This window comes from Cellvibrio sp. ARAG 10.3, from assembly GCF_051846955.1.
Lineage (GTDB): Bacteria > Pseudomonadota > Gammaproteobacteria > Pseudomonadales > Cellvibrionaceae > Cellvibrio.
Map to the genome: position 1 here is coordinate 57,672 of NZ_JBPYCU010000015.1, position 57,046 is coordinate 114,717.

Below are 57,046 nucleotides of genomic sequence, written 5' to 3' on the forward strand. Positions count from 1 at the left end.
GCGGCGGCGAATGGGCGTTACCAGGATCACGTCTGCGCCCTTGCTTCGCGCTTCCTCTATGTAAGCCAGCAGGTTGGCGCGATAGTCCGTCCAGGGTTCAGCGTAGCGCGCCGGGTCCTGGATCTTTTGGTCGTTATGACCAAAGCCGATGACCACCAGGTCGCCCTGCTGGAGTTGATCCACCACCATCTGCCAGCGACCCTCATCGCGAAAGCTCTTGGTACTGCGACCGTTCATGGCATGGTTTTGCACATGCAAACCCGGCGCAAGGAATTCGGGTAGCATTTGCCCCCAACCGTGTTCAGGGTATTTATGTTCGGGTTGATCGGCCATGGTGGAATCGCCGACGAGAAACAGGGTTGGCGCAGCAGGCACACCAGAGTGAGTAGCACAGGCGGCAAGACAGCAGGCCGCCAGGACAATCATCAACGCTTTCATGGTTTCACCCCTGACGGCTGGGCGCCCGCATCAAGCCAACCATTGTGGTGCAGCCAGCTCAATAAGGCGTCGGGCCAATCCGAGGCGGTGCCCTCCCCCTTGCGCATCCCGAACCCATGAACATTGGTCTGATAGATATGCAGTTCGGACTGCTTGTTATGTTTTTGTACTTCAGTAAAAAGTGCCAAGCTGTTGCCCACCGGCACCGCCTTGTCATTGGCACCGTGGATGATAAACATCGGCGGCACCTTGGCCTTGACCTGATAGTGCAAAGAGTTTTCGCGCACCAGTTCCGGGGCGGGATTATCACCCAACAGCGCCTGCCGCGAACCGGTGTGGGCGTCAGGTCCTTCCAATGTAATGACCGGATAACCCAGGATGGCGAAATCCGGGCGGGCGCTGACGTTTTGCCAAGGGTCATCGGTTAACTGTTCTGAACGAAAGTCATAACGGGTCGCTACACTCGTTGCCAGGTGACCGCCGGCCGAAAAACCCATCACCCCAATTCGGTTGGCGTCCAGTTTCCAGTTAGCCGCATGGGCTCGCACATAGCGCACCGCCCGCAGGCCATCGAGCAAGGGTGCCGGGAAACCATATTCCTGCATCCGGTACTTCACCACAAAGGCCGCTACACCCTGTTGATTAAACCAACGGGCAATGTCGTAACCTTCATGTTCTATTGCCAGCCGAACATAGCCACCACCGGGGAAGATCACCACAGCGGCACCGTTGGCCAGGTTCGGCTCTGGCCAAAATGGGGTAATGGAGGGGTTATCCACCCCATACACCCGTTCACTCTGGATCGCTTCACGATCCGGCGTTACCAGGGCCTTCTCTGACCAGAGATACAAGGGTTTGCGGGGTAATTCCGACACGTGGGCAGCTACTCCGGGGGACAATAAAAACAACAGCACCAGCAGGCGACCATAGCCCCTGCCGTTGAGGATTGGAAACATAACGGACATCTCTCACCGGAACCGCACCGGCAAAAGCCGGGGGGTTTTTATTGTATTTTAAGGTTGATGACCACCTGCCCCTGCGCGCCCTTTACATGCAAGAGAGGCGGGTGGCTGGAAGAGAATACCACCGGAAGGAAATTTAATGCAGGTCGAGGTCCTGGTCGTGCTGCCACCAACCGTGGCGATGCCAATCTGTGCGCGTCGGGTCGGCGGCCGATAGCAGGAGCTGCCCGGTGCTGATCTCCCACATCATCAACTCGTCTTTCAGATCATGCCAAAAGCCCTTGGCCTTTTCCGCATCATCAGACAGGTAAGCACCAAGCAGCGCGGCCTCATCTTCCGCCATACGCTCGGCGGTCAACTCAAGGGCCACCAGATCATCAAGCTCATGCTCCACGGCCTGCTGCAGGGTGACCATAATACCTGCTTCATTATCGGCCTGGGCAGCGTCAGAGTGGTAGGGATTGTGATATTGATTGGTCGATTTCATAGCGATTACCTCTGGCATGGTTAACTGAGGGAACTCGATATTCAGACAGCAAAAACAATAAAAAAGCGTAATTCGCGTGGGGTTATACCCAAAAACGCGGCTCAACCTCTATAATCACCGCCTTTCTTTACCTTCTTAAGTATAGGCCGTAAACCAGCATGCAAGAGCAATACAATCCCGCGCACGTAGAAGCCGAAGCCCAGCAATACTGGGAGGAGCACCAGAGTTTCAAGGCCGTGGAAGACCCCAGCAAGGAAAAATTCTACTGCCTGGCCATGTTCCCCTACCCCAGTGGCAAACTGCACATGGGCCATGTGCGCAACTACACCATCACCGACGTGATCGCGCGCTACCAACGCATGCAAGGTAAAAATGTACTGCACCCCATGGGCTGGGACGCCTTCGGCCTGCCGGCTGAAAATGCGGCCATCAAACACCATACCGCCCCTGCCAAGTGGACCTATTCCAATACGGATCACATGCGCGGCCAGCTCAAGCAGCTGGGCTTTGGCTTTGATTGGTCCCGCGAAGTCACCACCTGCAAGCCCGATTACTACAAGTGGGAGCAATGGTTCTTTACCCGCCTCTACGAAAAAGGCCTGGTCTATAAAAAGATGGCAACCGTGAACTGGGACCCGGTGGACCAGACTGTACTTGCTAACGAACAGGTAATCGACGGTCGGGGCTGGCGCTCCGGCGCATTGGTGGAACGCAAAGAGATTCCCCAGTGGTTTATCAAAATTACTGCCTATGCCGAGGAGTTGCTGGAAGACCTGGACAAGCTGCCCAACTGGCCAGAGCAGGTGAAAACCATGCAGCGCAACTGGATCGGCAGAAGCCGCGGCCTGGAGATGCGCTTTGACCTCGCCGAACCCGTCGGTGAGTTTGCCGGATTCGAGATCTACACCACCCGCCCCGACACCTTGATGGGCGTCACCTATGTGAGCCTGGCGGCGGAGCATCCTATCGCCAGATTGCTGGCAGAAAACAACCCGCAACTTGCACAGTTTATTGCCGACTGCAAAGTGCAATCTGTCGCCGAGGCCGATATGGCCACCATGGAAAAACGCGGCATGGATACTGGTATCAAAGCCCTGCACCCCATTACCGGCGAACCGGTTGCGGTGTGGGTCGCCAACTACGTATTGATGGATTACGGCTCAGGTGCGGTGATGGCCGTGCCAGCCCACGACCAGCGCGACTATGAATTTGCCCAAAAATACAACTTGCCAATCCAGCAGGTTATTGCGCCGCAGAACGGCGAAGAGATTGACCTGGGCAAAGCAGCTTTTGTAGAAAAAGGCTTATTGGTTAACTCGGGCGAATATGACGGCCTCGACTTCAACGCCGCCTTTGATGCGATTGCCAGCACCCTGGAAGCAGCCAAAAAAGGCCAGGTAAAGATCAATTACCGCTTGCGCGATTGGGGCGTGTCCCGCCAGCGTTATTGGGGCGCGCCGATCCCGATGTTCAATTTGCCCGAAGGTGGCGAAATCCCAGTTCCGGCCCACAAGCTGCCAGTCTTGTTGCCGGAAGATGTGGTTATGAACGGCGTGCAATCGCCGATCAAGGCCGACCCTGAGTGGCGCAAAGATGAGCTGGATGGCAAAGCCGTTGAGCGCGAGACAGATACCTTCGATACCTTTATGGAATCCAGCTGGTACTACGCGCGCTATACCTGCCCGAATTTCACTGACGGTATGATCGATAAAGCGGCGGCCGACTACTGGCTGCCGGTAGATCAATACGTCGGCGGCATCGAACATGCGATTCTGCATTTGCTCTACTCGCGTTTCTTCCACAAATTGATGCGCGATGAAGGCCTGGTCAGCTGTGACGAGCCTTTTGAGCGTTTGCTCTGCCAGGGTATGGTGTTGAAAGACGGCACCAAGATGAGCAAGTCCAAAGGCAACACGGTGGACCCGGAAGAATTAATCAACCAATACGGCGCGGACACAGTGCGCCTGTTTTCCATGTTTGCCGCGCCGCCGGAACAGAGCATGGAATGGAGCGATTCCGGCGTGGCCGGCGCCTATCGCTTCCTGCAACGCTTGTGGAAAGCGGTGGAAGGTCATATCAACGCCGGCACACCGGGTAAGCTCGATGCCGCCAACCTGCCGCAAGCGCAAAAAGATTTGCGCCGCAAAACCCACGAAACCATTGCCAAGGTCAGTGATGACTACGGCCGCCGCCAAACATTTAATACCGCCATCGCTGCCACCATGGAATTGCTTAATGAAGTGAGCAAGCTGGCCGACCGCGCCAACCCGCAGGGTCTGGCAGTCGAGCGCGAAGCGTTGGAGACGGCGATTCTGGTGCTCGCGCCTATCGTGCCGCATATCACCCAATCGCTTTGGCAAGCACTCGGCCACAAGGACATTCCATTGACCGCCAGCTGGCCGGTATTGGACGAATCTGCCTTGGTGCGCTCAAGCATTGAAGTTGTTGTGCAGGTAAACGGCAAGGTGCGCAGCAAACTGGACGCGCCTATCGACGCACCGCAAAAAACCCTGGAAGAGATGGCCTTGGCACAAGATAACGTGCAACGTTTTCTGGATGGCATCACTGTGCGCAAGGTGATCGTCGTGCCCAACAAGCTGGTTAATATCGTCGCCAATTAAATGTTTGACCGTAGGTCGGATTAGCCGCAGGCGTAATCCGACAATGCTCTACCGCAGCAGCGGTTTTTCGCCGATTTTTTCACCCACACCCGATCAGGATCGTTATGAATAAAATTATTGCCTGTTTACTGATAACCAGCCTGATCAGCGCCTGCGGTTGGCATTTACGCGGTTCCACCCATCTGCCGACGAATATCGACAGCATCTTTGTTACCGCTGAAGACGCACACGGCGCACTGATTACCGAAGTCAGACAATTACTCAAAGCCAATAACGTGACCGCGGCCACTGAAGCAAGTGCAGCGCCCTACTCGCTGGTGATTGTGGAGGAGCGGGATGACCGCCGCACCGCTGGCGTGGGTAGTGACGCACTGACCAGTGCCTATCAAATCATCCTGTCTGTGGATTACGAAATCCGCAACCGCGAGGGCGTGTTACTCGCCCCGATGACTACCGCCACCAACGCGCGTACTTACGATTACAGCGCGGGTAACGCCAGCAGCGCAGCGCAGGAAGAAGCCATGTTATTACGCGAAATGCGCCGCGATATCGCGCAACAAATGCTGCGCCGCTTGCAAGCGGTGAGCCTGAAAGCGCCCACCACCGCCAGCGAGACCACACATGGCCAAGCTGCGCCCTGAACAGCTGAGCCAGGCGCTCAGCAAACAACTGGCTCCGATTTACCTCGTCAGCGGCGATGAACCCTTATTAATCCAGGAAGCCTGCGATGCTATTCGCCAGGCGGCACGTAGCACTGGCTTCAGTGAACGCGAGCTGTACCATGCCGATAATAGTTTTGAGTGGGGCCAATTACTCGCGGCGGCCAACAGTTTGTCTTTGTTTGCCGAGAAAAAAATCATCGAACTGCGCATGCCCAACGGCAAACCCGGCGATAAAGGCGGCAAAGCGCTGATTGAATACGCACAGTCACCCGCCAGTGACAACCTGCTACTCGTGGTCACCGATAAACTCGATGGCGCTACGCAAAAAAGCAAATGGTTTAAAGCGCTCGACGAAGCCGGCATTCATGTTCAGGTCTGGCCCATTACGCCGGCACAGTTGCCGCGTTGGATTGGCACACGCTTGCAGCAAGCCGGGCTCCGTGCCGACAGCAGCGCCATTGATTTACTGGCGTCGCGCATTGAAGGCAATTTGCTCGCTGCCGCGCAGGAGGTCGAAAAATTAAAACTGCTCGCGCACGATAAAGTCGTCAGCTATGAATTGATGGCGTCCGTCGTAGCCGACAGCGCGCGTTACGATGTCTTTGGGCTTGCGGATAAAGCCCTGCACGGCGATGCGCGCGCTGCCGTAAAAACGCTCCACGGTTTAAAAACCGAGGGTACGGAACCCATCAATATTTTGTGGGCATTAACCCGCGATATTCGCAGCCTGGTGCAGATTTCGCTCGCGGTAAGCCAGGGAAAACATTTTGACTGGGCCGCGAAGCAGGCCGGCGTGTGGGATAAACGCCAACCGCTCGTTAAGGCGGCATTGCAACGTTTGAAGCCCGCCCAACTCCAACAACTGTTGCGCAAAGCCAACGGTATCGATAAAGCAGTTAAAGGCATGCGCAATGCAGAGCCCTGGGATGAACTGCTGGATTTAATTTTAAATCTGGCGGGCGTGCACAGTCTGCACCCGAATAATGATCGCCTCGCCCTAAAGATGTAAGGCGCACACAAAAAACTCACCAATAATAACCCCGCTAACAAAAGCCTGATGACTGGAGCTACCCGATGATAAACACACCCACATTATCTAACCGGTTACATCACCTCGTGCTGATGACATGTCTAGTGTTGTTTGCGGCAACGGGCTGCGCTGACGATAAACCCGCACCGAAATCTACGCTTCCCGTCCCGCGCACCGTTGAATATTCATGGATGTCTGTGGAGCAATGGCATCAGAAATTCGCCGAAGACGTGGAAGTTGCGCGCGCAGGCAATGTGGATTTGTTATTTGTCGGCGACTCCATCACCCAAGGCTGGACGCCCGCTCTCTGGCAAAAATATTTTGCGCCCTATAACGCGGCCAATTTCGGTGTCGGCGGGGACCAGACGGGCAATGTATTATGGCGCCTGCAAAACGGCGAGATTGACAAGTTGAATCCGAAGGTCGTGGTGCTGATGGTCGGCATCAATAATTTCGGATTAAACAATGAAGGGCCGGACGAGGTTTTCCAAGGGGTTAACGCCGTTGTTGACACACTGCGCGAAGCCTTTCCCAAGGCAAAAATTTTAGTGAATGGCATCTTTCCTTATCAGGAAACCGCACAAAGCCCGATGCGCGCACCGATCATCGAAGCCAACAAGCTGATCAAAACCCTCGACGATGGCAAGCAGGTTTTCTTCCGCGATTACGGTCACTTGATGCTGCAGGACGACGGCTCGATTTCACCCGATATCATGCCGGATTTTTTGCATCCCGCCGAACCGGGTTACCAAATCTGGGCAGAGGCGATGATGCCAACACTGCGCGAGTGGCTAGAAGAAGACCGCCCTCAATAACCTACCTATGAGCCCTTTTATGAAGATCAGCTGGTTAAAAAAATGGGGGTTGCAGGGCGTGATTCTGTTGTGCCTCGGCTGCGCCGCATCACCCCATAGCGTTGAGAAATTTATGAACGATACTGTTATCTCCCGCATTGCAATGACCGATGCCCGCATGCAAACCATGGGGCGAACCGAACCTCTCACCAATGGCGGCATCCGTTTTTCTTACCCTGGCGTGACGACACGCTTTCGAGCCGATGGCAAGATGCTTTGGTTGCAAGCTCACAGCACAAGTGAACAAAGTCATCTGGAGATTATCGTTGATGACAATGCACCCCGTGTTATCCGGCTGGCGCAGCGAAGCCAACGCATTCCACTTTTAATTGAAGCGCAATCAATCGCATCGCCGCATCGGGTAACAATCATTCACCGTGGAGAAACCTGGCATGGCACAGTCACCCTTGAACATATTGAGATTGCCGACGGAGATTTGCTCGATCCACCACCACTGCCCCACAAGCGGATGCTGATCCTGGGGGATTCCGTCACTTGCGGTGAAGCGATTGAGCGCACGGCAGATTGCAAGAAAGACACCCGCTGGTGGAACCCGCGCCTGTCCTACGGCATGCTCACCGCCGCCGCACTTGACGCCCAGGTCCATCTGGTCTGTTACGGCGGGCGCGGACTGGTGCGCAGTTGGAATGGCCGGACAGATGAGTTAAATCTGCCGGATTATGTTGAACTGACAATCGCCGATCAAACATCCCCCGTGATCTGGGATCATCGGCGTTACACGCCCGACCTTATCCTCAGTGCCATCGGCACCAACGATTTCAGTCAGGGCATTCCGGAGCGGGAGCCGTATGTCACGACCTATGTCAGACTCATCGAACGCTTGCTTGAACTGCACCCACAGGCGCAGGTCGTCTTGACGGAGGGCGCCATATTAAAGGACGAAAAGAAGGCCGCCTTGACTGAGTATCTGCTGGAAGTACAGCGGCGCATTACCAATCCACAGGTCCACCTGCTCTCATCCAATCATTATCCGGGCGATAGCTGCGATGCACACCCGACCAAAGAACAGCACGCGGCTATGGCAAAAGACCTGGCACCGCCATTAAAACAGCTCATGCAGTGGTAACCAAAAGCCAACCTCGGCTCCCGGAATACGCTCGCCCCACGGGCGTATTCACCTCATCCTCCCGCTTTTAATAATTCTTCTTCATTAAATTCGGCGCCATCCATACAGAACGCAGCAAAAAACGCCCGGCGCGAAAAATATCCTTTCACCTTATGGTCTTTGTGAATATCTGTGTGCTATGTTTGCTTGTACACATGTATTTCAGACTATTCAAATTGGAATGCATGTCCGCAGTACTCGATCTCAATATATGCGTTTATTTGTAAAAATAAATTTATTGATGATCGAGCCAGCACGAATGTTTATTCCAAGTTCGTGCAGAAAATATGTCGTAAAACGCAGTCAATCTTCCACCCGCGATTGAACTGAATAATAAAGACAACGCAATTGTTCGGGTAGTTGAAACACAGCAACAACGTTTTAATAAAAAAAGCGGTTTCAAAGATAAATATAAGAGGAACACCACATGATCAAGCAAATATCCCTTACCTTGTTAATCGCCGCCTTGCTGACCGGCTGCGGCGGAAGCGATAACGACAGCGATTCAAACAGCTCATCCAGCACACCTTCATCCAGCAGCGTTGCATCAAGTAGCGAAGCGCCCTCCAGCGCACCGGCATCCAGCGAGGCATCCTCCAGTGAAAGCTCCGCTGCATCATCAACCCCCTCCGCCGATTTGAGTTTTGGTTTTGAAGCGGGAATTGATGGCTGGTTTGTGAACGGTTCCGAAAACCTGATCGTGACCACCGAACTGGAGTTATCTCACGATCAAATTAATTCGGCACTCTCGATCAAGCCGTTGACGTGGGTGGGGGACGATTACCGGCGGCAGGCAAGAATAGCCCTACCGGGAAATCCAACGCTGGATAATGCAGATATAGAAGTCGTCATCAACATACCGGAAAGTTACATCACCGATAACACGCTGACGCTACAGATCATTGTCGATGGTCCGACAGCAGATTATGGTACTTACATAACGATGGCGGAGTTGGAAGCGGGTGATAATACCATTACGGTACAACGCACCGTAGCCGATGCAACGTTTCTCGGCATTCAACTTACAACACCTCCAACAACAGAAAGCATTCTTGATGCTGTGCTCGTAAAAAGTGTGCTGATAGATCTTCCTGAAGAAGGTTCAAGCTCAAGCAGCTCTTCCAGTACAGGCTCAGGGCTTCTGGTCGATTTTGAGGAAGACACAGCAGGCACAGTTTATAGCGGAACTGGTTGGGTTATTCCAGATGAGCTGGATGCATCAGTGGTAACTATCGCATCTATTACCGCAGGCGACGGGTTACCCGCTAATGGAGACTCTCTGAATGTATTGAGAGTTAAACCAAGCAATTACAATACAATTCCATTGGTTGAAGTGACAATTCCTGAAGGGAAAACGTTAGCGGATTACAGTGTAACGGTGGATGCTTATCTGCCTCATAGTTCTTTGGGCCTAACGGAAGATGGGGATAACTTTTACAAGGACTTCTTTTTGCTAGCAGGCACAAGCATTACCAGTGGCGCTAATGTGGAAAACGTTGCTTACCACTCCCACATTCCTACAGAAGGCAATGTAGACCAATGGGTTACGTTTACGTTAACTGTAGACCCCGTTAAGGGCGCCGCATTAACTGGCGCAATTGAGGTTGCGCTAGGTATATCTAGAAACGCTGATAATACCAATGATGATGCTTACTATCTCGACAACATTCAGTTAGTTGAACTTGAATAAGTTGGGGTAAACAACGTGCAAAATAAAAAGCCCGGCAATTTTCCGGGCTTTTTATTGGATCAACAATCAATCAAACATTAATAAGAAATCACAGCGCAATGATCCTCTATTCTGCCTTGGGTTGCTCCGCCCCCAACGGCTTCAACAACAAAATCAACTTCGGCAATAGTGTCAACGAACCCAGCACCGCCGCAAACATGGCAAACGCCGTCAACAGACCAAAATAAATCGACGGAATAAATTCTGACAATGCCAGAATCGAGAAGCCAACAATAATGGTCGCCGAGGTGTAATACATAGCGCGACCGATCGAGGCATGCGAATTGTGCATCGACTCTACATAACTACCCGTCTGCGCAAACTCCTGGCGGAACCGATAAAAATATTGGATCGCCTGATCCACCCCAACACCCACGGTGATGGCAGCAATCGTAATGGTCATCATGTCCAGCGGAATGCCGGCCAATCCCATCCCGCCCAACACCACACTCGCCGCCAACATATTCGGCAAGATCGCGATGAGGGCGATCTTGAATGAGCGGAACAGCACCAGAATCATCAACATGATCGACACAAACACCACGCCGATGGTAGCGATCTGGGATTGAAACAGGCTTTGCAACATGTTGTTGTAGAGCACCAGCATACCGGTGAAATTTACCTGCTCCGGCTTTAATCCGACCTCATCAATGGCATAGGTGCGAATTTTTTCTACCAGTTCAGCGCGACGCAAATCCGGTGTGGTTTCTTTGACACGCAGAGAGATGCGCGCTTGTTGATGCTCATCTGACAGATATGGCCTGATCAGAAAATCGGTGATGTCATCGGACAGCATCCGGCGCATCACATTTAACTCAAAATTATTCAGGCGGCCACCATTGATGTCCTGTGCAAGCTGATAGGTAATCGCCAGCGACTGAACCTTCCCAACCTCGGGCAAGGACTCAAGGTAGTTATGCAGCTTTCTGATTTCGTCCAGTCCATTCAGCGTGAACCAATAACTGTCCGGCGCTTTTTCAGCGGATTCATCGGCGAAAGGATCATCAGCAAACGGATCTTCTTCATCGGCAAAAGGGCCTTCTTCGGCCTCGGGATCGGCGAATGGATCATCTTCCAGCGGTTCTTCCGTGCTCGCCATCCACGCGGGATCAGCGTCGAGGATAATATCCAGGGTCACTGTACCGCCCAGCTCCTGGTCGATAACTTTCATGCCCTGATGAATTTCGCTGTCTTCGTGAAAGTAATCGATAAATCGATTTTCCACTTGCAGTTGTGTAATACCAAAAATACTGATCAGGCCAGCCAAGAGGGCAACCAGCAATACCTTGCCACCATGAAGCTCTGCAAAGCGGGAAAAGCGCATGGTCATCGCCGCTGACTGATCACCGCGATCTTTGGGTTCACCTTTAGGTAAAATCATCAGGCCAGCGGGCAACAAGACAAAAGATAAGAAGAAGGCGACGATCAAACCGATGGTCATCATCCAGCCGAAATCAATCACCGGGCGAATGCCGCTCATCAACAACGACATAAAAGCCACCATCGTGGTCAGCGCGGAATAGAAACAGGGTACAACCATCATGCGCGAGGTTTTCAATACCAGTTCGGCCTGCGTCCAGTCAGGGTATTGCGCATGGAGTTCGCGATAGCGCACCACGATATAAATGGTAAACGCCAGGGCTAGGATCAACAGCAAGGCCACGAAGTTGGAGGAGATGACTGTCAATCGCCAATCGATCCAGCTGATCCAGCCCAGCATCAATAGGACGGACATGATGCAGGTTGCCAATGGCAAAATAATGTAACGCAACTGGCGGAAAATAAAGGCAAGCATCACCACAATAAACAGCAGGATGGCAATACCAAAAACGACGAGATCATTTTTGATATAGGTGATCATGTCGGAGGTGATCATGCTCACGCCGCCGAGGAACAATTGCGCATCCCCGCGGTACTTGTCCATCACCTGGCGCACGGTCTCCACCCGTTGGTGATCTTTTACGGCCTGTGCCGTGCGGTAATCCAGAAATTCTTTACTGACTTTTTCAAGCTCTATTTTTTCTTCTTCACTCAAACCTTCGGTATCACGCTTCCAACGCAACGCATCGCGATGACGCACCATCTCGATGTACTTATTGTTGACCTCCAGATTGAGCAGTAACGCGGTGGTTTTGCCATCCGGGCTTAGCAACATATCGCGATAAATCGGGCTGGTCAGAAATTCCTGTTTGGCCTGTTCACGATCCACGCCTTCCGTCAACAATGTCCGGGTCGATTCCTGCTGTTCTGCCAGCGAGCGCATAGGGCTGTACAACAAAGGCACATCAATCATGGAATAAACACTTTCCACACCTTCGACCTGCGCAAATTCCGCGCTCAATTGTTGTAATAATTCAATGGATTTATCCGAAAAAAGATCTTCGTGGGGCGTAAAGGTCACCACCAGAAAATCGCCGCGCTGGTAGCGTTTACTGATTTCGCGCAGGTAATCAATGGACGTATCGTGTTCCAATGTCAGGGAATCGGCAGAGGCATCCAGTTTGAAGTTGGGTAATCCTGCCGCAGCCAGAAGCGCGACGAGGAACAGCACACTGAGGGTAATGAACGGACGTTTGACAACCAGAACCTGATACAGCGACGACAATCTTTGCAGCATGTGTTGGCCTTATTGAGTTGAGCACACAACCGGCATGACGCCCAATGGCTGTGCAATACATCGGCAGGACATGAATCCCGTATGAATAATCACAGATACGTTAATGAAAAGGGTTTGGTGCATGTCGCTTGATCATTGGCCATTAACCAATAAGGGAAACCGGCCGGCGGCTGGGGCAAGCGGAGCAAAAAACGCCGCTATTATGAAGCACAGGTGGTTCCTTGCAAACAAAACTCCGCGGTCAAGCGAAAAGGTGGTGTCATGGAGTGCGTTTGTGACCGTCGCTGTGGCCCAGCGGCTTATCCGGACATAATTGATCCCGAACGCGCTGCTTAAGTTCCTTCGCCTCGGGAAAACCGCCGTCCCGTTGGCGTTCCCAAATCAGGGTATCGCCAAGCCAGATCTCAAACACACCGCCGGTGCCGGGGTGCAAAGCGACCTCGTCCAGCTCACCGTCGAAGGTGCTCAATAGTTCCTGCGCAAGCCAGGCGGCGCGCAACATCCAGCGGCACAGGTTGCAATAATGGATCACTACTCTGTGCGAGGCATGGGGTGGGGCTGAAAGATTGTCCGACGTCATGATCTGGCTCCGAGTCTATTGCTTTAGTAAAAAGTATCGCTTATATAATGCCCCTACTTCCATCCCCTTCAGGACCAGTGCGCGGACTGCAAGATGCTGAAAATTCATTTCAAGGATAATCGTCACCCCCCCTTATGGGTGGTGGAGAAGCTCTATAGCATCGGCAGTGCGGCAGATAATAACCTGGTGCTGGGAGATGAAGGGATCGATCCATTGCATGCACGTCTGATCAGCAGCGAGAATAAAGTCTTCCTGAAAGACAATAACAGCCAGAGCGGCTGTTTTGTGAATGGCCAACGGGTGACCCATAAAGAGATCCTGCCCGGCGATGTTATCAAGCTGGGGGCTGTGGAGATCGAAGTGCTCGACCCGCACCGCGCCGGCACCCAGCCCTCGAGCCGCGACGAAACCCCGCCCTGGCGTCTGGTGTCCGACAGCAGTTGGCTGGCGGGCAAGAGCTTTGAAATTCCCCGCGACCAGTCAGTAATCATCGGGCGCGGCACCCAATGCGACATCGTCATCCCCGGAACCCATCTGTCCCGTCGCCACGCCGAACTCATGGTCCAGGGCACCAGCCTGCGCGTCAAAGATCTCAGCTCGGCCAACGGTACGTTTATCAATGAACGCCGCATTGAAGAATCCGTCGCCTACAGCGGTGATCGCTTGCGCATTGATGTGTACAGCTTTCGCCTGGTGGGACCGGAGAGTGTTGAGCACAAAACCCGTATCCGCCCTTCTATTGAGGCGCTGACCAAGCCGGTAGAAAAACGCCAGGCCAGCCACGAGCCAAAACGCTGGAAAACCCGCCCCACGTCACCCGGTAATCGCATTGAACCAACCTACACTGATCCGCGCAAAAGCGGGTTATGGTGGCTGGTATTGATCATCATTGTGGTTGCCCTGATTGCCGCCATCTACCTGATTTAACCCGCGCTATGCCTCCCCGGCACGTCGGCTGCCGCACATTGAGCACCCTTGGGATTGTGTTAGAATCGCGCCCCTGAAATTTCCACACTCAACCAGGTGAGCACACATATGAGCCTCGATCTAGTTCCCTCCGGTAAAAGCCTGCCCGATGACATTTACGTTGTTATCGAAATCCCGATGAACAGCGGAATCAAGTACGAGATTGACAAGGACAGCAATACCCTCTTTGTCGATCGCCTTGTCAGCACTGCCATGTATTACCCCTGCAACTATGGTTACATTCCTCATACCTTGTGCGATGACGGCGATGCGGCCGACGTGTTGGTATTGTTCCCACAGCCGGTCCAGGCGGGCTCAGTGATTCGCTGCCGTCCGATCGGTGTGTTGAAGATGACCGACGAAGCCGGTGGCGATGCCAAGATCCTGGCTGTGCCTCACGATAAGCTCACGACCTTGTATAGCAAGGTGCAATCTACTGATGACTTGCCGCCGGTTGTGTTGTCGCAAATCGAGCATTTCTTTGAGCATTACAAGGATCTGGAGAAAGGCAAGTGGGTGAAGGTGGAAGGCTGGGCCGGTGTTGATGCGGCACGCCAGGAAATTCTGGATGCGGCTGAGCGCTACAAAGCGGCGAAATAAAGTAATTTTTTGATTTGCTACTCCGTGCACTTCGTAATACGTTTGTCATTAGGGTTGTTGTTTCGAAAACGCATGCATACATCCTTGTAGCTCCCTCAAGTCGTCCCTGACTTGAGGGTTTCGAAACAACAACCCTAACGCCAAACTCGCATTGCGCGAGGTTCCTGGTTTCCACGCTCTACCATCAGACATTTCGTTCTTCGAGGGATATGACATGATCAAGCTGGGCTCTCTTCTAAGCGTATTGGCGGTGTTGATCGGTTGCAGTGAGAAGGCGCCGGTGGCCGAGCATGATGCCAATATTTATCAGACTGCTGTGTACTTTAATCCCCTGCGCCCTAAAGAAGACCGACGCGATGATGCTCAGCGTAAGCCGGCGGAGATTCTTGCGTTTGCCGGTGTTGAGCCGGGCATGAGGGTGATTGATTTGCTGGGCGGCGGCGGTTGGTATACGGAATTACTGGCGGCGGTTGTCGGCGATGAAGGCCAGGTTTATCTGGCGAATACCCCGTTATTCCTGCATTTCACCCAACCGCAAATGGAGGCCCGTCTGGCGAATAATCGCCTGAAGAATGTGACGCGGGTGGATGGAGAGTGGACGCAGATGAATTTGCCGGAGGATGTTGACCTGATCTGGCTATCCCTTGCTTACCATGACATCTATGTGAAGCGCCCCAATGACCCCAGTTTTGAGGCGGATCGCGATGCCTTTTTTGCGCAGATCAAACATGCCCTGAAACCCGGTGGGCTGGTGTTGGTCATTGACCATGCGGCTACTGTGGGCACAGGTAAGGAAGCGGCTCAAACCTTACACCGCATTGATGAAGAATTTGCCCGTGCAGATTTCGAGCGCGAAGGTTTTGAGTTCGTTAAGTCGCTGGATATTCTGCGCAACCCTGCCGACGATTACACCAAGGATATCTGGGCTAAAGGCATCATGAACAAGACGGATAAATTTATCTTTCTGTTTCAAAAACCGCTGCACTAACGCAGCACAATAACAGCGGTTTTAGAGTTTGTATTGTTCAATAAATAAGTCGATCAACTGACGGCGGCTGGCCAGCGAAGAAAAGGTGTGGTCGCCGTCTTTGATGATTGCAATATGCATCTGCCCCTTGGCCACCTGTTGCTTGACCGTGGCACCCGCCTGAGCCATCAACAAACGATAACCCGGCTCCGTTTCACCGATCAGCAAAGTCACTCGGGTGCCTCGTTGGTTAAGCGACAATAAATCTTTCTCCAGTGGCGAAAGCTGCACAAAACCCAACGCACCTGCCAGCTGTTTGCCCAAGCGGATTAATTTCTTCTGCACCAATCGCACGGCAAAAGCCAGGGCGTTGCGCAACTTTTTTGGACTGGTAAACAGCGATATCCATTTACCCAGGCTACGCACATTCCCGCTGTAATGAGCCGCATCCGCTTCGTGTTGGCTGTCTTCCGGCGCAAGCAGGGAATCGCCCTGCTTCCAATAAAATGCCAAGGGATTTATTAACATTATATGGCACACCTCGGGCAATGAATGTTGCACAACAGCCTGGAAACTGTTGTGCGCACCCGAGCACAAACCACTGAGCACAAAACGTTGGTAAGGCGTGTTCTCCCGCAAAAATGACACCGCCGCCGCAATATCCCCGGGCGCCGTCAGGGCATAAGGATTGTGGCTGGCGGGAGTAATATCCTGCGCACTGTCGCCCAGGTTACTCAGGTCCAGCCGCACAGAGCTGAAACCCATTTTTGCCAATCGCCGGCAGACATCCACGTAAAGACGATTCGGTCCGACATGGTGGCCGGAACCGCCATTAACAAATACCAGTAAAGGTTTCTGGTTGTCAGGTGTGGCCGGTTCGGTCATCACACTAAATAGCGGTCGCGCGGCCGGAATAGTTAACGCCTCTTCACGAAAGCCGTCACTGATCAAGTCGTTGTTATGCATTTGATCGAGCAGCGGATTATCCTGCTCAATAGCATAAGTGGTGTGCAGCCAATCGATAATCGCCGCGATATTGTCTTCCGGCACCTCGGTGATTTCCGCTTGTTTCATCATCCGTTCCAGGCCGGATAAATTCTGTTGCGTGACGACAACATCCTGCGCAGCAAGCGCTTGTTGTAATTTTTTTGTAGGCGGTTGCGCCGCGTTATTGATGATCAAAGCGTGCTGCAAATGTCCCGCTTGCAGCGTTAGCACATCGATCTGTTCTAACCAGGTTTGCGTCGCCGGGTATAACGGATATCCACCCGCTTCGATAAAGCCGCCCTCAGTGGACAGGTGCAACATGGAGTCAATAATTTGCAGGTCGCGCACAAAAGCCGAGCCTTTCAGGTAGGGATACCAGAAGACCGCCCCTTTCACCGGATGGGTGGCGATAAATGCACTGGCTACCAATGCACCGGAACGCAAACCGAGCAGCACGACATCGGTAACGTTCAAGGCATTCCGAAAAAAATCACTGGCCGCAGCCAGAGTAGCCAGCCAATCCCGGGCAACAGATTCATCGGCAAGCTCATGGGATGAATTACCCATTCCCAAAGGATCGTAACGCAAACACGCGAAGCCTTTAGCCGCCAGTTGATCGGCAAGATAACGCAGGGAGCGATGGCTGTGCATATATTCCGGCCCCACGGGCCCGACAATGATCACGCCCACGGCGTTTATTGTTGGACGCTTCGGTTGATGCAGCCAGGTAAAACTTTGTTCGCCGGTTGCGCTGCGCAACCAGAATGCATGACGTTGAACATCAAGAGGGTTTGTCATCATGATTATTCCTGTACCCTCAGCGTAAACCATGACATAACCGTCTGCTGCTGTTGCGCAAAATCCTGTCGTGCAATCCTGGCCGTACCGTCAATTAGAATAAATTGTTCTGCGATCAAAAAGTGTTCTACCGGTGTATTGCGCTCTGTCTTGAGATAACGCAGGGAGATATGCTCTTTCGTCAAAACCTGGCCTGCCAACCAACCTAAAAATGCCTGCTCTACCTTGCGCTGCATCACACGGCAGGACATGACCAGCGATACGATATGTTCGTCCCGATCCATCAGACAGGCAATAATTTCGCCGTGATCGCCGTGTTTATCTTTTAAACTGGCCGTCCATAAGCGACCGCCCTGCTGCAAAATATCGTTAACCTCTGCTTCTGTGTAACGCACACCATTCACATTAAATTGATTGGTTTTATTGATAAGCTGCACTGCGCGCTCCTGCTGCGCATGGGTTCGATCCGCGATATGCAACACCATCTCCAGTTCGCGCAAAAATGTGTCCAGATTTACTTCAGTGGATGCAACGGGCAACATGCCAGCAAGGCGAGTCCGATACAGGCGCGTGCGCTGTTTGTCTTCCTCGGTTAGCGTGGTAGTGGAAAACAATTGGTCCAATTGCGCAACCAACGCGGCAAATCCATCCACCTTGGCCGGAAAGGTCACACAGGTTACGGACGGAAGAGCCTGGGCAACAGCCGCAATCTCTACCGGATTGTCATCAACAAAAACACAAGCATCCAGCCCCAGGTTCAACTGCGCCATCAAGGCATTTATTTGCGCCGCTTTACCTTCATAACTCGCCAATACTGTAACAAAATCCTCTTCGCGCAATACAGCGTTCGCACGCTGAAACGGCGCGAGCGCCAGATCAGGATCATTCTTGCTTACCGCCGCCAACAGAACCCCCTGGTTCTTCAGTTTGCGCAGCAGGGTTTGATAAATAAAATGCGGGTAACCCTCCGCCTCAGGTCTGTCCTTGACCCCCGCTACACCCTCTTCACCGATCACACCATGCCACATGACGTTATCCAGATCTGTCACCAGCACCTTCCTGGGTTGACTCACCGGCGTCAGCACAGTCTGGATAATTATGTCCGCCAGTTCACCACTTTGGTTGCTCGCAACTGGCACGCCAAAATTCAAATAACTGGTGAGCGAAAAAAAATCAGCCGACAACACCTCAGCATTGAGTTGTAACGCCAGCGCCACTAACTGTTTGCCAAGCCGTAGATTCTCTGCCGCGTTGGCATAGAGCGGCAAGACCGGCGCCTGAACATAAAAGAAATGGGCATTGCGTTGCTGGAACAATGCGCCGATGCTGTCCAGCCGCTGTGCAATCTCTTCAACTGCCAGTAGCGTTTCGTTAACCCCGGAACGCCAATCGAGCGCCGGCAGAAAATCCCAGGGAAAAAGCAGGAAGCATTCCTCAACACCCGATTCCTGCGGCGTTAACAGATATTGATGCAAGGTATTAAACGGTATCGTTTGTATCTCGCCATCCACACCACGCAGCGCATACTCGGCACGCAGAAATAAACTCAGATTCTCCGGCTGACCAGACATAACCAACGTCAGCCGCTGCTTTTTATCGGAGCTGAATCCTTTTAACAGACTGTGGGCTTGCAGGAATTTCATAACGGCTCCAGTGTCGTTGCGGGCTCGCTGCGCTATTGACCCAGTTTTTGCTCAAGCAGTTTCACGCAGGATTCAAACGAGGTAATTTGCATAGCGTCTGACAACTCAAGCTGCACATCAAATTCACCTTCAATGCCTGCCACCAGCGAGACCTGTGCCATGGAATCCCACTTGGGTGTGTTGTCCTGGTTGACCTGTTCTACGCTCGCGTCATCAGGTAGTTGTAGGACGAAGCGAAAGATGTCTTTGAGGTTTTCAAGCATGGTTTCTGTCATTTCATTATTCTCTCTGGGTTTTCAGTGCGATTATCTCGTCGAAGGGAATTGGGTGGAGACTTCTGAGACCGTCAGCGGCAAGGATGCCGCTGTCGAGCCCCCACGGATGGGTTTACGGCGTGTCTCAGAAGTCTCCACCCAATTCCCGCTTCTATCTAATCCAACTCATCCACTAATCGTTACACTTTTTTGCGGATTTACCAGCAATCGTGTTAAAAACGCTCGCAAACTTTTTGCCATGCGTTTATCCACTGCGACATAAATGATAAACGCCAAACCCATGGCAAGAATCGTTAATCCCAACAACAGTAAATACGCATTGACTACTGGCGCTAGCAGATCTATCAAATAGCGGCCAAACATGTGATGCGTCAGGTATAAGGGATAACTCAGCCCACCCAACAAAACAATCGTTGACGAGGCTTTGATGTTCAGGCGCCCGATGGAAATCAAAAACATAAATACATAGAACCCCAGGATGATACCGGTGCAGATCCATTGGTCAGCGGCATGTTCCACTTCAATAAACTGTCGAACCAGGGCGGGTACGTGGTACACACTTAACAGCACGCACAATGCCAGCATAATCCAGTGGAACAAACGATAACCCTGTTGGCCGCCCAGGTAAAACACGCAGCCAGCAATAAAGTAAGCTGAGTAGGCTGGCGGCAGGAACCAGGGCATAAAGAATGGCTGTTTGAATACGGCATAGCAAATTGTCAGTGCCATCCATGCGGCCAACCACCAGTGAACCCGTTGCACAATACCGCACACTATCAGCAAAAATACGCAACCATAGAATTGCAATTCCATATGCAAGGTCCAGAACACCGGATCGATATCGCCAATATGCATATAATCATTCAGCAGCGTCAGGTTGGCGAAGAAATCCACCAGGCTCATGTTGAAATAAGGCCCATGAAAATAAAACAGTATCGCCGTGGTGAACAGAATCGCTGCCCACAAGGTGGGATACAAGCGAGTGCCACGGGAGATAGCAAATTCCAGTGCGCTACGGTTTAACGCCGAGGCGAGGATCACAAAGCCGCTGATCAGGAAAAACAATTCCACACCCAAAAACCAATATTTGGTTACCGGGTATAAATCCGGATATACCTCCATAGGTGCAAGCAGTCTTTTTCGTCCTTCCATAACGTCTGCTGCACCGAGCGCGGTGTAGTGGAACACCATCACCATAAAGGCAGCAACAAAACGCACCAGATCAATCAGGTGGTAACGGTGTCTCTCACTCATATAACAGGTCTACATAATTGAACAGAAGACGTCCGGGTGTTGCTCAGGACGATGTATCGGATAAATGTCCTGCATCACTCCGACGCGGCACTAACAACCGCGTCAGGACTTTGCGCAGGAAGCCTGCAAATCTCCTGTCAATCAACTCTGTAATGACATAAGCAACAAGCAATGCAGCAACGATCAAACCAAACAGGATGACGTATTTATTCATGATAGGATCAAGGTAATCGATCAGGTAACGGCCAGCCACATGATGGGTCAGGTAGAGGGGATAGGTGAGCGCACCCAGCAGCGCCACCTTGGCTGACCGCCGGATACTCAAACGCCCGGACGCTATCAGGAGAAAGAGCGTGTAAAAGCTGATGATCATCGCGGAGGTAATTAACTGATCGCGCAGCTGATGTCCCTGAATATATTCATCGGTCTGCGGAAAAATATAAAACAATCCCAGTGCAAGCGAGGTTACCAGCATGACGATATGAAATGCCCTAAAGCCATCTTTCGTCGCAAGGTAAAAAACGGCGCCCGCGATAAAATAGGATGAATACGCGGGTGAAATAAACCAGGGCATAAAGAAGGGTTGGCGAAAGACTGCATAACAGATCGTTAACACAATCCATACACTCAACCAGATACGATAATGCTGCACAACGCCCAACAGGATCAGTAAAAACACGCAGCCGTAAAACTGCAGTTCCGCATGTAGCGTCCAATAGACCGGATCAATATCGGTTATGCCCACGTAATCGTTGAGCAGCGTCATATTGGCGAGAAAATCGGTGAGGGTGACATCAAAGTCCGAGCCAAGGAAAACAAACAACACGCCGGTGGTAAAGATAACCGCCACCCAGTAACTCGGGTAGAGCCGCGTTCCCCGGGAAATCGCAAATTCTATTGCGCTGCGATTCAGCGCCGATGCCAGGATGACAAAACCGCTGATCATAAAAAATAAATGTACGCCCAAAAAGCCGTACTTGGTAAACCAGAAAAATTCCGGATACAAATCCTTGGTCGCCAGCAATTTGTATCGGTCATTCATCACATTACCGATACCGGACGCGGTGTAGTGATACATCAACACCATCATCGCCGCGATAAAGCGAATAAGGTCTACCAGGTGGTAACGTTGATGATCTTGCGTCGGGATACTCATTATTCCACCGCTGTAAAGACGATGTGTTTAGTCGCCTTGCGATCATACTTGCCATTTGGCGTGCGTGGAAATTCGCCCTCGATCAGTCGCAAGCGCGTCGGCACCATATACGGCGGCAAGCGGGACTTCAAATCCTTCGTGAGCGCGTCCAACGTATATCCGTCACTGAGACTGACCAACGCACCCAGTTCACGCTCGTTCTCATTCTCACTGTTGTTGAACACCACTACACCTTCCTCTACACCGGGCAATGCCATCAGGTTGGCTTCAATTTCGCCCAGCTCAATGCGATAACCGAGGAATTTAATCTGGTCATCAGCGCGTCCCAGGAACAGAAAGTCGCCATTGGTGTCAATGCGCACCAGGTCGCCGGTGCAGTACAAAGGGTCATGGAAATACGGATTCTTGGGGTTCTGGATGAAGACCTTCTGCGTGCGTTCAGCATCCCCCAGATAACCATAGGCGACGGAGGTGCCGCGCACCAGCAACTCGCCTTCGGCGCCGACCTCGGTAGACAATTCCCCCGACGCCTGGCGCACAAACAATTCCATATTCTTACGCGCCTTACCGATGGGAATACTCATGCAATCGGGACCGGGGCGTTCACGGACGATGTGATAACTGCAATCCACGGTAATCTCCGTGGGGCCGTACATATTGGTAAATTGTAGATGCGGATAACGCTGCATCCACTCCGCCAGGATGTCCGCCGGCAGAACTTCGCCCGCGCAGATCAAGTGCCGCAATTGTGGAAAACTGTCTTCCTTTAAACGACGGGATTTCAACAACAGAGTCAATACTGAAGGCACACAGAAAAAGGTGGTGATCTCACGCTCGCGTAGCCAGCGCACCAGCAACGGAATAACCGCATTCAGTTCCTCGTGTACCAGATGCAAGGTGGCGCCGGTTTTGAAAGCGGTGTAAAGATCGAAGGTCGAATTATCAAAGTACAGCGGCGCATGGTTGGCAATAACATCCCGGTCTGTCAGTTCGTAGGTTTCAACGCACCAGTCGATGTAATCAATAATTGCCTTGTGAGGAATCATCACCCCTTTGGGCGTTCCGGTTGAGCCGGACGTAAAGAGTACATAGGCGATATCGATGGACAGGTTTTTGTAGTCAAGTGGCGACTCATCGCCGCCACTGTAGTGGCTGATATTGATCAACCGAACAGTGCTTTCAGGTAACAGCGTTTTTAATAATGCTTCGCTGTGATCATCCACGATCAACACGGTTGCATTGGCGGCTTTGAGGATCGCCTCCAGCCGTTGTGCTGGCGAATTAATATCGATGGGAATGTAGGCACAGTCCGCCTTGAGGATGCTGAGGATCGACTGGATGGAGCGCACACTTTTCTGCATAAAAAATGGCACAAAACCACCGCGTTTTACACCCGCCGCCTGCAAAGCTCGCGCAAAGGCATTCGAAAAACCATCCAGCTGCGCAAAGGTTAATACATCGCCCTCACAACTCACCGCCGGTTTGTCCGGAAAGCGCCGGGCCGATGCACAGAAGTAGTCTTGTACAAGCGTAATCATATTGGCTTCCTGTTTCCTTATAGCAAGCTATCAATTATCGGAGGTTAGGTTGCGGTACCGGTCACTGACTACCGCCAACAACTGGTCGCGTTTGGTTTTTCGGGAAAACGTATGATCTGCCCCTTCAATGACATCCAGAGCCATCACATGATTGGCGATCCCTTTGCGCAAGCGACGCCGCGCTTGTGACTTGATGATGTCATAACCGGGATCACCAGAAGACAACAAAAATTGAATCCGAATGCCCTGGTCGGTAATGCGCGTAAAATCGGTCGCCAACTGGCTCTGCTGGTTGAATAGAATTTCTCTGATACTCTTCATCTGCTCTTGTACCAACCGTTGAATACGCTCGACGGCGTAACGCAGGATATAACCCGTTTCGGCATTACCTGTTAATAATTTTTTCCATTTTTCCAGGTTGCGAATGGACTGCCGATAATAAGCCGCATCATGCAGGTTCCGGGCCTCAGCAGGAATCGCAAGAGACATGCCTTCGCGCCAATAAAAGGTCAATGGATTGATCAGGAATATTTCTTTCACCAGGCTGCGCCGATTTTGTTCCACCGCGCGCAACGCACAATGAAATGCTGTGTGCGCACCTGAGCAAATACCACCGATAATAAATTGGTTGGCGATGCCCTGCTCCATCAGATAGGTCATGGCCTGGTAAATATTATCCACCGCGCCCGGTTGATACGGATGATTCTCCCGTGCTACGTCGGCCTTGCAACTATCGCCCAACCCTTCCAGATCAAGACGTAGAACAAAATAACCCAGGGCAGCAAATGTTCGCGCTAACTGGGTGTAGACGCGATTAGGCCCCACATGATGAACCGAACCGGAGTTGGACAAAATAATCGCCGGTAATGAGGGATTACAACCTGCTGCCGGGCAACTGCTGATGCCAAACAATTGTCGATTGGCGTCATACCAGTGGGGCTGCTCCTGAATTTGCAGCACACCGGGTGTAACACTGTCCAGAATAAGCGAACGAACCGGCTCCGGGTAAACACTGTTCTTTTCGACAAATTCTGTATGGCTGTTCACCAACCATTGCACCATGCTGTCGATCGCACTGAATGGAACAATTGTGTCGTGGGGTTCCGCCATCATGTCGGTATAACCTGGCAGGGACATTTGCAAAACGTCCACGCCGTCCGCCAACATTTTTTGTAGCAACGCATCATCGGCAGGCCGGTCATCGCGCGCAACAATCAGTACACTGCCGCTAACCTGCACCGACTCAGTTAATAGATTTAATCGTTTGATATCTTCGGCGGTGGATGCCGCCATTAAAAAACCGGCGCTCTCGATATAATCCTGATGTGACTCTGCGTCAGCAGAAAATCGGGCCAGCGCGGTCATTTCGCGAGCATAAGTGCGGCCTTTTACCACCGGCTCCCACAACAACAAATGGTTTACTTTTAACCGGGATGCGGTAAGGCATGCTAATGTCGCGCCGAAACGTAATCCCGCCAGACAAATTTCACAACCGGGCCAGTTGGCCTTTGCATGGTTGATCAAGGAGGCAATATTCGCCAACCAGATGGCGACACGCCCTTCATCCAATTCTGAACCGGGTGAATCGCCCATACCGTGCCAATCAAAACGCAAGGCCACGAATCCCTGTTGCGCAAAGGAATCCGCCAGGTGCTTCACCGTGCGATGGCTGTGCGTGTATTCATATCCCATGGCGCCGCACAGGATCACCACCTGGTTGCGCCAGGCGCGAACGGGTAATTGATGCTGCCAGACAAAGATACACGAGCTCATGGATGCCAGGTAAAACGCATCGCGAGTCACATCCGGGTAGCGTTGCGCAGTCGTAGATACAATCGTCATAGTGGCAGCGCCTGACCTCAACGAACCCTGACCGGTTCCAACAGATTAAGTGCTTCAAGATAACCCTTCACCGGCACAGCCGCATCCGCCAATGGCTCCATGGCAATGACCCGGGTAGCGTTTGGTGCAAGGTGGAAATAATTGTCTTCTGCACGATGGGTTTTGCATTCCAAGCGGACTGATTGCAGAAACATTGGGGTAAAGATTTTTAGCGCAGCGCGGCCATCGGCAAGCGCAATAACCTCCACAGTGATACCGTCTATTTTTTGCGGCGTTACGGCATAGCTCGTGGGGAAATAAAAATCTTCATGTAACCACTGGCCTTGTGCATCCAGCAAACGCGCGCTGACCAGATCGTGTTGCCGGGGACCGAAACGATAACTGTAAGTCAGGTCGGCAAAATAGCCGAGCAGCTCGTCCACAGATATCCCAATAGTTGTACGCGGTGAAAGGGTCAGGACGCGCGCTGCTTTCAGTGTTTCGATATGCCCCGCCTTGTAGGCAGTCACCTCAAGCGTAACGGCTTGAGCCTGTTCTGTTTCATTCACCAGGGTTAACGACAAACCATCCAGACCACGATCAACGCAATAGACCGCCAGATTTTTTGCTGCACGTTTAAATGCGTAATAAACCGCCTTGGGTTGATTGTCGCTATCGACAATGCCCCAGCCCGCGCCCGGCAACAGGTCTTTATAAAACCACACCAACGCGCCCTGACATGGATGCCCCGCTGAACGCCAGATGGCGAACACACGCTGGATAACTTCCCCGGTCACCACACGCGACAATTCGAGGTACCGTTGCGGATCATGACTGCGTAAGGCTATAGGATCTACCTGAAACAACAACGCCAGGTAATAATCGCGAACATCTTCAAAATCCCAGCCGGCAGAAGAGTCTCTCGGCACACGCGCTTTCCAGTCCGGGTGATGCGTCGCAAATAAGGCACCGTTAAAAATTTTATCGACCGTTTCCGGTTCGGGAATGTGGGAAAAGCCAAGCGTCTCCGGTGTGAACTTAACCGATGCCACGGCAGCATCGCTCAATGCGCGTTTATAGGCGCCGACGCCGTAGTAATGCGCAAGCCCTTCGCTGATCGTAAACGGCAAGGCGCCACCACAAGGTGTCGACGGAAAATACATAACACCGGGATGCCGTTGCTGACACACCTCGGCTAAGTCTGCATCAAAAAAACCATTGCTCCAGTATTCACGCGGCATACCCATCATCGCGGATTGTTGTTGCACTTCGCTGTTGCCGCAATACACACTCACACAGACAAAGCGCGACAGACGCGCTACTTGTGCGTGCGCCTCGGCCAGCACCTGCTGGTGGAAATCCGTATCGTCCACCGGATAATCCATGTTGGCGAACATAAAATCCTGCCACACCAGAATACCCAGCTCATCACACAACTGATAAAAATTATCGCTTTCATAAATCATGGTGCCGCCGATACGCAGCATATTGATGCCGGCATCCCGTGCGAGAACCAACGAGCGGCGCAAACTGTCTTCGCTGCCGTCCAATGTAAAAATATCTGCAACCGTCCAGCAGGCGCCCCGGCAAAAGAGGGTTTCACCATTCACCTGCAAGGCGAGTTGGTTATCACTGGATAACCAGCGTTGCTGTTTAAAACCGCGCGCGCCGAGCTCCCAGGTATAAACCTGTCCCGCAACCGTAATCGTTAAACGACAGGCAAGCCGTTGGGGTTTGCCATGGGTATGTGGCCACCATCGTTGGTCGGCGTCAATTATCCCCCGGCCTGTTAACACCGTCATTGCCCCGTTCAGCTCAATCTTCAGCGAAAGCGTTTGATTTCCAATGTATAAGTGCGCCGCAGAAATACGCTGCGATGGCGGCAATTGCACATCGAATTCAGCAGTAAATTCACCCTCGGCTGTCAGTATCTGCTGGATGTGAGACTTGACCAACTCCACGGATGAGCGATACCTCAAGGTAATGCTGCGCCAGGGACCGACCGGTGTGATCGGCGGGCACCATCCCGGAATATGCCCGAGCAGGGTCGTGCGCACCCAACGCAATTGTTGTTGGTTAACCAGATTGGTTTTCCAGCGCGGGCGCGGGCGTTTTTGACGTAATGCTTGTGCCAGGGAACGAAAGCAGATAACCAGCTCATTGGTCGCTTGCAGGCACTCTGTTACCACCACCTGCTGCGGCAAAAACATGTTGCGCGATTCAAGGATCAATACACCGTTAAGCCATACCTGAGCGATGGTGGCGAGGCCTGCAAAATGCAATACGGGCATTGCCTGCTCTACGGCGTCGGCGGTGAAGTGGCAGCGATACCACCAGTCATCTTCCGTCAGACTCTGCGGATGCGTGTGGTCCGAATTTTTCAGCATCACTTGCGCAACCGTTCCGGGGACGTACGCGGCTTGCCAGGGCAAGACCTGCGACAGCAACTCCGTCGGATTCGCAATGCTATCGGCTGACGCGCGCACCAGTTGCCAATCGGCATCCAGGGGAATAAGGCAATCAGTTGCAGACACATCCATAGTACTCGTCCCTGTCAGCGATACCGCGCAGTTAACTGTGACATCCCGGTCTGCCAGGCCGACGCCATTTCATCCAGGGGCGCTAAATCAATCGCGCGTTTTCTTGCCATGGCACGGGCTAATTGAAATTGAAACGCCTTGGTATTGTTAGAGATAGTCGCAAAGCACTGGATTGCTGTATCAAGGTGTGGCTGACCTTGTTGCTGCAACCATTTCAAATAGGTTTCTACCAGTTCAAAGCAAGCGCCATATTGGCGGAAGGTCGCAAAGGAATACAAATGAAAGGTTTCTATCTCCTGCGTTAACAACCATTCAAAATCCCGCGCAAAGGTTTCTTTAAAGCGCACAAATGGATTATCGCGGGGAATCAAGCCCAGGTGTTTTTTGAGCAATGCAAGCGAGGCATCAACCAGTGCGCTGCCCTGTGGCACCTCGTGCAGGTTGCGCAATTTCACGTACTCGATATAAGGCGGCAAGATGCGCTCGTGCACCAAACCATTAAGCTGAAAGATATCGACAAAATCCTGACCGGTTAATTCGTAATAACTTTGGCCATGAAAGTAACCGAGATAATGCTGCCCAATGTCGATAGCATTTACGGCAATGGTGGATTTCACATGGGCCAGTTTATAGGCTGTGCCGGCGGTATCCGGTAAATACCACGAATCCATCTCAACCAGCACCGGGCGCCCCAAACCTACCTGGGTTTCTACGTGCTGCGCGAGGGAGCGCCAGGGGTTGAACTCCTGGATTTCCATGCCGTAAAGCGCAAACAGATCCTCGTGGGGAAATTTAAAAAAGCTCCACTGATCACCTTCAAAATCAATGCCTAATGCAAAAGGTAATGCCGCCGTCGGCTCATAACCCAACCCATGCAGCAGCTCGACCAACACATCAACATAACAATTGGTTTCTGCCCAGGTGCGTTCCGCACCGTGAATCAGATGTCGCTCATAGCTGGCCTGATTGAGTGCCCTAACCTGTTTCATTGCGCGTCTCTCACCATAATCTGCATGGTGGAATTGTGGCCGCGAATGCGATCATTATTGACCATCAACGCTGCACCATAAGCATCGCGAATATGGCGGCACAAACTGTTGGGCGTATCATTTTTGTAACCCATAATACCCACAATCGACAAAGCACTGGAGACGATGTCTACCACCAGTTCGGAACAGCGCAACTTGACATTGTTGATACGGATAGCAAAACCGAAATCGGAGAATGCTTCCCGATTACCGGCATTCAGTTTTTGTTGATATTCCTCAATCGCTGTAACCAGTCCCGCCCGCATACTGAATAAGACCTCATCCAACTCTGTCAGGCGCATCGCGGAGATGGGTGGCGTCGACGGATTTTTACGCGCTGCGGCACGCACCGATGCGCGCGCCTGGGACACTGCATCCTGGGCAAGACCCAGCCATAGGGAGCCCCACACCAGGTGCGAAACCGGGTGCATACTTTGCGCGAGAATATCGGCAAAAGGCGCAGGTTGAATTTGTTGGACATGACCACTGGAACGCAACACGAAACCGGCGCTGCATGTTCCCCGGAAACCCAATGTGTCCCAACCGGATAAAGGCTCCAGCGTGGTTTCTTTTTTATTAACCAGCACCTGAACCTGGTCAGAGGACTGGGCATCTTCAGCGCGACGGCATGTGACCATCACATAATCAGCCGCGACACCGTATGAGATGACCGGTGCCTGTTTCTCCAGGGTAAAGTGCTCACCGTTGACCTTTACGGCGCAGAGGCTGCTGCGCAAATCACCGCCCACCCCCAACTCGGTGGTGGCGGAAGCCAGAAGGTATTGCTCGCGGACCAGTTCGCGCAGGAAATGCTGGAAGTAATCAGACGTTTCGCAATGATGGACAATGCATGCTACCTGGATCTGGTGCATCGCAAAGATCATTGCCGTAGAGGCACAATAGCCACCGAGGATTTCACAGAGCTTGCAGATTTCGGTGATGCTTAACCCCATACCACCGTACTGTCGTGGCACGTAGGCGCTGAGCAGCTTGTGCTTTTTGAATTCGGTAAAGGCTTCGTGGGGAAAGCGCGCGTCTTTATCAACGGCGACAGCGGCGGGTCGTACGACATCACGCCCCAGGGCGTGAACAACCTCCAGCAGTGTGGCAAAACTGATTTCATCCAGGGTGGCGGGTGCGCTCATCTTCAGATCCCTTTTTTGTTAGTGCAACTCGTTAGTGCAATTGTTGTTGGCAAGCATTTTTGGCAATGGTGGCTGGTAATTCTCTACCAGCCACTGGTCCGCGTTATAGATAGGTTGCGCAACCAGCCACATAGGGCAACTCCCCGGGCGATTAATTGAATCCTGTCAATCAACCAATTCTTCAATAACCTCTACCAGCGATTCAATGCTGTTAAAGGTTTTGCGGTTTAATTTACTATCGGGAAATTCGATATCAAATGCATCTTCAATAGCGAGCATGATATTAACCGTGGTCAAGGACGTCAGTCCTAAATCGTACAGATCATCGTCTTCTTTAAGGCTGTTGACGTCGACATCAAGGCGACTGTGTTTGGCGAGAATTTCGCGCACTTTTTCGGCATACATAAGACGTTTCCCTGGCGAGTAAAAATATTCCCGGGCAACTTAACGGCGGGATAATGTTTAATATCCCCAGCCCTGTCACCCGTAATTATTGAGTAAAGCGTGCGCAGTATAAAAGACCCGCGATTGGCATAAAAGTCCTTTTTAGGGGAGCGCTAATTTTCCTTTAGAACTTTACATTCCATCAGGTAGCGTGCGGCTTATGCCCAAAAAAAGTGGAAAATTTATCGACACTTTTTTTTGAGAAAAACAGTAGCAAAAAAACAATTCGGATTACGTTAAACGAAAACGTAAAAATAAAAAAGCGGGATGAATTAAACGTCGGAAAATTTAACAGAATTACTAGCGATGCAGTAAAAGCAGAGATAAAAATTTGGCAATAAAAAAGGAATCCGGAGATTCCTTTTTTGAAACATGAATCATTCGCGATGCGCTAATCTGCCAAGCGAATCTTGCTGATGTCCGGCACTACAGGTCTAATTTCTGGTTTGATTTGTCCGAGATCACTACCGACCGGGGCCAAACCGAAATCGCCAACAATGACCGGCGCACCGGGTACTACGGGACGCTCCTCAGGTGCAATCAAGTCCGCACCAACGTCTGCCAACCCCCAGTCTTCAACCTCAATTTCCAACAGTGGCAGATCCATCTTCTCCTCGGCGCGCACCAGATCCGCGCCCACTTCCGCCACATCAAGCTCAGGCGCAACCACTCGGGCCGGCTCCGTTTTTGTTACCTCACCGGCGTCCAGAAGATTGCCGCCGACAGGACGCAAACTGATAGACCCGGTGTCGATCAAAACAGGACTCGACCGTGGCCGCTCCGTCGGCGTCAAGAGATAAGCTCCCACCGGTGCCAGACTCCACCCGCTCGGCCGGGCCGGTGCAACAGAGGGTGCCGGCCGGGGCGTCGCCTTGATATTCCCTGCGGGAGACACCTCCACCTGGGCACCAGCTTTAAGCAGCACGTCGCGGTATTTATTCGCCGTCGCCTCGTCCAGGCCGCGCTTGAGTGGCACGGGGCGACCGGTAAAGAGGGCGTCCACCTTGGTTGCATCAACTTTGAATAGTTGCTGCAAGCGTTGTTTAACATCCTGCAATTGGTGCCCCAGGACGATGTCGCCACGAAAGATGATGTCAAATTCTCCCGTTTCCATAATTTCTCACCCGCTCAATAATGTCTTTTGAGGATAGCATTTAACGACCAGGACAGGACTGACACACAGCTCATCATCCCCATCCACTTTGGTGATATCAACATTTCTGTTTGTTACAAAACAATCTGATTTCTGACTGGCAGGCGCCCCGCTCTGAACCCATACTTGCGGAACCCCTCACTCTGTAGCACCAGGGCCAAGCGACTAACGGCTTCCTGTAACAGGAGCAGGTTTCCTGACACAGAAGCCGGTTTTTATTGCACAACAGCAGCCATCGCAGCGAGGACGGAACCATGAAAACAGCTAACGAACAACCGATCCTGGTAGCCGGTCAACTCACCGATACCTCCGCCGTACGCGCTAAAGTCGAACAGGATATTGCGTTTTTGACGGGCCGCATCACGAACATGGAGCAACACCCTCGCCCCAACAAGATCGTGCTTGAAACCTATCAGGGAATGCTGAAAAGTCGGATCGCCGTGCTCAAATGGTTGATGCATGGCCAAGATGAAGATGACGCAGGAGCCAGCTTTATCAGTCAACGTAGCGCCTGATTCCCGGCGCTTTGTCAGTCCGCATGGGGGGAAGGACCTCCCGTGACATCCTCGCTCAAATGATGATCCATCGCTAACGCAGGCTCCTCGACATTCGGCCGTCCCACCACCTTCGCCGGCACGCCGGCCACCGTCGTATGCGGTTGAACCGCTTCCAGCACAACGCTTCCCGCCCCGATCTTCGCCCCCTCACCGATTTCAATGTTGCCGAGAATCTTGGCGCCGACACCGATCAATACCCCGCGCCGCACCTTCGGGTGACGATCACCGCTGGTACAACCGCTCCCGCCCAGAGTAACCCCGTGTAACAGCGATACATTGTCTTCGACCACAGTCGTTTCCCCCATGACCACACCGGTAGCATGATCAATCATGACGCCACTGCCGATCAGCGCAGCAGGATGAATATCAACATCAAAAACCTGGGATATCTGGTTTTGCAGATATAGCGCCAGGCATTGGCGCCCTTGCTGCCACAGCCAATGGGCAACACGATACGACTGCAAAGCCTGATAACCCTTAAAGAATAGAAAGGGCATGGAGTACTCGTTACAGGCCGGGTCCCGTTCGCGATGCGCGCAAATGTCGGCGCGCATCGCCGACTCGATCTGTGGCTCTGCCACCAGCGCCGTTTCAAACACCTCGCGGATCATCATGGCCGGCATGGCCTGGCTGTCCAATGTGTTGGCCAGATGAAAGCTGATAGCCGCCGCAAAGGAAGGATGGTTAAGAATCGTCGCGTGATAAAAACTGGCCAATATTGGCTCCCGTGCGCTGGCATCCGCCGCTTCGCGACGGATCAACTGCCAGATATCGCGGGCCAGCACGGGAGAGTCAGATTGCAGATGATCAGAATCAGGCCGCATAGGGTTATCTCTTGCGCAGCATCAGGCCGCCAAATAATGTCGAAATGGCCTTTACCGACGAGTGGCCGGGTATGGGGTTACCCACAACATCAGCAAGCCTACCAGTAAAAATACAATCAACGCGCTCATACCGATGCGCGCGGAATCAGTATATAAAGTCAGGGTAGCAACGGACATGGGCGCAAGAAACGAGGTGACCCGCCCGGACAAGGCATAGATACCGAAGTAGCGCCCCGCCTCTTCAGGAGACACACTGCGAGCCAGATAGGAGCGGGACGATGCCTGCACCGGCCCGAAGGCAATGCCGATCAACAGCCCAAATAAAATATAGGCTTTTTCAGCGGCCGTGCCAAACAGAGTGCCGGAATCCTGCGGTGCCAATTGCACCCACCCGAATAACGTATAACCCGGCCCGGTAGAAATAATGCCGACACAGGCAGTCACCAGACAGATCAGACTCAATAACACCAGGCGTTTTGATCCGAGGTGCGCGTCCAGCCAGCTGGCTACCAGACACCCACCGATAGCGACGATCAATAATAAGATGCCGTAAATGCCCATCTCCATGGTTTGCCAGCCGAACATGCCTGCCGCGAAGGTTCCACCCAATGCCAGCAGCCCGTTCACACCGTCCTGATAAATCATGCGCGCGATAAAAAAACGCAGCACACCAGCACGCTGTTTCAATTCCACCAAGGTATTTTTCAGTTCAACCAAACCAGACTTGACCGCCTTTTTCAGCGGTAAACCTTTACCGCCATCCGGCGTGAACAAAAACATCGGCAAGATAAAAATGAGATACCACAGTGCCGAAAACGGACCGGTAATTCGTGCATCCTCACCCTGAGAAGCATCGAGCCCAAACCAGGGCTCTAAACCTAATAATGTTTTCCCATCCGTCGGGCTGCCGGATAAAAATAACAGCACGGTAAACAACACAACCAACCCACCGAGATAACCCAGGCCCCACCCAAGGTTGGAGATACGACCAATCTCCGCTTCGGGTACCAGACGCGGCATCATGGAATCATTAAATACAATGGAAAATTCAGCGGCAACTGTCGCCAGCACAATGCACATGGCAGGCAACCATAAATCAGAACCGGGGCTCGCAAACCAGAGCAGCATCAGGGTAATGATTTTGATCAGCGCAAAAACCGCAATCCAGGGCTTGCGCGTGCCGGTGGCATCAGCAACAGAACCCAGCATGGGGGCGAGCACAGCAACAATAATGCCCGACACAGTGATGGTATATCCCCAGGCCGCCTGACCTGTTGCAGCATCCTGCGCAAGCCGGGAAACAAAATAAGGACCAAAGATAAAAGTAATAATGACGGTAAAAAAAGGTTGCGCCGCCCAATCAAATAACATCCAACTAAAAATACCGGCGCGCGATTTTTTTGGTCGCCCGGCTGCTGTTGATCGCCCGGCTTCCGCATTCATGTCACTCAAGATTCTTACTCCATGCGATTTTTTTAAACATTATCCTAACGGCACACAGACAAAGCGTTGATAAATTTCCGTCAGGTTATCGAGGATGGCGTGTTTCAATTGTATGTCACTCGTTTCAATGCGTTCGCGCAACACGGATTCAGTCAGTTGTTGGGCATAACCATTAGCCAGCGGTGCATAACTCAAATGCCACGGCTCCGGTGATACACCACCCAGGTCCAGCGCATAAGGACGATAAAAACCCGTATTATTATTTTCCAATATGTCATTCAGCCATGCGTGAAAAGGTGCGAAGGGACCCGCATCAATCGTTTCCGCCACAGTGAGCTGGACAACGTAGTCTTCACTAATGAGCGACCGATCATAAATATCCAGATCGGTACCCCAATGATGCCGCGATGCGCCAGGCAAAGCAGACCAATGCAGGATCGCAAAAACCAGATCCCGCTCCGACAGGCATGAAATATCCAATGGTCGCCCGGCGGCATCCAATACCGGCCGATGACCGCTGGCCTTGTTATTCCATATCAGTAACTGTCGATCGAACGTGCGATAACTGCTCGCCACCTGCAAATCAAAACCAGCATCCCGTGCAGCCTCACACAAGTGCAGCAATGGCCCCACAACGCCGCGATGCAAGCGGCAACGCGGGGATGGAACCTCCATGAGTTCTTTATTATCAATACCGCATAACAGATCAGTGTCGATGTGGGTGTTTGGGTTATTGGTCATTATCAGGGCGCAGGCTCATTGGAAAATATTTTTTACGCCATTTTTCATCAAAACGCGAGAAGTCAATCAGGAGTTTCAGAAGAAGTATTTGCGCAATGCTATTAAGTATGTAATATAACGCGTGGCTATAAATGGAAATTGTTCCCTGGCCAACAAAAAATAATGATAAATAATAAGTGGAGCGTGCCTTGTATGACTAGCAGTCATAGTGAATTACTCCAGTTGAAAAACCTGGGTATGGCGTCCGTAAATATCCTTCATGCTATCGGAATTAACACCTACTCGGATCTCAGTCGTACCGGTGCTGTTGAGGCGTATCGCCGCATTAAAGCACGTCATATCAATGTCTCCAAGGTGATGCTTTATGCTCTGCAAGGCGCACTGATGGATGTGCACTGGAATGACCTGCCGCCGGACATGAAATCCCGTTTGGTAGCTGAAGCGGAACAGGAAAGCCTGAGCGAAGCCTGACAGGCTCCGATATCCCATGACAATGCAACCTGACGCGCATTGTCAGCAGATCGCACAGACAATCGCTATGAACAAGCTACAATGAAGCTTGTTCATCACTATGCTTTTGTTTGTAGCCAATCGAGGGACTCATGCACCTACCCAGCAAGCAATCAGACACCATTACCGATCTCGCCGTCAAACTGCGTGGGTTGACCGAGGTTTTGCTCGCCCAGTTATCGCCGTCGGGAGAACCGGTAACGGTTGATCAGTCCGATGATCTGTTTGTGGGCCAGACGCATACCGGCCTGCTGTACGTCACTGACGGGCAGGTAGAGTACCGGGTCAACGGCAAGATCATTACCTTCTTCGAACAAGGCGACTTGCTGGGCCTGCCCCGCTCCCTGAGCCTGCCCGACGGTCAATTCAGTTGCACCTCTCCCGTTACCCTTACCCCCTATGATCGCGATGACCTGGTGAACCACGTCAACGGCGATCCACGCCTGCAAAAGCATTGGGCGTATTACCTGCTATGCCAGGTGAGCATCTACCAGCAGGCACTGGCCCAGGAGATTCGCGCCGAATTTCAGCCGACGGCGGGTTTTATGCATTTCCGAACCGGTGAAACCATCATTCAACAGGGCGCACTCGCTGATAAGGTGTACACCCTGCTCGAAGGTAGCGCAGATGCCATCTGCGATGGGGTCAAAGTGGGTGAAGTGAACGCTGACGAGATCTTCGGCGCACTGGCTGTGTTCACCCGCCAGCGGCGTATCGCCTCAGTGGTCGCCACCAGCGATTGCACCGTCCTGGCGGTACGCAAGGAAGAGTTTATTGACCTGATCGACCATCAGCCCCAGATTTGCCTCGGCCTTATCGAAGAAATGGCAGCCAAGATCAATCAACTGAATAACCAATTGCTGGCACTTAGCGCGAAAAGTTATTAATGACGCCAAATAATGACGCCAGAATCTTTCTTATAGGCAGCGCCTTGTGAAATAAGAATATTTCCCAACAAAGTCGTTGACTCCGAAAATGAGAATGGTTATTGTTTTCACAGCTGCTGCACAACATCTCTTGTGCGACAGTCGTGAAGGTGATCTCCCTGCAAGCTGATCGCCGGATCTTCTCCTTGAGAGTGTGGAGCTCTCCGCTCCTGGACTCTCGGCTAACCACGGTTGCTTGGGCCACTCTTTGAGTGGCCATTTTTCTTTACCTTTCTTTCCGCTGGCATATCCATCCACCCATTGAAAATTTTCAAGCCGAACGCATATTTCGTCCTGCCGAGCTTGTCTCAAGCTCATCCATTCATACAGGAGAATTATCGTGTTACGCATCGGCCTTTTTTTGTTGACCAACATCGCTGTCATTGCGGTGGCCAGCATCACCCTCAGTTTGCTGGGTGTAGGGCGTTACCTGGATCAAACCGGTAACCTGGATTTGCAAACACTGTTGATCTTCTGTGCCGTGTTTGGCTTCACCGGCTCTATTATTTCTCTGTTGCTATCCAAATTCATCGCCAAGAAAAGTATGGGCGTGCAGCTGATTGAGCGGCCACGCACTGCAGATGAACAATGGCTGGTGGATACCGTAGTGGAGCTATCTCAAAAAGCCGGCATCAAAACGCCGGAAATCGGGATTTTTCCGGCCCGGGAATCCAACGCCTTCGCCACCGGCTGGAACCGTAATGCGGCGTTAGTGGCGGTGAGCCTGGGTATGCTGCAGCGGTTTGATCGCGATGAAGTCCGCGCAGTGCTGGCCCACGAGATTGGCCACGTCGCTAACGGCGATATGATTACGCTCAGCTTGATTCAAGGCGTGGTGAACACCTTTGTGATGTTCTTTGCCCGGATCATTGGCCACACCGTAGACCGCGCCATCCTTAAAAATGAAAATGGCCACGGTATCGGCTTTTATGTCACCACGTTTATTGCCGAGATGGTGCTGGGCATCCTGGCTTCCATGATCGTTATGGCGTTCTCGCGTTACCGCGAATACCGTGCTGATGCCGCCGGTGCTCACCTTGCCGGACGCGGCGCCATGATCCGCGCACTGCAGCGCTTGCAAGCTGAAGTGAAAGCCGGTGCGGAAAATCCTATGCCCGACGGTTTTAAAGCCTTTGGTATCAGCGGTGGATTCAAGCAACAATTCGGTCGCCTCTTCGCCAGCCACCCGCCGCTGGAAGACCGGATCGAAGCTCTCAGCCGCCAGGCATAAGCCTGGCGGATTCACGCCTGTCTCATCTTCGCCCCTGGAGGATTGCATGAAAATAATGCGTTGGTTACTGCTGACTCTGTTCACTGGAGGCGTGGCAGTTGCCAACGCCCAGGCCGATTTCGCCACGGACGATGAACGCAACACCATTCAAGTATTTGAAAAGTCACGCCCCAGTGTTGTCTTCGTGACCAACCAACAACTGGTGCGCGACCCCCGCTCACTGAATTTACTTGAGGTACCACGCGGCAGCGGCACCGGGTTTGTGTGGGATGAGAGCGGCTACATAGTCACCAACTTCCATGTGGTCGATGGCGCACGAAAAGTAATGATTACCTTGCAGGATCAAAGCACCTGGCCTGCCGAGGTGGTCGGCCTTGCGCCGGAGCGGGATCTGGCGGTGCTCAAGATCTCCGCCCCGGAAGAACAGCTGACGGCGCTGCCCTTGGGCGATTCAAGCCAGTTGTCCGTAGGCCGTAAGGTATTAGCTATCGGCAACCCCTTTGGCCTGGATGCGACCCTGACCACCGGCGTCGTGAGTGCACTGGGCCGCGAGATCCAATCCCCCAATCAACGTACCATCTCCAACGTGATTCAAACTGATGCCGCCATTAACCCGGGCAACTCCGGCGGCCCATTGCTCAACTCACAAGGACAGCTCGTAGGCGTCAACACCATGATCTACAGCCCCAGCGGTGCCAGTGCCGGGATCGGTTTTGCCATTCCGGTTAACACGGTGAAAGAAGTGGTTCCCCAATTGATTGCCCATGGGCGAATTGTGCGCCCGGTGATGGGCGTCGCGCTGGCGCCGGATCATTGGGCGCATCAAAGTGGCATCCAGGGCGTTCCGATCCTGCGCGTTGAAGCGAACTCACCCGCAGCCAAGGCCGGCCTGGAAGGTCTCTCCCGCAATGCGTGGGGGCAAATTGAATTAGGCGATGTCATTGTCGGCATCAACAAAAAAGTCACGCCCGATCAGGATCAATTAATGAGTGCGCTGGAGCGCCATAAACCGGGCGACAAGATTGAGGTGCATATCGTCCGCAACGGCAAGATGATGCAACGCAAACTGACCCTTGCTGCGCCCCGCGAATAATGGTGCGGCGCCACCGGCTATGTCACCTCGACGCGCTGCCCGACCCAGGCAGCAAAGGTTTTACTGTTAATGGCGAACCGGTCTTCATCATTAAACAGCGCGGCAGGGTTTATCTCTACCGCAACCAATGCCCACATACCGGCATCGCGCTGGAGTGGGTTGAAGACCAGTTTCTTGATGTCAGCCATACCATGATCCAGTGCGCCAACCACGGCGCTTTATTTATTATCGAAGACGGTCGGTGCGTCGCCGGCCCGTGCAGCGGGCAAGCGCTGACCGCCCTGCCCCATGAGATTGTGGATGGCTACGTAGAATTACTGATTGAGCGCGCCTGACTTTTAGCGCGCGCTGCCTTTCCCGTTGTCAATAATCCTGAGCCTGTGCCAGGCCCTGTAAATACCCAAGTTCACAGAGGTTAATACCATGCAGAATTTCACCTTCCATAATCCCACCCGCATTGTCTTCGGCGAACATCAAATCAGTCAGCTGACGAAACTGGTGCCTGCTGATGCACGAATTCTATTTACCTATGGCGGCGGCTCGATCAAGAAAAATGGTGTTTATGATCAAGTGGTCGAGGCATTAAAAGATCGCCCACTGTTTGAGTTCGGCGGCATAGAACCCAATCCCCGCTATGAAACGCTGATGCGCGCCGCTGCCACCGTAAAAGAAAACCATCTTGATTTTTTACTGGCTGTGGGGGGCGGCAGCGTTATCGACGGCACAAAATTTATTGCTGCCGCCGTAGAGTTTGATGGCGAACCCTGGGATATTCTCGCCAAACATGCACCTGTCACATCAGCCCTGCCGTTGGGCTGCGTCTTAACCTTGCCCGCCACCGGCACGGAGAGTAACGGCAACTCCGTTATTACGCGCGCAAGCACCCGGGAAAAATTAAGCTTTGGTAGTCCGCTGGTGTATCCACAATTTGCTGTGCTCGACCCCACCACCACTTACAGCTTACCGCCACGACAAATGGCTAACGGCGTCGTCGATGCATTTGTGCATATCATGGAGCAGTATTTAACCTTTCCGGTTGATGCAAAAGTGCAGGACCGCTTTGCCGAGGGCTTGTTGTTGACCCTGATCGAGGAAGGGCCGCGCTCCCTGGAAGAACCGACCAATTACACCGTTCGCGCCAATGTGATGTGGGCTGCGACCATGGCGCTGAACGGACTCATCGGCGTTGGTGTACCACAGGATTGGGCGACGCACATGATCGGCCATGAAATTACCGCGCTCCACGGCCTGGATCACGCCCAGACCCTCGCCATCGTGTTGCCCGCCGTGATGCAACACCAGCGTCAACAAAAACGCGAAAAACTGTTGCAGTACGGTCGCCGCGTATGGAACCTGCAACACGCTGATGAAGATCAACTTATTGACGCTGCCATTGCGGCCACACGTCATTTCTTTGAACAAATGGGCACACCGACACGCTTGCGCGATTATCAGATTGAAACGGCATCTATCGACAAACTGGTTGCACAACTCCAAAGCCATAATCTGTTAAAACTCGGCGAGCACGGTGATATTACGTTGGATGCATCACGCCGCATTCTGGAGCTGGCGGCTTAACCTACGTCATCATTTCGTCACGGGCCTCTGGGACAATAGCGACTTCTATTTTTGCTTATCCCCCCAGAGGAGTGGCGCCATGAGTTTAAGTTTCTGGCAAATTGCATTGGTTGCGGTGCTCTTTTTATTACTATTCGGTCGCGGGAAGATTCCCCAATTGATGGGCGATCTTGCAGAAGGTATTAAAAGCTTTCGCAAAGGCGTAAGTGATGTGAGTAGTGACACAGAAGAAAGTAATCAACTGAAGAAAGCGGATTCGGTTGAAGGGAAGTCTTGACGATTAAATCTTACTTTCCAAGAACGATTTGGAAACCTCCCGCTGGCACAATGCAAGTTTGGCGTTAGGACATTTATTTTGAAACCCTCAAGTCAGGGACGACTTGAGGGAGCTACATGGACGTATTTATGCGTTTTCAAAATAAATGTCCTAATGACAAACGAACTACGAAGTCCGTTATAGCAGAATATTAAGCCTCTATAGTATTGAAACCAGCTCGTAGGAGCTGGTTTCTTCCCCAAAATCAACGCAAGGTTTTATTGCGACGCAAAACCACCATACTCAACAAACCCGTCAACAAGAGCAACAATGCACCTGGTGCCGGCACGGCGGTGACGTTCATCGTGTAGCTGTAGTTATCATCCCAGCCGAAAGCGGATTTTCCACCAACAATGATGGTGTAAAATCCGCTCAGATCCAGACGAATGTCACTCAGCGATGAATCCGCCATAAACGTTGACGTGCCGGCGATGTAATCCACCAAGCCAAAATCGCCGCTGTTGTTGAACAAACCAAACAACAAGTCCTCGCTGCTGACCTCGCCGTAATAAATACTGATGCCGCCGATAAAATCACCCAGGCTGCTCACGTCCAATGACAACTCGTCACCTGCGTTAGCATTGTAGCCCCACAAGCTCACGTCTTTACTGCTGCTGTTCAAGCCGAACACCGGTGGATTTACCCAGGCACTGTTGCTGTTCAAGGTGTCTTCATAGATACCGGAGCCCGAAATTTCACCGGTGTAGTAGCTGGGTAATGCGTTGGCATTCATCGCCAGCAGTAACACTGCACACGCAGTCAAAAACTGTTTCATACATAATTCCTCTTGATAAACAGTGAATAAATAAGTTGTCGCGCGGTGCGGTGTGTTTTAGCAAATGTATTCCCCGCACCGCGCATCTTGTTACAGGATGCCGTCATTCCAGGGACCGGTAATAGCAAAGGTCACACCGGGGTTTTGAATGTTCACGAATAACCAGCGGTCGTGGAAACAGGCACCACAGGTTTCGGAACCGACATAATTGCCGCCGCTGATACGTGTTTCTGTACCGGGGAATTTGCTGTGAACAACCGCTGCATCGGCGGCGGAAAGCATCATATTGTTGCGGCCAAATTCGAATACATCGCCCGCCTGGCTCAAGCCCATCAATCGGGAAATGCCGCCGCGGTCTTCGCACAATAAAATGCCGCCGCGCGGGCTGATGGTCATGTTGTCCGGCATCACCGGGTGAGAAGTATTGTTACGACTTTCAAATACCAGGGTGAGTTTTTCGCGGCGCGGATCGAAATGGAAAACCTGACCACCACTAACACTGCCACCGCTGGTTGAAGTGAAATACACCAGACCGGTGTCATACCACGCACCTTCCAAACGTGCAAAACGTGCGGCACCTTTGTTATAACCTTGAGTGTAATTGCGTGGATTGATTACTTCCGGCTGGTCAATGGTGACCCACTCTACATCCCAGGTTGTGCCATCGGGATAGCTAGCAGTAAGGTTAGCTTGATCGGCATTTTTTACTTTCAACATTTCCAGTACACCGCCGGCCAACAAATTGCCGTAGATGTCCGGGCGGTAGCGATAAAAACCTGATGACGTGCCGGCGTCTTCCGTGATGTATACATATCCGGTTACCGGATCGGTGGCAGTGGCTTCGTGGGCGCGACGGCCCATGGCTTTGATAGGTTCCGGCTTCGCAATACCAAAACCGGGCACTTCAAAAATCCAGCCGTGCGTCATGCCGTTGTAGCTTGATGTAGTTTCTTCACAAGTCAACCAGGTGCCCCAGGGGGTAATACCACCGGCACAGTTTGTGGAGGTCCCACTGATGCTCATGTAGGATGCCAACCAACGGCCATTTAATACGTCGAACAATAAATTGCTGCAGCCACCGCCCGCGCTCGGGTTATACATTGCCGGTGATTTTACGGCGGTGCCTGCGCCGCGCACTTCGTGATTACGCACCAGCGCGATGGTGTTACCTTGCGCCGCAACCACACCCATACCGTCGTGAACGCCCGGGGTTGGTGTGCCGTCTTTCATGATCATGCCGGTCCAGCCGTAAGACCAATATTTAAAACCTTCCGGCAATTGCAACAACGGCAAACCGGTTACTTCATCAGCAACCGGTGCAACAGGACCGTAGTCGCTGGTAAATGCACTGGCAGAATTCGCCATAGCGGCGAGCGAAATAGCCGCAGCACCAGCGGCACCGCCTTTAATAAAATCACGGCGGTTAACGATAGGTTCTACCGGTAAAGCGTTTGTGATTTCCAACAGTTCTGAACTATTATTCATCGGGTAATCTCCACGGTTAGGTATTGTTATTTGGCGATGAGCACAATGTCTCGGCTGTGGAGGTTACGTCTGCTTTATGAAAATCCTGCGTCACTTAGATGACATTTCCGACTTATTTTTATTATCAATAACTCAAACGAATAACGACACGCGAAAAAACTTTCTTTGCGGGGAAAATGGTTTTATTAAAAATGGGGAAGGGGAAAGGGCAAATAAAATAGTTTGAAGATTTTTTGTGTGGAGTAAATGTAATTCAGGTTTTGGACTGTAGATTAGTGGCGGTTTTCAGGGTCTGCTTTTCTTGCAGGCGGATTAGCCAAATGGACATTTCATAGAGCAAGAGGATGGGTGTTCCCAGGGCGATCTGGGAAATCAGATCCGGCGGTGTGATAAAAGCAGCAACGGCAAAGATAATAACAACAGCATAGCGACGCCCGCCGATCAGGGTGGCGGAATCAATCATGCCGGCGTGGGCCATGAGCAATAAAACAATCGGTAATTCAAAACTCAAACCGAACGCCAATATCAATTGAATCACCAGGCCTAGGTATTCGCTGACGCGCGCTTCGAGTTGCACCGGCAAAGCACCCGCCACCGCTTCACTTTCGAAGCTGATAAAAAATCCCCACGCCATGGGAAAAACAACGTAAAACGCGAGTGCTGCACCCAGCACAAACAAAACGGGCGTGAGCGCAAACAAAACAGAGACGGCTCGCTTTTCGTTGCGGTATAAACCCGGCGCAATAAATTTCCATACCTGAATCAGGATCAGGGGCAAAGTAAAAAATAACGCCGCAAAAAAGGATAATTTTAAATAGGTAAGAAACGCTTCATGTAAGCCGGTGTAGATCATTCGCCGCCCGGACTCTTCACCAAACGCCTGGACCAGCGGCTGCATCAGAAAATGATAGATATCTTCCGCCATCAAATAGCAGCCGATAAACACGACAAAAAATACCAATAAACATTGCAACAGGCGGCGGCGCAATTCCAGCAAGTGCGATAGCAGTGGCGCGCGACTTAAATCTACGGAATCCGTCGTCATTCTTTATCCCGCCGTTTTTGAATCTGCGCTGACATTATCTTGCGCAGCGTCTCTATCTTGTACAACTTTAGGTGCGTGAGCCGCTTTCACCTCCGCCATGGCTTCTTCGTACATGGCCTGTACGCGTTGATTATGTGCGGCATCGCGGCTGGGCTCGGCTTGCTCCATCGCCTGCCGCACATGTTCGGGCAGAAGGTCGTAATACGATGGCTGGTTACGTTGGTCCGGCTTGGAAGCAAGATCCATCTCGGTTTCCAGCTTGTGCAGTTGGTGCAGGGAGTCGCGGTAAAAGCGCTGCAAGCGCCCCCACAATTTGCCCAAGGCGCGCGCCAGCTTTGGTAAATCCTGCGGCCCCACCACCACCAGCGCCAGGACTGCAAGAAACATCAGCTCTGCCCATCCGAGATCCAACATAGTCGCCCACTGTAATTGTCGATTCAGGATTTGTGCCGCGCAGAATGACAGGCGGACGTGAAGAATTCGTGACAGACTGGTATCGCGCCGGGACAATCTTCTTTTGACAGTTTGCGGCGGGCTCAGGTTAAAATCGCTCTGGCATGCGATTTGCGTAACACGACGGCTAACTATCCCACAGGAACCGCTTTATCTTGGACGCGAGTACTATCAACACAATTCTTTTAATCGGCGCCATACTGGTATCAGCCAGTATTTTGGTGAGCTCGTTTTCCTCTCGCCTGGGCATTCCTATTCTGGTCATTTTCCTCGCCGTAGGCATGATCGCCGGTGTAGACGGTGTCGGCGGCATTGTGTTCAACAACTACCCAATGGCCTATCTGGTCAGCAACCTGGCGCTGGCGGTCATCCTGCTCGACGGCGGAATGCGGACCCGCGCTGCCAGCTTTCGCGTGGCCCTCTGGCCTGCGCTGTCCCTCGCGACTCTGGGCGTCGTCATCACCGCCGGGCTGACGGGTGTATTGGCGGCCTGGTTATTCAAGCTGGATTTGATGCAGGGCTTATTGATCGGCGCCATCGTGGGCTCTACCGATGCGGCAGCGGTATTCTCCCTGCTGGGCGGACGGGGCCTGAACGAGCGGGTCAGCGCCACCCTGGAGATTGAATCCGGTAGTAACGATCCCATGGCGATGTTCCTGACCATCGCGCTGATCGATATGATTGCCGCCGGCCAGACCGGTTTTGATCTGGGCTTCCTGGTCCAGCTGCTGCAACAGTTCGGCCTCGGCATACTGCTGGGCTTGACCGGCGGTTGGCTGTTGTTGCAGTTGATCAACAGGATGCAGCTGGCCGACGGACTCTACCCGTTACTGGCCGTCAGCGGCGGCCTGATTATCTACGGCATCACCACCGCGCTGGGTGGCAGCGGTATTCTAGCGATCTACCTGTGCGGCCTGCTGCTGGGTAATCGCCCGATCCGCAACCGCCACGGCATCCTGCATATGTTCGACGGCCTCGCCTGGTTGAGCCAGATCGGCATGTTCCTGGTGCTGGGGTTATTACTTACCCCTAGCGAACTACTGCCCATCGCCCTGCCCGCCCTGGGTCTGGCGCTGTGGATGATCCTGTTCGCGCGCCCCCTGTCAGTACTGATCGGCCTGCTGCCGTTCCGCAACTTTAACTGGCGCGAGCGCAGTTTTATCGCCTGGGTCGGGTTGCGCGGAGCGGTGCCGGTGATCCTGGCGGTGTTCCCGATGATGGCGGGCCTGCCAAACGCGCAGCTCTTCTTTAATGTGGCCTTCTTTATTGTCCTGGTGTCGCTGCTGCTGCAGGGCACCACCCTGACCTTCGCGGCCAAAAAAGCTGATGTAGTGGTCCCCTCGGTTCCCATGCCGTTTTCGCGGGCCGGACTGGAGATTCACCTGGCCAGCCAGTGGGAACTGTTTATTTATAAACTGGGGGCAGAGAAATGGTGTATCGGTGCCGCGTTGCGCGAATTGCATATGCCGGAAAACACACGCATCGCCGCTCTGTTTCGCGATAAAGAGTTATTGCACCCCTCCGGTAGTACGCGGTTGATGGCGGGCGACATTATTTGTGTTATCGGCCATGAGTACGATCTTCCGAACCTGGGCAAATTATTCAGCGAAGCGCCCAAGCGCAACCTGGACCTGAGCTTCTTCGGCGATTTTATTTTGCAAGCCGATGCCGAACTGCAAGATCTGGCCATGCTGTACGCCTTTAACCTCGGCGACCTCGATGGCCAACAAACCCTTGGCTCGTTGGTTACGCAAATGATCGGTGGCAAACCCGTCGTCGGCGACCATGTGGAATGGAACGGTATGGTGTGGACCATCGTTGAAATCGAGGGTAACAGCGTACGCAAAATCGGTGTTAAACCTGCTACCAAAAAAACCACACCCGCCGCCAAATAATTTCACCGCACTACCGTCCGGATTCCAGCGTTAATTCTCGCTCTGCCACATCGGCAGAGCGAGCCGGTGCCGTGAAGCTGCCCAGGCCAGGGTAACTCAACAACAAAATGCCTACTGCAAAAACCGGCAAATGTCCGATGAACTCCATCAAGGCTAACGCATGATTGTCAATCATCACGAAGTAGCTGTTGCTAGCGATCATCAAAGCCAATAACACCACCGTTGTGATGCGCACTAACCAACCGAGCATAAGCAACAAGCCCACCAATAATTCCACCATCCCCGCTGCCAGGACAAACCAGATATCACTGAACGGCACGCCCAGATGGGCCATAAAATTGAGCGGATATTGTTGCAGGACATTAAGTGCCAATGCCGGCTGCAATAATTTTTCAGTTAAGGCCAGGCCCGCCAATGACAACCCCAAAGCACAACGCAGGAGCCTCATTGTATGTTCCTGGGGAATCTGCCGCGTGGAATAAAGCAACCAGGCTATGCCTAACAGTAAGACGTACTCCAGCAAAAATGTCACATCCACAATACCCGCCACTAAAAACAACGACAGGATTAACCCCGCCATTAATTCCTGCGCGCGGTTGAGCAACAGCAAGATGGACACCAAAGCTTGCAAACCGATACAGAGCGCGGTGACACCCGGGCTGGCTGCAATATGCGGAGCCAGGATAACGCCGGAGAAAGCGCAGCCCAGAAAATAAATCGACAAGAGTAACAACGCAAAACCCAAGGGCTTTGTCTGTTGGCACCAGGGTAAAAAATAGCGGGTACCGAATTTCAACAGCCGGCCATTCAGCCAGGCGGCCACGACCAAAAACAACAACAGCAAGGTTATCGCCGTTATTAATTCGCTGTTGGAAAACCCCGGCGGATAAACTGACGAACCGGATTCAGAAAACCATTTGACATGCGCAGCAGCAGGATGCGCGAAGATATACAAAACCGTAGGCAAAAAGATCCTTGCCACGGCGGCTAACCGTGTGAGTGGTGGCATAGTAATAAGCTTCTTCTATATTTTTTTAAAATGCACCGCGCTATGTATGTCTGACATTTGCATGCCGCATACTTTTTTGACCGAACGCGTGCGCATCGCCGAGTTACCACAGTTTTTGTGTGCGCCGTTTTTATTGTGTTCAATGCGATATAGCGAGCAACCCATTGACAGCGATGTCAATGTGAAGAAACTCTCACTAATGGAAAAACATGCAATAAAAAGGTCACACGCCCGCATTATTAACACGTTTGACGTGGCAGAAAAAGCAGTATGTTGGGATGCACCAAAGAAAATCGAAACGCACCATTCGTAATCAAATGGCGAACGCTATGTATTATTTTCTGCACAAAAATAAGCAGAAAAAATTATTGGTATTGTCAACGCTGTGCATGAATTTCAAAAAGTCAGAACAACTATTAATTAAGCTGGCTGTTAAAATTCAAATTCGATAGCAGCACGTAAACTGCTGGCGGGTGTCGTGTCATCCAGACCGAAAAGCAAGCCCAACTCCCATCGAAGCTGTTTACCAGCGCCCCAGGGTGTTGCGCCGATCAGCGCCGGGCCAGCTGCCCAATCCTGATCATCCAGATAAATTTCTATCGCGGGTTCAAATTCGGGACGGTGGCGAAAACGGATTTGGCTGCGCAGTGCCGTTTCAATTTCGTTGTCGACATCACTGCCGAATTCGTATTCCAGCAGGACATTGGCTGCAGCAACCCAGCGTCCCGGCAACGCCTTTTCCCATAACAAACCCGCCGCGAGTTCATGTTGGCTGATGTCCCGCGCGGTGCCCGCTTCCAATAAAAGCCCCCAGTCTGCCCAGTATTCTCCCTGCTCCGTCAATTGCAACTTCACTTCCACTTCATAACCGCGAATGCGTTGGTCTTCATGGGTGATGGATTCATTCAGAACATACACTTCCGTGAACAAGCGATCAGTCCAGGCGTAACCTACGCCTGCTCGTTGCAATAACAACGGATCACCACCCAGGTCGCGCCACACCAGACCGTACTCAAGTTCGCGTTCCTGCTGTTCAATATAGGGGTGATAAACCCGCGCCATATCCGCATGGGTGATCTGGCTTGCACACAGAAACGCTGACAGCAACAACACCTTACCTTTGTACATAATGACTCTCCTTCAGGCGCGTCGCGTGCCACAGAATACCCGTCAGTGTCGGCAAGATGGCTACCAGGTAGAAGATAACCTGCGTCGCGTCCGGGCTGGCGTCATACCCCAGTAATGCATACAGCAACTGACCCAGCCAGGATTGTTCACTCACAACAAATGAGCTATCCCATAAGGGCGCGGTCGAATCCAGCCAGCCGATTTGCATTAACTGTTTCGCCACTTGCATGGCCAGCCCACCCATCACCAGGGTCACCATCACCAGACATAACGGCAGGAAATATTTCCTGGGCATAAAGACAAACAGGTAATACGCAATAGCGCCCAGGCTCACCCCGATACCGGCACCAATCGCACCACCAATCAGGGCGGATTCCAGCACAGCGGGCTGATGAATAAAACCGGAGAGGTAGATCCAGATTTCTGATCCTTCACGGGCGACAGAGCAACTCCCCGTCACAATAAACAAACCGTACAGAGAGTGCTGAACGTAGCCTTGCGCGGCGTCAGGCAATTGATTTTTCCATACGGCAATACTCAGCGGAATGATATGCAAGCTCAACAGCATGGCGCTGAGGATGACGGCAAGATACAAGCTCGCGTTGAGCAGTTCCTGCCCCTGCCCATCGAGTGCTTCAGCAATCGCATAGGCGTAATGACCTAATAGCCAGGAGCCCAGCAAGCCAATCATCACCGCGATAAGAATCCAGCGATGATTCTGGTTTAATTGTCGACTCAACGCCAACAACAAACTGATGATCATGGCCGCTTCGAGAATTTCGCGCAGAACCAGTAATACGGCCTCAACCATATCAGTCCTCCACCCGAATCATGCCTTGCGCTGTCTTGGGATTAAATTCACCAAAAAACGGATAATCCCCCGGCGCCAGGGGGCCAATAAAAATTGTGGCCTTTGCGCCCCCCATGATGACTTTCTCCCGGTTGAGCTCGTAACTTTCAAATTCTTCCGGCGTCGTATCGCGATTGATGACAATCAATTTCACTTTGGTCCGCGCGGGCACAACCAGGGTTGAGGGATAAAATAAATGATCGCGTATTTCCAGGGTGAATATCGGCACTTCGCCCCGGGCCGAAGCGCAGGTTAATAACGCGCACAACCACAGCAAGCAACCGATTCGTCGGCTATTCATCCGCAGAAGTGTCATCGCCTAAAGTCCTGTGAGTGTGCGAAAGCGGATTGCTACGCATATTTTTTATATCCTGTGCGGAAGGCACATAGGCCGCAAAGGTGACCATTACAAACAGCCCGTGTTCGAAACGGGATGGCGTCAGGTGAATAGAGGCATCGTGCAAATCCACCACCTGTTTGACAATCGATAATCCCAGGCCGCAACCGGGTGTGTGGGAATAATGGCGATCACCGCCCACGCGATAAAACCGGTCAAATACCCGCTCGTGCTGCCCCTCTGGAATACCGGGCCCATTATCCATAACCTCCAGCACCACGCTGCGACCTCGCAACCAGGTGTTGACGGCAATGCGTCCACCGGGCGAGGTATATTTGATCGCGTTGCCCAATAAATTATTGACGAGTGATTCTAATGCAAGGCGGTCACCCATCACCCAGGATTCATCACCATCAAATTCAATATAATGGTGTTTTGCTTCCAGCGCGGCACTGTGTTCGGCGATCATTTCTTTCACCAGAGCAGTTAAATTGACCGGCTCAAACTGCCCCATAAGATGGTCCGGTGCCGTCCGATTAAGCACGAGGATTTGTTCCACCAGGTAATGCATGCGTTGAATACCTGCTTGTAACCGAAGGGCTGTATCCGATGGAACAGCTTGCTCCTGCAACAAATTATCGCAATGAATTTTCAGGGCCGCGATAGGCGTACGCAACTCATGAGCGGCATCGCCGGAAAAGCGTTTTTCGCGCGCAAAAGATGCGCCCAGACGACGCAGCAAATCGTTTGCGGACTGCGCCAGTTGGGCTAGCTCCACCGGCATGTCATGTTGGTCCAATGGATGCAAGTCAGTTGCTTCACGTTGACGTAATTCCTCCGCCAATCGGCGTATGGGTTTCAGCCCGATTGCCAATACCAGCCAGATGACCGCACCGATAATCGGAATGGCCAGCACCATCGGGTATACCGCTTGCAAGATCATCGACTCAGCCAGACGATAGCGCTGATCATCCCGCTCCGCGAGAATAAACCAGCTGTTGTTATCCGCACTTGGCGTTATCAATAGATGCCAACGGTAGTGATCAAAATTGACAAAGGTGAAGCCCGCTTTCAGTGGCGCCACCACCGTCATTGGCATGGCCGCCGACCGCGCTAATAATTGTCCATCATTAGCCACCCATTGAAGTTCGAGGGAGGCGCCCTGATCCAGCTCGCGCTCCGGCAAGAGCAAAATATCGTGCTGGTGTTGAACCTGTTCAGTTAATCCTGACAAGGCGTAGTTGAGCAAATCCACTTGCTGCATCATGCGTTGGTTAAACAAGCGCTCCGCTTCATCCATACTTCCCAGATAACCGCGCACCGCCGCAACAAAATTGGCCAGGGTCACTATGGCCAGCAAGGTAATAATCAGAAACCGGCGAATGGATCTCATGGATGGGGCACCATGTAGCCGATGCCGCGCACGGTACGAATAAATTGATCCGGTAATTTTTTGCGCAAATTATGAATGTGTACTTCGATGGCGTTACTGGCAACTTCATCGCCCCAGCTATACAACTTGGCTTCGAGACTTTCTTTGGTCTGGATAACCCCGACATGTTCAACCAGGGCTTTTAACAGCATGTATTCACGGCGGGACAAGGCCAAGGATTCTCCGTCCAGCCACACCTGTTGATGCGTGGTATCCAGATTCAAAGCACCCACGCTGATGATGGCAGAGGATGCATTACCAAGCCGCCGTTCAAGCACCCGCAACCGGGCGAGTAATTCTGCGCGCGCAAAGGGTTTGGTGAGGTAGTCATCGGCACCGCAATCCAAGCCGGCCACCTTGGCGTCGGTGCTGTCGCGCGCGGTCAGGATCAATACTTGTGTGGGTAATTTTTTTTGTCTCACCAGTTTCAGGACCTCCATGCCATCCATGTCCGGCAAACCGAGGTCGAGCAATAATATATCCGGCGGTTCAGCCACGAGATAGCTGCAGGCCGCCTTGCCGGATGACAACCAGTTCACCACAAAGCCAGCCTGCCTGACCGCATTGATAATGCCATCTGCCAATAAGGCATCGTCTTCTACCAGCAGAATTTGCATGCTTTAGCGTACCTGTCACAGATGTTTTTTCGCCGCTGCGATACCCCGTTCAATTTCTTTTCTACGGCCTTCATCCGCCGACTCCCGCCCTGGGCGTGGCGGCGCTGCCAATGCTTTTTCAAACACCTGCAACGCTTGTTGATAGTGCTTCTGATCCAGTAAAAAATCGCCGTAAAAATAATTCGCATCAATGCCTTCAGGATTATAGCTCAAGCCTTTTAATAACATGGCTTCGGCTTTTTTATGGTTGCCAAACCCCAGCGGCCAGCCCGGCACCTGATAATACAGCGAACCTAAACTGGTGTAAGCAGAACCCGCCATAGCATCCGGCGCCAGGGTTATGGATTGTTCAAACAAACTCTTAGCCTGCTTGACTTGATCCAGTGCGCCCAGACCGCCTTTCGCTCCCGCATAGGTTGAACGAATGATTCCTTCCCAGATGAGATAAGGCGCCTCTTGCGGATGGCTGGCACGCAATTTTTCGGCTTCGGAAACCAGCGCGTCAAAGGCTTTTTCCTGTTCTTTTTCCGGCAATTGATATTTGATCTCGGCCCATCGGGTTTGCAGATACACAATATCTGCTGCCAACTCTTCGGCCTGAAGGTTTGTCGAGATCCAGGTTGCCATCACAATGCACATGATCTTCAATAATTTTTTCATAAATCACCTCATGAATGACTGATTACAGGGAATGCGTTGACGTTGTCGGCAAGGCTTTCGCGTTGCCTGCTTGAGCGAAGCGGCGAATGACGGGTAATTGATTGCGCAATGCCAGATCAATTACCCCTGGCAACAGGCTGTTAATCCAAAGAAACAAACGCTCCGGCCAACCGATATAACGATCATGCATGTGCGTTGCTGTCAGCATCTTTTCCAGTTCCGCAGCCACTACCTCCGGCGCATCCACCGCATTACCCAACTCCTGATTCATCGCATTCACCCTGGCGCTGTTGAGATCGGTTTGTGTCGCACGTGGAGCAAGGTAGGCCACCTGGATAGGGCTATCACCTAACTCACGGCGCATGGCCTCACTGAAACCGCGCAGCGCAAATTTACTAGCGCAATACACGCTGTAACCCGGATAACCCAGGCTGCCGAAGCTCGAACCCAGATTCACAATTCGACCGTCGACCGGGTTCATAAAAGGCAAAACCAGGCGAGTCAACAGCAGCGGTGCGGTGACGTTGGTTGCAATAAGCCGCTCTATCTCGTGCGTTTCTGTATCCTGTAGCAAGCTGAAGACATTCACTCCGGCGCAATTAATTAGACCATCGAGCGGTTCCTGCAATGCCATCAAGGCAGTGCGAATAATATCGAGGCCGGCCGATGTCGTGATGTCCGCGGATAAGACAAAACCACCGCCAGCACGCAGATTTAATTCACGGGCCAGGTGATTCAGCCGCTGGGCCGAACGCCCCACTAAAATCAACCTGACACCGCGTTTTGCAAGCCGCCGCGCAATAGCGTGTCCGATCCCGCCACTCGCACCTGTCAGCAAGATAAGTTTGTTAGATAATTTCATCACACACCTCCCCGGTTCAGGCAGCGGTACATCAGGCAGCCGCCATCGAAGGCAACTGCTCAATCGAACGGAAAATATTTGCATAAAGCTGGAAGAACATCCTCGCTGCATGCACAACGTCATCCTGATCCTGTTGATCGGTTAAACCATTCATCAGTTTTGCAAAAAATATCATGTGCTCCTGATCCAGGCTGCCATGAGAACGCAGGTAGGAAAACGCCTGGTTGGGCAATTTGAGATGCTGCTGAATGATGTCTGCGGCCTGGGTCGCTAAATTTATACTGGTACCTTCCAATACAAACACCATGCCGAAAAATGCCATCGGGTTGTTGCGCATAACCGTATCATAAGCGTAAGCCACCATTAATTCTGTCGCGGGATTGGGTCGACTGTTGCGCACGTTTTCTTTATCTTCGCCACAGCTGGCGAGATCGTTCAGTATCCACTCCTGATGACCCAATTCCTCTTCAATGTATTCCGCAATAGCGACCCGGTAAGTTTCCTTTGCCATGGGCAGACGACTACCAACCGCCATCAGCAGTGGCACCGTGTGCTTGACGTGGTGATAGGCTTGCGTCAGGAACGCAATATATTCCTGCAAGCTGAATTGCCCTTGGCCGATGCAGCGTTTGATTAATGGAGAGTCCAACAAATAGTGGCGTTCTGTTTGAGTTTCCATTTGCAGGCGTTCAAAAAATGTCATAGATAGCTCCCGTAACGTATTGAGCTGGTTTTTGTTGATCTGGAATGGGTTGAGTTTGATGAACGGGTTGCTCCGCAAACAATGCCTCAATGGCCTGTGCGTAGCGGGAAGCAATGGCCGGCCTGCGCAAGCGGCCGTTATCAGTCAGTAAATGGTTTGCGGGCGTAAAGGTTTCGGGTGTGAGAAAAAATTTTCTGATGCGCGCGTAATCCGGAAGCCGGTCATTGACCTGAACAATCGACTGTACTATTGCCTCAGGGCTGTCCTCCGGTGTGGTCGGTACAATGATGGCGGCGCAGTATGCCTGCGCGTCGCCCAGGACTATCACTTGCCTGATGTGCGGACTCAACAGTAATTCGGCTTCTATCCACTCCGGTGAAATATTTCTGCCGTAACTGCTGATTAACAGGTTTTTACGGCGCCCGGTAATAAATAAAAAACCTTCTTCATCGATATAACCGAGATCACCGGTATCGATCCATTCATCTTGCGCGCCGGTCTGGTCGAGATAGCCGCTGAATCCGTTGCCGCGCACCTGAATGACACCGTCCTGAATCTTTACCTCAACATGCGCCAGGGGTTTGCCGACACTGCCGACTTTATCTTGCGCCGCATGATTCAGACTGACCACAGACGCGCACTCGGACAAACCATAACCTTCATATACCGGCATGCCGGATAAACGCGCCTGTTGTATTAATTGTCGCGGCGTGTGCGCACCGCCCACCGCGATAAATTTCAGCGAGACCGGCACTGAATAACCACGGGACGCCGCCATCACCAGCGCCTGCAGAATTTGCGGCAGCACGATCAGACTGTTCGGTTGGTATTGGTGCATCACTCCCAGCAGGGTCGGCAGCGATAGTTGCGAACTGCCGTGCAATCCCAGTGCGGCGCCTGCAAAAACCAGAACGCACTGTCCCAGATAAAGCGGCACATACACACCGGCAATATTTTCCAGCAGTGTGCTGAGGGGCAACAGGTTCAGGTGTCGGTGTAATGTCGCACGGGTTGTAGCGGGATAAAATCTGTCCGCCAATGCGAGCGTTGTCTGTTCAATCGCCTGATGCGAAAGGCAAACACCTTTGGGGTTTCCCGTCGTGCCGGACGTAAAGGTAATCTTTGCCAGGGTGTTAGCAGTCTTCTCCAATTCCCGCACAGGATCGCCTTTTGTATCAAGCGAGATAGCGTCAATGGGTGTGGCCGTTCGTTCCCATGAATGAATAACCGGCGCAATATCGCCACAGGAAATAACGCCGTCCAGGCGTGCGCTCTCCATCACATGCTGTAGCTGCGTTGCAGAAAAAAACTGCGGTAGCGGCACCACAGTGACGCCTGCCTGCCAAGCCGCCAGGTCGGCAATAATCCACTCCGGGGAATTTTCACCCCACAAGCCCACGCGGTTTATTCGTTGTTGCCCCAACCATTGCGCCAACAAATTTATCTGTTGGGTAAGTTGCAGGTAGTTCAACGACCGGTCACTGGTTTGCAATGCAATAGCATCCGGTGTGCGGCTAGCATGGGCATGTAGTGCAGAGAGAATTTTATTCATCAGCGGCACCGGCATCCTGAGAACCAACTGAAACCTGCTCGTTATTCAGGAGCAGAAGTGCCTGGTATTGCAAACACACCTTATTGATCTGGCTCTCCATCATTGACACCGCAGCGCGATACAACGAGTTGGTCCGCGCCTTACTCACGGCTGAACGTACATCACCAAACATCACCCGCGGCTGGCGCTGGTAATACCGCCCCCAACTTTCACCGGCATCGGGCAACTTGCCGGGGTCCGCGTCAGTAAGCACCACCGGCGCGTAGCGCAAACGCGTGAGCAAGGCTTCAACTTCGCGCGTTGCGGTAAATAACACCCAGTGATAACCCAGGCGCTCGATCACTTCACTGAGAAAGATAAACAGCAACAGGCTGCTGCCTTTCCAACTGGAGACCAGATTACCGATCTCTACAATTCGATGACGTTCAATCGTGCAGCCAAGGCGGCTGGCGATAACCGCTTCAATAGGTTGCGTCAGATAACGTTCGGCAAATAAATATTGGGGATGCGCACCCTGAACCGCAGGAGCCAGCCCGACAGCCGCGCTATAGGCAGCATGACACCGCAAGCCGACAATCAACGGCAAAAAGTGGGTTACATGCGCGTCGTGTACCTGCAAGAATCGTTGGTAAATATACTCTTCAAGTACTGCCCGCTCGCTATCAGGTTGGTTATCCAGGGTGCGATGTGCATGTAGGGTGAAATGGGGTTTGGTGATCAGTGGCAGATGCGGAATTTGCCAGGTTTCTGCACCGGCATTGTCTATCGAGTCAGTCACGTCTTTCATAGCGGCAACCTGTAGCAATGTACTTCAGGTTGCACGATAGAACAGCAAACTTAAGGAAAACTTAACACCTCGTGGCGCCAGGAATTTGCCACAGCCACCCGGCAGGCCAGCGCAAAGAAAATGCGTCCTATCTGCACTCTAAGCGCCTTAAGTTTGCCTTAAGCTGCGGCCCTCATACTCTGTTAATCCCGTATGAAGATGGCCCACCTATGAATACCCGATTGCAGAAGCAGCCGTTAATTGCCCGCATCAGTGGACCATTTCAGCTGCTGTTTATTTTTATGCTGACAGGCCTGTTGCTGCTCAGCCTGGCGCGACTGACGCTGGGCGGGTGGCAACACGAGCGTGTGCTGGCGGTAATTGATTGGCCCACATTCTTGCTCCAGGGGCTACGCGCGGATTTGATTATTATCGCGTTATGGTTGGTACCTCCCGTTATCCTGGCGCCACTCTGGGCCCGGAAAACCTTTCAACGAAGCTGGTGGATCTTTACCTACAGCTGGAGCTTGCTCGGGTTAATCCTGCTGATCTTTATCGAGTTGGCGACACCTGGATTTATTTTGCAATACGACGTAAGGCCTAACCGCTTATTCCTGGAGTACCTGAAATATCCCAAGGAAGTTTTCAGCACTCTATGGAACGGCTTTCGCGGCTTTTTCGTCGGCGGCATGCTGCTCACGCTGATCTCCGGCCTGTTCATTGCGCGTGGCTTGTATCGAACAAATCCTCATTCCACTATTGGCCAGACACACGGCTGTGGTTGACATGGCCCCTGGTGATCCTCGCCCTGTTTGCCGCTATCCGATCAACGACGGA

General features: G+C 52.3%; 56 protein-coding genes (2 of these 56 only partly in view). 21 read left to right on the plus strand and 35 right to left on the minus strand.

All coding sequences use genetic code 11. The features are described from left to right. The 3 genes from ACSV5M_RS16780 to ACSV5M_RS16790 all read right to left on the minus strand — a co-directional run. On the minus strand, positions 1-438 hold the 5' portion of the coding sequence (locus ACSV5M_RS16780) for a rhamnogalacturonan acetylesterase (protein WP_439177533.1). The gene continues 312 nt to the left of window position 1, outside the view; the window shows 438 of its 750 coding nt (coding positions 1-438); the start codon lies at positions 436-438; its stop codon lies beyond the left edge, outside the window. After that, positions 435-1,394 (minus strand): alpha/beta hydrolase, encoded by a 960-nt coding sequence (locus tag ACSV5M_RS16785; protein WP_439177535.1) that lies wholly within the window; start codon positions 1,392-1,394, stop codon positions 435-437. Before ACSV5M_RS16785 ends, ACSV5M_RS16780 begins: the two co-directional genes overlap by 4 nt. 142 nt (positions 1,395-1,536) lie before the next feature. Then, complete coding sequence (locus tag ACSV5M_RS16790) at positions 1,537-1,887, minus strand: hypothetical protein (protein WP_439177537.1); 351 nt, start codon at positions 1,885-1,887, stop codon at positions 1,537-1,539. A 158-nt stretch (positions 1,888-2,045) separates the two neighbouring features. Here ACSV5M_RS16790 and leuS point away from each other — a divergent pair, with 158 nt between their 5' ends. The 6 genes from leuS (at position 2,046) to ACSV5M_RS16820 (ending at position 9,870) form a co-directional block, all read left to right on the plus strand. Then, positions 2,046-4,508, plus strand: a complete 2,463-nt coding sequence (gene leuS, locus ACSV5M_RS16795; protein ID WP_439177538.1) for a leucine--tRNA ligase — start codon at positions 2,046-2,048, stop codon at positions 4,506-4,508. 104 nt (positions 4,509-4,612) lie between these two features. Beyond that, a complete protein-coding gene (locus tag ACSV5M_RS16800) occupies positions 4,613-5,149 on the plus strand; it encodes an LPS-assembly lipoprotein LptE (protein ID WP_439177540.1) in 537 nt (178 codons plus the stop codon). After that, positions 5,130-6,179 carry a DNA polymerase III subunit delta gene (gene holA / locus ACSV5M_RS16805; RefSeq protein ID WP_439177542.1) on the plus strand — a complete coding sequence of 350 codons (1,050 nt, stop codon included), beginning with the start codon at positions 5,130-5,132 and terminating at the stop codon, positions 6,177-6,179. The genes ACSV5M_RS16800 and holA overlap by 20 nt, the downstream gene beginning before the upstream one ends. Before the next feature lie 65 nt (positions 6,180-6,244). Next, positions 6,245-7,015, plus strand: a complete 771-nt coding sequence (locus ACSV5M_RS16810; RefSeq protein ID WP_439177543.1) for a GDSL-type esterase/lipase family protein — start codon at positions 6,245-6,247, stop codon at positions 7,013-7,015. 19 nt (positions 7,016-7,034) lie between these two features. Then, positions 7,035-8,141 carry a bifunctional acetylxylan esterase/glucomannan deacetylase AxeC2 gene (gene axe2C / locus ACSV5M_RS16815; protein ID WP_439177544.1) on the plus strand — a complete coding sequence of 369 codons (1,107 nt, stop codon included), beginning with the start codon at positions 7,035-7,037 and terminating at the stop codon, positions 8,139-8,141. A gap of 466 nt (positions 8,142-8,607) precedes the next feature. Then, positions 8,608-9,870, plus strand: coding sequence for a hypothetical protein (locus ACSV5M_RS16820; RefSeq protein WP_439177546.1), 1,263 nt, complete (start codon positions 8,608-8,610; stop codon positions 9,868-9,870). A gap of 106 nt (positions 9,871-9,976) precedes the next feature. On the opposite strand, the gene ACSV5M_RS16825 is transcribed toward ACSV5M_RS16820, so the two are convergent. Together ACSV5M_RS16825 and ACSV5M_RS16830 are read right to left on the minus strand one after the other, a co-directional pair. Beyond that, positions 9,977-12,526, minus strand: coding sequence for an efflux RND transporter permease subunit (locus ACSV5M_RS16825; protein WP_439177547.1), 2,550 nt, complete (start codon positions 12,524-12,526; stop codon positions 9,977-9,979). A 259-nt stretch (positions 12,527-12,785) separates the two neighbouring features. Next, positions 12,786-13,106, minus strand: a complete 321-nt coding sequence (locus ACSV5M_RS16830; RefSeq protein ID WP_439177549.1) for a SelT/SelW/SelH family protein — start codon at positions 13,104-13,106, stop codon at positions 12,786-12,788. Between the two features lie 93 nt (positions 13,107-13,199). Between ACSV5M_RS16830 and ACSV5M_RS16835 the strand changes: the two genes are divergently transcribed. From ACSV5M_RS16835 to ACSV5M_RS16845, 3 genes are all read left to right on the plus strand, one after another. Then, positions 13,200-14,033 carry an FHA domain-containing protein gene (locus ACSV5M_RS16835; protein ID WP_439177550.1) on the plus strand — a complete coding sequence of 278 codons (834 nt, stop codon included), beginning with the start codon at positions 13,200-13,202 and terminating at the stop codon, positions 14,031-14,033. A gap of 108 nt (positions 14,034-14,141) precedes the next feature. Next, entirely contained in the window at positions 14,142-14,672 is a 531-nt protein-coding gene (gene ppa / locus ACSV5M_RS16840; RefSeq protein ID WP_439177551.1) for an inorganic diphosphatase, read from the plus strand. Positions 14,673-14,886: 214 nt separating this feature from the next. After that, entirely contained in the window at positions 14,887-15,660 is a 774-nt protein-coding gene (locus tag ACSV5M_RS16845) for a class I SAM-dependent methyltransferase (protein WP_439177552.1), read from the plus strand. A 21-nt stretch (positions 15,661-15,681) separates the two neighbouring features. Here the strand turns inward: ACSV5M_RS16845 and ACSV5M_RS16850 are convergent, their stop codons facing one another. The 12 genes from ACSV5M_RS16850 to ACSV5M_RS16905 form a co-directional block, all read right to left on the minus strand. Further along, the gene (locus ACSV5M_RS16850; RefSeq protein WP_439177554.1) at positions 15,682-17,427 is read right to left on the minus strand and encodes a serine aminopeptidase domain-containing protein; all 1,746 of its coding nucleotides are present in this window, start codon (positions 17,425-17,427) and stop codon (positions 15,682-15,684) included. 2 nt (positions 17,428-17,429) lie between these two features. Further along, entirely contained in the window at positions 17,430-19,067 is a 1,638-nt protein-coding gene (locus ACSV5M_RS16855) for an HAD-IIIC family phosphatase (RefSeq protein WP_439177555.1), read from the minus strand. A gap of 32 nt (positions 19,068-19,099) precedes the next feature. Then, positions 19,100-19,342, minus strand: coding sequence for an acyl carrier protein (locus tag ACSV5M_RS16860; RefSeq protein ID WP_439177557.1), 243 nt, complete (start codon positions 19,340-19,342; stop codon positions 19,100-19,102). Between the two features lie 165 nt (positions 19,343-19,507). After that, on the minus strand, positions 19,508-20,596 hold the full coding sequence (locus ACSV5M_RS16865; RefSeq protein ID WP_439177559.1) for an acyltransferase family protein: 1,089 nt from the start codon (positions 20,594-20,596) through the stop codon (positions 19,508-19,510). Between the two features lie 43 nt (positions 20,597-20,639). Further along, on the minus strand, positions 20,640-21,752 hold the full coding sequence (locus ACSV5M_RS16870; protein ID WP_439177560.1) for an acyltransferase family protein: 1,113 nt from the start codon (positions 21,750-21,752) through the stop codon (positions 20,640-20,642). Continuing rightward, complete coding sequence (locus ACSV5M_RS16875; protein ID WP_439177562.1) at positions 21,752-23,290, minus strand: amino acid adenylation domain-containing protein; 1,539 nt, start codon at positions 23,288-23,290, stop codon at positions 21,752-21,754. Before ACSV5M_RS16875 ends, ACSV5M_RS16870 begins: the two co-directional genes overlap by 1 nt. A 30-nt stretch (positions 23,291-23,320) precedes the next feature. Further along, the gene (locus ACSV5M_RS16880) at positions 23,321-25,132 is read right to left on the minus strand and encodes a serine aminopeptidase domain-containing protein (protein ID WP_439177563.1); all 1,812 of its coding nucleotides are present in this window, start codon (positions 25,130-25,132) and stop codon (positions 23,321-23,323) included. A gap of 17 nt (positions 25,133-25,149) precedes the next feature. Continuing rightward, the gene (locus ACSV5M_RS16885) at positions 25,150-27,651 is read right to left on the minus strand and encodes a glycosyl hydrolase 2 galactose-binding domain-containing protein (protein WP_439177564.1); all 2,502 of its coding nucleotides are present in this window, start codon (positions 27,649-27,651) and stop codon (positions 25,150-25,152) included. A 14-nt stretch (positions 27,652-27,665) separates the two neighbouring features. Continuing rightward, positions 27,666-28,640, minus strand: coding sequence for a DUF1839 family protein (locus ACSV5M_RS16890; protein WP_439177566.1), 975 nt, complete (start codon positions 28,638-28,640; stop codon positions 27,666-27,668). Next, positions 28,637-29,824: an acyl-CoA dehydrogenase family protein gene (locus ACSV5M_RS16895; RefSeq protein ID WP_439177568.1), complete on the minus strand. Its 1,188-nt coding sequence runs from the start codon at positions 29,822-29,824 to the stop codon at positions 28,637-28,639. The genes ACSV5M_RS16890 and ACSV5M_RS16895 overlap by 4 nt, the downstream gene beginning before the upstream one ends. Before the next feature lie 165 nt (positions 29,825-29,989). Beyond that, positions 29,990-30,229 carry an acyl carrier protein gene (locus ACSV5M_RS16900; protein ID WP_439177569.1) on the minus strand — a complete coding sequence of 80 codons (240 nt, stop codon included), beginning with the start codon at positions 30,227-30,229 and terminating at the stop codon, positions 29,990-29,992. 430 nt (positions 30,230-30,659) lie between these two features. After that, a complete protein-coding gene (locus ACSV5M_RS16905; protein ID WP_439177570.1) occupies positions 30,660-31,382 on the minus strand; it encodes a hypothetical protein in 723 nt (240 codons plus the stop codon). 293 nt (positions 31,383-31,675) lie between these two features. Here ACSV5M_RS16905 and ACSV5M_RS16910 point away from each other — a divergent pair, with 293 nt between their 5' ends. After that, positions 31,676-31,936, plus strand: a complete 261-nt coding sequence (locus tag ACSV5M_RS16910) for a hypothetical protein (protein WP_439177571.1) — start codon at positions 31,676-31,678, stop codon at positions 31,934-31,936. 14 nt (positions 31,937-31,950) lie between these two features. Here ACSV5M_RS16910 and cysE read toward each other — a convergent pair whose 3' ends face one another. Genes cysE through ACSV5M_RS16925 form a run of 3 tightly spaced genes read right to left on the minus strand, consistent with a single transcriptional unit; the run spans position 31,951 to position 34,986 of the window. Next, positions 31,951-32,802 carry a serine O-acetyltransferase gene (cysE, locus tag ACSV5M_RS16915; protein WP_439177572.1) on the minus strand — a complete coding sequence of 284 codons (852 nt, stop codon included), beginning with the start codon at positions 32,800-32,802 and terminating at the stop codon, positions 31,951-31,953. A 51-nt stretch (positions 32,803-32,853) separates the two neighbouring features. Continuing rightward, entirely contained in the window at positions 32,854-34,245 is a 1,392-nt protein-coding gene (locus tag ACSV5M_RS16920; protein WP_439177613.1) for an MFS transporter, read from the minus strand. A 39-nt stretch (positions 34,246-34,284) separates the two neighbouring features. Continuing rightward, on the minus strand, positions 34,285-34,986 hold the full coding sequence (locus ACSV5M_RS16925) for a M15 family metallopeptidase (RefSeq protein WP_439177574.1): 702 nt from the start codon (positions 34,984-34,986) through the stop codon (positions 34,285-34,287). Between the two features lie 192 nt (positions 34,987-35,178). On the opposite strand from ACSV5M_RS16925, the gene ACSV5M_RS16930 reads away from it, so the two are divergent. The 7 genes from ACSV5M_RS16930 (at position 35,179) to tatA (ending at position 40,601) form a co-directional block, all read left to right on the plus strand. Beyond that, positions 35,179-35,457, plus strand: coding sequence for a TfoX/Sxy family protein (locus tag ACSV5M_RS16930; protein WP_087466655.1), 279 nt, complete (start codon positions 35,179-35,181; stop codon positions 35,455-35,457). A 131-nt stretch (positions 35,458-35,588) separates the two neighbouring features. Continuing rightward, on the plus strand, positions 35,589-36,383 hold the full coding sequence (locus ACSV5M_RS16935; RefSeq protein WP_439177575.1) for a cyclic nucleotide-binding domain-containing protein: 795 nt from the start codon (positions 35,589-35,591) through the stop codon (positions 36,381-36,383). A 379-nt stretch (positions 36,384-36,762) separates the two neighbouring features. Beyond that, positions 36,763-37,653, plus strand: coding sequence for a protease HtpX (gene htpX / locus ACSV5M_RS16940; RefSeq protein ID WP_439177576.1), 891 nt, complete (start codon positions 36,763-36,765; stop codon positions 37,651-37,653). A gap of 46 nt (positions 37,654-37,699) precedes the next feature. Next, positions 37,700-38,746 (plus strand): S1C family serine protease, encoded by a 1,047-nt coding sequence (locus tag ACSV5M_RS16945; RefSeq protein WP_439177577.1) that lies wholly within the window; start codon positions 37,700-37,702, stop codon positions 38,744-38,746. Further along, on the plus strand, positions 38,746-39,081 hold the full coding sequence (locus ACSV5M_RS16950) for a Rieske (2Fe-2S) protein (RefSeq protein WP_439177579.1): 336 nt from the start codon (positions 38,746-38,748) through the stop codon (positions 39,079-39,081). The genes ACSV5M_RS16945 and ACSV5M_RS16950 overlap by 1 nt, the downstream gene beginning before the upstream one ends. Positions 39,082-39,169: 88 nt before the next feature. Continuing rightward, positions 39,170-40,324 (plus strand): alcohol dehydrogenase, encoded by a 1,155-nt coding sequence (gene yqhD, locus ACSV5M_RS16955; protein ID WP_439177581.1) that lies wholly within the window; start codon positions 39,170-39,172, stop codon positions 40,322-40,324. A 79-nt stretch (positions 40,325-40,403) separates the two neighbouring features. Further along, positions 40,404-40,601, plus strand: a complete 198-nt coding sequence (gene tatA / locus ACSV5M_RS16960) for a twin-arginine translocase TatA/TatE family subunit (RefSeq protein ID WP_439177582.1) — start codon at positions 40,404-40,406, stop codon at positions 40,599-40,601. Positions 40,602-40,845: 244 nt separating this feature from the next. Here the strand turns inward: tatA and ACSV5M_RS16965 are convergent, their stop codons facing one another. Both ACSV5M_RS16965 and ACSV5M_RS16970 read right to left on the minus strand, forming a co-directional pair. Continuing rightward, complete coding sequence (locus ACSV5M_RS16965; RefSeq protein ID WP_439177583.1) at positions 40,846-41,415, minus strand: PEP-CTERM sorting domain-containing protein; 570 nt, start codon at positions 41,413-41,415, stop codon at positions 40,846-40,848. A 90-nt stretch (positions 41,416-41,505) separates the two neighbouring features. After that, positions 41,506-42,900: an alkaline phosphatase PhoX gene (locus ACSV5M_RS16970; RefSeq protein WP_439177585.1), complete on the minus strand. Its 1,395-nt coding sequence runs from the start codon at positions 42,898-42,900 to the stop codon at positions 41,506-41,508. A gap of 76 nt (positions 42,901-42,976) precedes the next feature. Here ACSV5M_RS16970 and ACSV5M_RS16975 point away from each other — a divergent pair, with 76 nt between their 5' ends. Beyond that, on the plus strand, positions 42,977-43,126 hold the full coding sequence (locus ACSV5M_RS16975; protein WP_439177586.1) for a hypothetical protein: 150 nt from the start codon (positions 42,977-42,979) through the stop codon (positions 43,124-43,126). A 27-nt stretch (positions 43,127-43,153) separates the two neighbouring features. On the opposite strand, the gene tatC is transcribed toward ACSV5M_RS16975, so the two are convergent. Continuing rightward, positions 43,154-43,945, minus strand: a complete 792-nt coding sequence (gene tatC, locus ACSV5M_RS16980) for a twin-arginine translocase subunit TatC (RefSeq protein WP_439177587.1) — start codon at positions 43,943-43,945, stop codon at positions 43,154-43,156. Between the two features lie 3 nt (positions 43,946-43,948). Further along, the gene (locus tag ACSV5M_RS16985; RefSeq protein WP_439177588.1) at positions 43,949-44,359 is read right to left on the minus strand and encodes a Sec-independent protein translocase subunit TatA/TatB; all 411 of its coding nucleotides are present in this window, start codon (positions 44,357-44,359) and stop codon (positions 43,949-43,951) included. Positions 44,360-44,553: 194 nt separating this feature from the next. Between ACSV5M_RS16985 and ACSV5M_RS16990 the strand changes: the two genes are divergently transcribed. Next, complete coding sequence (locus tag ACSV5M_RS16990; RefSeq protein WP_439177589.1) at positions 44,554-46,293, plus strand: potassium/proton antiporter; 1,740 nt, start codon at positions 44,554-44,556, stop codon at positions 46,291-46,293. A gap of 10 nt (positions 46,294-46,303) precedes the next feature. Here ACSV5M_RS16990 and ACSV5M_RS16995 read toward each other — a convergent pair whose 3' ends face one another. The 11 genes from ACSV5M_RS16995 to ACSV5M_RS17045 all read right to left on the minus strand — a co-directional run bounded on the left by ACSV5M_RS16995 (position 46,304) and on the right by ACSV5M_RS17045 (position 56,230). Continuing rightward, the gene (locus ACSV5M_RS16995; protein WP_439177590.1) at positions 46,304-47,302 is read right to left on the minus strand and encodes a hypothetical protein; all 999 of its coding nucleotides are present in this window, start codon (positions 47,300-47,302) and stop codon (positions 46,304-46,306) included. Between the two features lie 432 nt (positions 47,303-47,734). Further along, the gene (locus tag ACSV5M_RS17000) at positions 47,735-48,430 is read right to left on the minus strand and encodes a hypothetical protein (protein WP_439177591.1); all 696 of its coding nucleotides are present in this window, start codon (positions 48,428-48,430) and stop codon (positions 47,735-47,737) included. Beyond that, the gene (locus ACSV5M_RS17005) at positions 48,417-49,241 is read right to left on the minus strand and encodes an FTR1 family protein (RefSeq protein ID WP_439177593.1); all 825 of its coding nucleotides are present in this window, start codon (positions 49,239-49,241) and stop codon (positions 48,417-48,419) included. Before ACSV5M_RS17005 ends, ACSV5M_RS17000 begins: the two co-directional genes overlap by 14 nt. Position 49,242: 1 nt before the next feature. Beyond that, positions 49,243-49,596: a cupredoxin domain-containing protein gene (locus tag ACSV5M_RS17010; RefSeq protein WP_439177594.1), complete on the minus strand. Its 354-nt coding sequence runs from the start codon at positions 49,594-49,596 to the stop codon at positions 49,243-49,245. Further along, entirely contained in the window at positions 49,574-51,010 is a 1,437-nt protein-coding gene (locus ACSV5M_RS17015) for a sensor histidine kinase (RefSeq protein WP_439177596.1), read from the minus strand. Before ACSV5M_RS17015 ends, ACSV5M_RS17010 begins: the two co-directional genes overlap by 23 nt. Next, positions 51,007-51,666 carry a response regulator gene (locus ACSV5M_RS17020; RefSeq protein ID WP_439177598.1) on the minus strand — a complete coding sequence of 220 codons (660 nt, stop codon included), beginning with the start codon at positions 51,664-51,666 and terminating at the stop codon, positions 51,007-51,009. Before ACSV5M_RS17020 ends, ACSV5M_RS17015 begins: the two co-directional genes overlap by 4 nt. A gap of 15 nt (positions 51,667-51,681) precedes the next feature. Then, positions 51,682-52,326, minus strand: coding sequence for a hypothetical protein (locus tag ACSV5M_RS17025; protein ID WP_439177600.1), 645 nt, complete (start codon positions 52,324-52,326; stop codon positions 51,682-51,684). A gap of 22 nt (positions 52,327-52,348) precedes the next feature. Beyond that, positions 52,349-53,188 carry an SDR family oxidoreductase gene (locus ACSV5M_RS17030; protein WP_439177601.1) on the minus strand — a complete coding sequence of 280 codons (840 nt, stop codon included), beginning with the start codon at positions 53,186-53,188 and terminating at the stop codon, positions 52,349-52,351. A gap of 31 nt (positions 53,189-53,219) precedes the next feature. Further along, positions 53,220-53,891, minus strand: coding sequence for a TenA family transcriptional regulator (locus ACSV5M_RS17035; protein ID WP_439177602.1), 672 nt, complete (start codon positions 53,889-53,891; stop codon positions 53,220-53,222). Further along, complete coding sequence (locus tag ACSV5M_RS17040) at positions 53,878-55,443, minus strand: AMP-binding protein (RefSeq protein ID WP_439177603.1); 1,566 nt, start codon at positions 55,441-55,443, stop codon at positions 53,878-53,880. Before ACSV5M_RS17040 ends, ACSV5M_RS17035 begins: the two co-directional genes overlap by 14 nt. Continuing rightward, a complete protein-coding gene (locus ACSV5M_RS17045; protein ID WP_439177605.1) occupies positions 55,436-56,230 on the minus strand; it encodes a thermostable hemolysin in 795 nt (264 codons plus the stop codon). Before ACSV5M_RS17045 ends, ACSV5M_RS17040 begins: the two co-directional genes overlap by 8 nt. A 209-nt stretch (positions 56,231-56,439) precedes the next feature. Here ACSV5M_RS17045 and ACSV5M_RS17050 point away from each other — a divergent pair, with 209 nt between their 5' ends. Then, positions 56,440-56,994 (plus strand): hypothetical protein, encoded by a 555-nt coding sequence (locus tag ACSV5M_RS17050; RefSeq protein ID WP_439177607.1) that lies wholly within the window; start codon positions 56,440-56,442, stop codon positions 56,992-56,994. Next, positions 56,991-57,046, plus strand: the 5' end (the start) of a protein-coding gene (locus ACSV5M_RS17055) for an LTA synthase family protein (protein ID WP_439177608.1). It continues 1,396 nt past the right edge of the window; the window shows 56 of its 1,452 coding nt (coding positions 1-56); its start codon is at positions 56,991-56,993; its stop codon lies off the right edge, out of view. Before ACSV5M_RS17050 ends, ACSV5M_RS17055 begins: the two co-directional genes overlap by 4 nt.

What these genes read in the sequence shown, in the direction of transcription:
- ACSV5M_RS16785 (WP_439177535.1), bottom strand. Translation starts at nt 1,394, where the DNA reads ATGTTTCCAATCCTCAACGGCAGGGGCTATGGTCGCCTGCTGGTGCTG.
- ACSV5M_RS16790 (WP_439177537.1), bottom strand. Translation starts at nt 1,887, where the DNA reads ATGAAATCGACCAATCAATATCACAATCCCTACCACTCTGACGCTGCC.
- leuS (WP_439177538.1), top strand. Translation starts at nt 2,046, where the DNA reads ATGCAAGAGCAATACAATCCCGCGCACGTAGAAGCCGAAGCCCAGCAA.
- ACSV5M_RS16800 (WP_439177540.1), top strand. Translation starts at nt 4,613, where the DNA reads ATGAATAAAATTATTGCCTGTTTACTGATAACCAGCCTGATCAGCGCC.
- holA (WP_439177542.1), top strand. Translation starts at nt 5,130, where the DNA reads ATGGCCAAGCTGCGCCCTGAACAGCTGAGCCAGGCGCTCAGCAAACAA.
- ACSV5M_RS16810 (WP_439177543.1), top strand. Translation starts at nt 6,245, where the DNA reads ATGATAAACACACCCACATTATCTAACCGGTTACATCACCTCGTGCTG.
- axe2C (WP_439177544.1), top strand. Translation starts at nt 7,035, where the DNA reads ATGAAGATCAGCTGGTTAAAAAAATGGGGGTTGCAGGGCGTGATTCTG.
- ACSV5M_RS16820 (WP_439177546.1), top strand. Translation starts at nt 8,608, where the DNA reads ATGATCAAGCAAATATCCCTTACCTTGTTAATCGCCGCCTTGCTGACC.
- ACSV5M_RS16825 (WP_439177547.1), bottom strand. Translation starts at nt 12,526, where the DNA reads ATGCTGCAAAGATTGTCGTCGCTGTATCAGGTTCTGGTTGTCAAACGT.
- ACSV5M_RS16830 (WP_439177549.1), bottom strand. Translation starts at nt 13,106, where the DNA reads ATGACGTCGGACAATCTTTCAGCCCCACCCCATGCCTCGCACAGAGTA.
- ACSV5M_RS16835 (WP_439177550.1), top strand. Translation starts at nt 13,200, where the DNA reads ATGCTGAAAATTCATTTCAAGGATAATCGTCACCCCCCCTTATGGGTG.
- ppa (WP_439177551.1), top strand. Translation starts at nt 14,142, where the DNA reads ATGAGCCTCGATCTAGTTCCCTCCGGTAAAAGCCTGCCCGATGACATT.
- ACSV5M_RS16845 (WP_439177552.1), top strand. Translation starts at nt 14,887, where the DNA reads ATGATCAAGCTGGGCTCTCTTCTAAGCGTATTGGCGGTGTTGATCGGT.
- ACSV5M_RS16850 (WP_439177554.1), bottom strand. Translation starts at nt 17,427, where the DNA reads ATGATGACAAACCCTCTTGATGTTCAACGTCATGCATTCTGGTTGCGC.
- ACSV5M_RS16855 (WP_439177555.1), bottom strand. Translation starts at nt 19,067, where the DNA reads ATGAAATTCCTGCAAGCCCACAGTCTGTTAAAAGGATTCAGCTCCGAT.
- ACSV5M_RS16860 (WP_439177557.1), bottom strand. Translation starts at nt 19,342, where the DNA reads ATGACAGAAACCATGCTTGAAAACCTCAAAGACATCTTTCGCTTCGTC.
- ACSV5M_RS16865 (WP_439177559.1), bottom strand. Translation starts at nt 20,596, where the DNA reads ATGAGTGAGAGACACCGTTACCACCTGATTGATCTGGTGCGTTTTGTT.
- ACSV5M_RS16870 (WP_439177560.1), bottom strand. Translation starts at nt 21,752, where the DNA reads ATGAGTATCCCGACGCAAGATCATCAACGTTACCACCTGGTAGACCTT.
- ACSV5M_RS16875 (WP_439177562.1), bottom strand. Translation starts at nt 23,290, where the DNA reads ATGATTACGCTTGTACAAGACTACTTCTGTGCATCGGCCCGGCGCTTT.
- ACSV5M_RS16880 (WP_439177563.1), bottom strand. Translation starts at nt 25,132, where the DNA reads ATGACGATTGTATCTACGACTGCGCAACGCTACCCGGATGTGACTCGC.
- ACSV5M_RS16885 (WP_439177564.1), bottom strand. Translation starts at nt 27,651, where the DNA reads ATGGATGTGTCTGCAACTGATTGCCTTATTCCCCTGGATGCCGATTGG.
- ACSV5M_RS16890 (WP_439177566.1), bottom strand. Translation starts at nt 28,640, where the DNA reads ATGAAACAGGTTAGGGCACTCAATCAGGCCAGCTATGAGCGACATCTG.
- ACSV5M_RS16895 (WP_439177568.1), bottom strand. Translation starts at nt 29,824, where the DNA reads ATGAGCGCACCCGCCACCCTGGATGAAATCAGTTTTGCCACACTGCTG.
- ACSV5M_RS16900 (WP_439177569.1), bottom strand. Translation starts at nt 30,229, where the DNA reads ATGTATGCCGAAAAAGTGCGCGAAATTCTCGCCAAACACAGTCGCCTT.
- ACSV5M_RS16905 (WP_439177570.1), bottom strand. Translation starts at nt 31,382, where the DNA reads ATGGAAACGGGAGAATTTGACATCATCTTTCGTGGCGACATCGTCCTG.
- ACSV5M_RS16910 (WP_439177571.1), top strand. Translation starts at nt 31,676, where the DNA reads ATGAAAACAGCTAACGAACAACCGATCCTGGTAGCCGGTCAACTCACC.
- cysE (WP_439177572.1), bottom strand. Translation starts at nt 32,802, where the DNA reads ATGCGGCCTGATTCTGATCATCTGCAATCTGACTCTCCCGTGCTGGCC.
- ACSV5M_RS16920 (WP_439177613.1), bottom strand. Translation starts at nt 34,245, where the DNA reads ATGAATGCGGAAGCCGGGCGATCAACAGCAGCCGGGCGACCAAAAAAA.
- ACSV5M_RS16925 (WP_439177574.1), bottom strand. Translation starts at nt 34,986, where the DNA reads ATGACCAATAACCCAAACACCCACATCGACACTGATCTGTTATGCGGT.
- ACSV5M_RS16930 (WP_087466655.1), top strand. Translation starts at nt 35,179, where the DNA reads ATGACTAGCAGTCATAGTGAATTACTCCAGTTGAAAAACCTGGGTATG.
- ACSV5M_RS16935 (WP_439177575.1), top strand. Translation starts at nt 35,589, where the DNA reads ATGCACCTACCCAGCAAGCAATCAGACACCATTACCGATCTCGCCGTC.
- ACSV5M_RS16945 (WP_439177577.1), top strand. Translation starts at nt 37,700, where the DNA reads ATGAAAATAATGCGTTGGTTACTGCTGACTCTGTTCACTGGAGGCGTG.
- ACSV5M_RS16950 (WP_439177579.1), top strand. Translation starts at nt 38,746, where the DNA reads ATGGTGCGGCGCCACCGGCTATGTCACCTCGACGCGCTGCCCGACCCA.
- yqhD (WP_439177581.1), top strand. Translation starts at nt 39,170, where the DNA reads ATGCAGAATTTCACCTTCCATAATCCCACCCGCATTGTCTTCGGCGAA.
- tatA (WP_439177582.1), top strand. Translation starts at nt 40,404, where the DNA reads ATGAGTTTAAGTTTCTGGCAAATTGCATTGGTTGCGGTGCTCTTTTTA.
- ACSV5M_RS16965 (WP_439177583.1), bottom strand. Translation starts at nt 41,415, where the DNA reads ATGAAACAGTTTTTGACTGCGTGTGCAGTGTTACTGCTGGCGATGAAT.
- ACSV5M_RS16970 (WP_439177585.1), bottom strand. Translation starts at nt 42,900, where the DNA reads ATGAATAATAGTTCAGAACTGTTGGAAATCACAAACGCTTTACCGGTA.
- ACSV5M_RS16975 (WP_439177586.1), top strand. Translation starts at nt 42,977, where the DNA reads ATGAAAATCCTGCGTCACTTAGATGACATTTCCGACTTATTTTTATTA.
- tatC (WP_439177587.1), bottom strand. Translation starts at nt 43,945, where the DNA reads ATGACGACGGATTCCGTAGATTTAAGTCGCGCGCCACTGCTATCGCAC.
- ACSV5M_RS16985 (WP_439177588.1), bottom strand. Translation starts at nt 44,359, where the DNA reads ATGTTGGATCTCGGATGGGCAGAGCTGATGTTTCTTGCAGTCCTGGCG.
- ACSV5M_RS16995 (WP_439177590.1), bottom strand. Translation starts at nt 47,302, where the DNA reads ATGCCACCACTCACACGGTTAGCCGCCGTGGCAAGGATCTTTTTGCCT.
- ACSV5M_RS17000 (WP_439177591.1), bottom strand. Translation starts at nt 48,430, where the DNA reads ATGTACAAAGGTAAGGTGTTGTTGCTGTCAGCGTTTCTGTGTGCAAGC.
- ACSV5M_RS17005 (WP_439177593.1), bottom strand. Translation starts at nt 49,241, where the DNA reads ATGGTTGAGGCCGTATTACTGGTTCTGCGCGAAATTCTCGAAGCGGCC.
- ACSV5M_RS17010 (WP_439177594.1), bottom strand. Translation starts at nt 49,596, where the DNA reads ATGACACTTCTGCGGATGAATAGCCGACGAATCGGTTGCTTGCTGTGG.
- ACSV5M_RS17015 (WP_439177596.1), bottom strand. Translation starts at nt 51,010, where the DNA reads ATGAGATCCATTCGCCGGTTTCTGATTATTACCTTGCTGGCCATAGTG.
- ACSV5M_RS17020 (WP_439177598.1), bottom strand. Translation starts at nt 51,666, where the DNA reads ATGCAAATTCTGCTGGTAGAAGACGATGCCTTATTGGCAGATGGCATT.
- ACSV5M_RS17025 (WP_439177600.1), bottom strand. Translation starts at nt 52,326, where the DNA reads ATGAAAAAATTATTGAAGATCATGTGCATTGTGATGGCAACCTGGATC.
- ACSV5M_RS17030 (WP_439177601.1), bottom strand. Translation starts at nt 53,188, where the DNA reads ATGAAATTATCTAACAAACTTATCTTGCTGACAGGTGCGAGTGGCGGG.
- ACSV5M_RS17035 (WP_439177602.1), bottom strand. Translation starts at nt 53,891, where the DNA reads ATGACATTTTTTGAACGCCTGCAAATGGAAACTCAAACAGAACGCCAC.
- ACSV5M_RS17040 (WP_439177603.1), bottom strand. Translation starts at nt 55,443, where the DNA reads ATGAATAAAATTCTCTCTGCACTACATGCCCATGCTAGCCGCACACCG.
- ACSV5M_RS17045 (WP_439177605.1), bottom strand. Translation starts at nt 56,230, where the DNA reads ATGAAAGACGTGACTGACTCGATAGACAATGCCGGTGCAGAAACCTGG.
- ACSV5M_RS17050 (WP_439177607.1), top strand. Translation starts at nt 56,440, where the DNA reads ATGAATACCCGATTGCAGAAGCAGCCGTTAATTGCCCGCATCAGTGGA.